We start from the raw sequence: 57,671 nt of genomic DNA, 5'->3' as shown, positions 1-57,671 counted from the left end.
GTCAAACAACAATTGGCCTGAGCGAAGCGTTAACACTTCTTCTTTCAGTTTGGCGTTATCGATAAGAAGTTGCTGATGTGACGTGAATTGTCGGAACAGGTTGTCCAACATGTCTCGCGGTACGTTCGATGCGTATTGCAACGGTGCGACCACAGAGTTCAGCAGATAGCGGAAGTTTGTAAATGCACCAAGACGGCTATCAGCCAGCATTAAGCTGGCTGATACCAAAAGAGCAAACAACAGGCGTAATTGTAGAGATGGCCCACGGCCAAATATTGGTTTCATTCAGTTACAACCTGTAAATGGGTGAGTTGGCACCCCACTGTTAATGGCGAGTGCCAAGACACCTTGCAAGAAGATATTAATCTTCGCTGAACAGATCGCCACCATGCATGTCGATCATTTCCAACGCTTTACCACCACCACGTGCAACACACGTCAGCGGCTCTTCTGCAACAACAACTGGAATGCCTGTTTCTTCAGTCAGCAGACGGTCCAAATCACGCAACAGTGCACCACCGCCGGTCAGAACCATACCACGCTCAGAAATGTCTGACGCCAACTCTGGCGGACATTGCTCAAGGGCAACCATGACTGCTGACACGATACCTGTCAGCGGCTCTTGCAGCGCTTCCAGGATTTCATTTGAATTCAGCGTAAAGCTACGTGGTACACCTTCTGCCAGGTTACGGCCACGTACTTCAATTTCACGTACTTCATCACCTGGGTATGCAGAACCGATTTCGTGCTTGATACGCTCAGCCGTTGCTTCACCAATCAGGCTGCCGTAGTTACGGCGCACGTAGTTGATGATGGACTCGTCAAAACGGTCACCACCGATACGCACAGATGAAGAGTAAACCACGCCGTTCAGCGAGATAACCGCAACTTCTGTGGTACCACCACCGATATCAACCACCATTGAACCGGTTGCTTCTGATACAGGCAGACCCGCACCGATTGCTGCGGCCATTGGCTCATCAATCAAATACACTTCACGTGCACCTGCACCAAGTGCAGATTCACGAATTGCACGACGCTCTACTTGCGTAGAACCGCAAGGAACTGCAACCAGAACACGTGGGCTTGGACGCATAAAACTGTGGTCGTGAACGGTTTTGATAAAGTGCTGCAGCATTTTTTCAGTCACGTAGAAGTCAGCGATAACGCCGTCTTTCATTGGACGAATGGCAGCAATGTTACCTGGCGTACGGCCCAGCATTTGTTTTGCTTCATGACCGACTGCCGCAACGCTTTTTGGTGAGCCTGCACGATCTTGACGAATTGCGACAACAGACGGTTCGTCCAGAACGATCCCTTGCCCTTTAACATAGATAAGAGTGTTTGCTGTTCCTAGATCGATGGAAAGATCGTTAGAGAACATGCCACGAAGTTTCTTGAACATAGTCTTCGGTTAATCCTGCAAGCTATAAAATTCTTCAAATTCCGCTAAATGTACCAACGCAGACGGGGCGCGGCAAGGTGATGATCTACAAACCTGAATGAGATCAGTCTTTTTTTTCATTCCCCTGTCAAAGTGATGCTTTTTTCACCTTTATAGATAACTCGATCACTTCCTCGGTAATGCCCGTACGTTACCAAGCCAGAGGTTTTTTTCTGTTCGGTGGCACTTTCCCACCCATATTGCAGCCACGGTTGTTCGGTAAAACCGACAATTGGGGTTTCACCAACCTCACACCCCGAAGCCAAACACTGCCAAAAACGGAACTGCTCTCGAAATGGCGTTACCGTATTGCCCTGCTGGGGAACAACGTTGAAATTGTATACCCCCTTGACAACAGGCTCTGCGCCTTCCGCGGTTGTGCCATTTTGCCACTGTATCTGGGTTTCAATATTGTGGCTGTTATTGACCAATTGATCTCTGAGGCTACCTGCAAGATGAACAATCGATGCATTGTCTCTCGTATTCGTCTCAAAATGGCTGCCGTTCCAGTATTCGACGATAACAGGAAGCGTTTGTTCCCCAGAAAAGTCCTGCGTTTCGGTAAATCCGCCAATTCGCATCCTACCGAAGAAATATGGGCCTTCGGCAATTTGTGCGCCATCTGCACCACCAGAAGGGCTTTTCACTGATTTTGAGCAGCCCAAATCTGATTCGTTGCCGCAAAGTTCAAATTGTGTGTTGTCTCTATCAGTCACCGAAACTCCCACCGCAAAACGAAGCGGCTCAAAAGGCCCGTCTTCAGTATTTGCTTTGCGAATTGTCATATTCCCGGAGACTTTCACTTCGCTCACTCCGCCCGCGCCCGCCGCCCATTGCGTGTTGCTAAGGCGAGCACCATCCCAACGTGCGCTTAAATCGGGACCGTCATAGGGATAGTCGCCCCCTGAATCAATCACCCAGTCTTTAAAGGCGGCCTTGTCTGTCGCGCCTTGGTAGAGGTGATAGTTTTTGACGGGCTTGTCATTGATGTCCATGGCGTGAATGGTGAACTCGCCAGTAAAGGGTTGGCCAAGATAGGTAAAACCATTGCCACCGTCATCGTAGGCGGCCTCAACACCGCGCGTGAAATTTGACGCGACGTCAAAGTGGGAGGGATAGAAACGGCCGATTTCGCGTTGCCCAGGGTTCACCCTCATGTCAAGGTATTTTGATGCCAACTGGGACTGCAATTTGAAGGTTCCAACATCGCTGACTTTTAACGTGGTAAATGGATATAAGCCACTGCTATTAGAGTTTGTGTTGTTTGTTTTTGCGAAACCATCAAGGATTGCATCGGTACCTGACGTAGGTGCGACAATTCGCGCCACGCTATCAAACATAACCTCCGCTGCTGGCGCATCTACCACTTTAAAACTCTGTGTTATGGGACGACTGCAATATGAATCGTCTAGCGTAACGACGCCATCATTTCTGTCACCGCTTTTCCATATAATAGGTTTTAGAGAAGCCGAAAAAAATTCTCCCACTTTGCTTAAACGACCACTGTCTACGTCTGGATTTTGCGAGCCTGAAATTTTACAGATTGCCATGGTATATGGACGAACATTCAAGATGGCATCACCTCGAAGCTTTTCTGATTGAGCTATGATTTCTGATTTGTGAAGTGCGTCTGTCTCATCACCATTTTTTGCCATCGAGACTTCCTCAACAGGAATACTAATAGCACCTGAATCAGCATATCTCACCGTCACCGCATTGTTGGCTCGTCCATCAACAAACTTGATATCCAGTGTTTGCTCGCCAATCTTACCGTTGATTGTGGGCTTTTTGGGTGCATTACCACCCATATACAAAGGCTGTAGATAGGATACATCACCAAACTTAAGCTTTTTATTACCGTCATAATCAGGTATCGGAGTAGGGTCACAATCGCCATAGACAGCTTCAATGGACAGTTTTTCGGGTTTTCCTGCCACCATTTTTAGTGGCGATGGGGAGAAGCGATAGCCACCAGCATGGAAAGTGTAGTTACCTTCCTCCGAGATAAGTTCACCCGTGTCGCTCGAGTTAAACGTTGCTTCAGCATTGACGGTCCCAATTGCTTTGTTTTGAAGCCAAAGCTTCTTACTGCCATTCAGCAATTTGACCGTTTTTTGAGGGCCCGCAGAACAAGCACCGTATTCACTGGTTGCCCAGCAGGCTGTATCTATATAGTTGGTCGCTTCAACCGTTAAATCACCAGAAATATCTGTTTGTTGTTCACCTTTATCGTTAGTTACCTTAAAAGTAATTGGAATTCGGGAGCAGGTATTGGTTTTTGCCTGTAACGGTTCTATCTGTAATTCGTAGTTGTAATATTCTCCCGTGTAGAAAATTTTTGCATTGTCGTTCATGTGGATCTGTCTTGCTGTCACAGAGCCATGTAACTCAGCATGAGCTTGGAAGAAAACCAAACCTGACGAATATATATACGCTTTAGAATCTGTTGGGTAGTTTATAGAGAAAGTCTCAACAACATCATCAATATCCAGTTTTTGGCTGTGATGATAGAAGATCAAATCTCTTGGTTTACCCTCAGCATTGATACTTGTTGCCCCATACGAGGAAAACTTATTAACGTGAATTTCTACTTTACCGTTAATGAGCAGCTTTGATCCGCTACTCATCGTGAAAGTATCGAAATAATAAACACCTTCAGATATTGTTAGTGTTCCCTTCCAACCCACTTTGTATTCTTGATAGCGGTTATCCGATGGCCCCAAGGTACATATATTCTCCGAACCACAGTCTTTGATTTTAGAGCCGTAATCCGAGGCTTTTAAATAGTCCAAATTGAGGTTTAGTGCACGAAAGTTAGGATCGTGATTACAAGCAAATAACATTCGCCCATCGGAACAATACTGCCCAAATCCATCTGATTGAAAATCAAACGTTTCAAATCCAATTCTAATGTCTCTATTGCCGTACCACTCAACAAAGCCACTATTGGATCGAAAATCAAAAAGTGTTTGCGTCATACCTTCTGGCGATTGCGCTGGACCAGGAAATAGCGTTGCAGACATTACAAAGAAAGAAGGAAAAACAAACATCAATATAATTATTCTAATCACGGAGCGATCCCCCTAGCCCAGCTTTCCTGAACGCGTACAACTTTGTGACTGCCACTCCCGCATTCTCCGCGGCTTTCAATGCGATATTGCACAGACGGAGCGGTTCCTAGCGTTTCGCATGTAACCTTAGCCGAACACCCTAATAACCCCTTCGAGGTAAAAGGGATAACCGCGTTTGCCGTTTCACACGCGCCTGCACTCGGAAGATTTGGATTCTTTTCTAAAGGAAATAGCCGCACCATGGCGTACTCTGTACCACTGTTAGCTGCAAACCATGCGCGTGTGCCAAGCACTTCACGTGTAGTGGTGTCTTTTTGCGACCAATTGATCTGCATTAACGCGGCACCAAGGGCTGCCATTGCAGTCATCGCAAACACGGCAATAACAAGCATGCTACCGCGCTGGGCATGAAATGAAGGATGATGGTTATGGCGCATTCATCACCTGAATTAGCTGATTGTAAACGGAGGTTTCGCCAGCCTGACCAAAGCGATAATGCACGCTTAACAGGTTCGAGCGATAGAGTGACTCAGTGTCTAACGTAAAAGCACTGCCATCGAGCAGCCCTTCCGCTAATACCGCGGCATCTTCACTGCCTTCTTGACGCATTAAGGCACCGCTTGTGATATCAAAACAAAAACTGACGGAATCTTTATAGATATAGAAACGTTTAGACGGGCTTTCTGCTGGCCACTCTTTGGATGTATCTCGTGCAAGTGTCAGCTCATTACCTGCTGCATTGACAGAGGAAATGGCATAGCTTTGCACACTGCCATTATTGAGGTCACTGGATTTCATTGGCAGAAATGCAATGCGATATCCACCGCCATTTATTGCATCAATCCAGTTTGTCCTTGTCTTAGACATGGTGATGGAAAGGGTGGCATTGTTTGGTAAGCGTTCGCTGTAAAAACCCGTGTATTGGGTAGGTGTGTAACGCACGCAGCGATCGTTATTTGATATAAGCAAACTACCCGGTACAGCGTGGCGAATTTCGCGCCCTAAACGCTCCACCACAAATCGCGCCTGAGACTGCAGTGCTTCGCGATTTTTGGCTTCCACATAACCTTGAGCACCAGACTCCAGAAAGCCAGAGATGCCAATGGAAACAATCGCCAGAATCGTCAAGGTAACAATGATTTCAATCAGGGTGAATCCACGTTGACGAGACATCAGAAGTTGCCTCTATACGCAGAAAAATCATAACTGCCGAAGCTGCCCGTATTCACGGTTAAATCAACACGCTTGTAGAGATAATCATTGTTAGTGGCGTCAGTAAACGTGCTGGTGTCATACACCACATTAATATCCACACTAAATCCGAGAAAATCGGACGCGAGCCCGCCGACAAGGCCGTCTAAGGTGCCACGATAATCTTGCGTGCACGCAGCTTTTACGCCCCAGCAGCCGATATAGTCTTCCACGGCGACGAAGTTATTATGTGAAACACCCGCGAGATTGCGTGAGCACTGGGGTATCGGGTCGGGCGACAAAATATTGTTGTTTCGCACCGCGGCGGCATTTTCATCACAACGCCATCGGCTTCCGTTCGGATCGGAATGCTTATCAAACTGCCTGGCAAGCACGTCTGTCATCACAGCCTGTCCCAGCGCAGCGGCACGTGCTTCGTAATGCGGGTCAGCCGATTTCGCGAACATGGGAAACAAGGTGGTGCTCATTAACACCAAAGCCACACCGAATACGACAATACCGATGACAAGTTCCACCAGCGTATAGCCACGCTGATAGTAATAATTCTGATGAGATTGCTCAGCGACAGGCATAGAAATAGCCCTCGCTGTTGGCGCAGATACTGGCTGAAGCATTGCCTTGAGAAAAGGTAATTTTGCATGTATTTGCTGTGCAGGTTGGCCTACCCAGCAAATCAAAAGAAATTATGGCAGGGCCGGCTACTTTTACTTCTGAGCTTGATAAATCAACCACATCACTGCGGTTATCTTCTTCTCCCAATGGGCAGGAATCAGAAGCGACACTGCCGCCCAAGCGGGTGGCAGTGACGTTTAGGGCAAAACAAGCATTAGAGGGTGTCTCTTGCTGCATGGCCCTGAGTTGGACTTGCCTGACAACAGACAAGCCCGTATCCCGCGCACTGGTTACTGAAAAGGATTCAGCTCCCGACAGGCGCGGTGCGGCAAACACACTAATGATACCGAGGATCACCAAAACGGTGATCAGCTCGATTAAAGTGAAGCCATTTACTCTAAAATTCACTGCAAATATTAGCTACAAGTATCTTCAACTTTAGTTGTCGCTACACCGCCACTAGCCGCAGCTTTATATCCAACATAACAAGTTGTGTCGGCAGCATCAAAACCCCACGCAATGTCTGTACCAGTCGGAGCAGTCGTCAGCTCTTTAAGATCTCCGCTAATATCTACGGCTTTTAAAATACCGTCAGCATCAGCTGTAGGGAAATAATTCGCCACTTTTACCCCACCATTGGTAAGGGTGCCATCAGCTTTACCTTCAAGTTGAGCTGCTGCATTGGTAATTGAAGCTGCGCTTAAAAGTGCTCCATTCACACCCTGAAGCGTTGCTACTTTGGCTTCTGATGTAAAGCTCAAGAACTTAGGTGCAGCTGATACAGCCAAAATACCCAGAATCACAATTACCACGATCATTTCGATCAGTGTAAAACCGCCTTGACGTTTCATTTTACTTCTCCTGTCTTACTCAATACCTCTACCCGCCCAGTAGCGGGATAGAAAGCAAAAACATGACGCGCCAGATTGGCTGACGAATCATCTCCCCAAAAACCGGCGCGCACCGGTCTTTCAAATCGACAATAGGGGCTGGCACTGATACCTTTGTCCTTGGCCACTATCGCTCGAACCATCGGCTGAGGGCGTGTTAACGCCTTCGCCCGTAAATCGTTATCTAACCAGTAAGACTGGCCTGTCAGTGCGTTGAATAGCGCACCACAATCTTGCGATGACAAGTTTGCTAAAACCAAAGCTCCTCCGGTTAACGCGAAGGGATGCCCAGCATGCTTGTTTTTCTGGGGCGTCAGACGAAAAGAAAAACCGTCCACTGACACCATATCGTGTTGCCTATCAATAGGTTGCAAGGTGGCTCGCATTTGCACGTTTTTCACGCCACCTGCAAAGGCATTTGCTAAATAGCGGAACTCAACCTCATCGGCATGGCGCATAACCCGCTCAAACGCGGGGATCGCGGTGATGACTAACGTACCGATAATCAGCGTCAGTAATGCCCATTGCACGGCACTGCTGTCTCTGAATCTTAAGAGCCAGCGCATTTACCCGCCGCGCATCAAATCAAGCATGTTCCACATCGGCAGGAAAATACCCAATGCCAGAATCAGTACCATGCCCGCCACAACCATCAGCAAAATTGGCTCGATGCGTGCTGAAAGGGTTTTTAAGTCGTAATCGACTTCGCGATCGTAAAAGTCACTCGCTTCCAGCAATAAGGTGTCGATTTGGCCCGTCTCTTCACCCACTTGAATCATTTGGTGCACCAGCGGCGTGAAGAGCTTGCTGTCAGCGGTTACCGAACTAAGGTTCATGCCCGACTCAATTGCCCCTTTCATCTTGTCGACTTCGCCAGCAAGGAAATGGTTATCTAACGCGTCACCGGACATTTGCAATGCCGAATTAAGCGGTACGCCAGCGCGTAGCATCAACGCAAACGTACGAGAAAAACGGCTCATCAAAGCGCGGTTGAGCAAGGTGCCGACGATGGGCAATCGGATCTTAAACCGATCCCAGCTGACTCTTCCCTGCTCCGTGTTCTTCCACACATGCCACCCTGCGAATGAGCAACCCATTGAAATAATGAGTAGCCACCAGTAATTAACAAAGAAGCTCGATGTGGCCATCAAGATCTTGGTGGGCAACGGAAGATCTGAGCCGAACTTTTCAAACATCCCGACAAACTGCGGCACCACTTTGACATTCAAAAACGCGACAGCACCAAAGATCACGATCAACACAAAGCTTGGGTAGCGCAGCGCGGATTTGATGCGGCGTCGGGTTTCAATTTCTTGCTCGTAGTACTCCGCCAATTGCAGCATGGCATCATCAAGGCGACCCGTGTTTTCACCGACTTGGATCAGCGACACGAAAAGGTCACTAAACACACGTGGATGATCGCGCATCGCCGATGATAACGGCCGGCCATTAGAAAGCTCGCTACCGACAGAATGCAATGCGCCTTTCAATACGGGATCGTCGGAGCTGTCCGCCAGCCCTTTAATCGCCCGCAGCAAAGGCACGCCCGCTTTGGTCAGGCTGTACATTTGTCGGCACAAGATGACAATCGCATCCAGTTTGACTTTGCGCTGAAACAAGCCAACAGAAGGATTGGCTTTGTTAACCCGCGCAGTCGTCTGCTCCAACGACAACAAAATCTTGCCTGAGCTGGCAATCGTCGCCATGGCTTCGCGCTCACTGGCGGCCTCCAAGACTTCGGTCACCCGTTTACCTTGTGCCGTGCGGGCGGTATAGCGATAACGCGCCATTAGACTGTCGCCATTGACAACGAAGCACCTTCAGAGAGTTTCATCGCTTCTTCTAACGAGGTTTGGCCTTGGCTGGCAAACGCCAATGCCGAATGCACTAACGGTAAGTACCCTGGCTGTTGCTCGGCCAGTTGTGCAAATGCACGCGTGTCATTGCCACGCAGCGCATCCATTAATTCCGGCGTAATCTCTAGTAGCTCAAACACACCGATACGGCCTTTATAGCCGGTAAAGTTGCAACGCTGGCAACCTCGCCCTTTGTAAAATCCCGCGCTCAGTGCATCGGCACCAAGTGTGCTTAGCCACACCTGCTCATCCGGCTCAACCGGATGCGGCACTTTACAATCTGGGCAGATTTTTCGGATAAGACGCTGCGCCAGTACGGCTCTGACCGAGCTGGCAACGAGGTAGCCAGGGGCTTCCATATCCAGAAGACGCAAAGTACTGTCGATGGCGTTGTTGGTGTGCAAGGTCGATAGCACCAAGTGACCCGTTAATGAGGCGCGAAGACCGATCTCTACCGTCTCAAGATCACGCATCTCGCCCACGAGAATGATATCGGGATCCTGACGAAGAAATGTGCGCAGTGCCGATGAGAATGTCAGGCCGATTTTGCTGGCGATCTGCACTTGGCTGATCCTCGGCAAACGGTATTCCACCGGATCTTCTGCGGTTAAGATCTTCTTACCCGGTACGTTCAATTCATTCAGCGCGCCATACAACGTGGTGGTTTTTCCCGAGCCCGTCGGGCCGGTTACCAAAATCATGCCATGCGGACGTTTTAGCTGACTGCGAAAACGCGCCAGCATGTTTGGATCCATGCCCACGTCTTCAAGCTGTAAGATCCCTGCTGATTGATTCAGCAAACGCATTACCACGGATTCACCGTATTGCACTGGCAGCGTCGAGACACGTACATCAATAGCACACCCGCGAACGTTGATGTTGAACCTGCCGTCTTGCGGTAACCGTTTTTCAGAAATGTCCATGCCGCTCATGAGCTTAAGGCGAAGCACCAGCGCAGAAGCGATGGCCTGCTCTTTAAGCAATGTTTCGTGGAGCACACCATCGATGCGCTGACGAATGCGCAGTGTGTCTGCATCCGGTTCGATATGGATATCCGAGGCATTGACTTGCACCGCATCTTCAAACAACGAGTTGATCAGCTTAACAACGGTGACTTCTTCAGACTGGTCGTCTTCTGCGCCAAATTTCTGATCTAGCTTCACACCATGCTCGGCCTGAAGCCTTTCGGCAAACGACGCAATTTCACTGGTACGACGGTAGTAGCGATCAAACGCATCAAGAAGGGGTTGCTCTGCCACGACCATCAACTCAACCTGATATTGGTTAAGCAGGTTCAGAACGCTCTCCTGCGCAGTCAGATCGGCAGGATCCGACATGGCAACGCGCACTGTTTCACCAATGCGCCCAATGACTAAGGCACGAAGACGACGGGCATGCACTTCCGGCAGCAAGTTAACAGCAGTTGGATCGACTTGGGTCAGACTGAGATCGATAAGGGGTACACCAAGCTGACGAGCAAGGAAGTTAAGCATCTGGCTTTCGCTCAAAATGCCCATATCAATCAGGGTGTCACCAAGCTTACGGCCGGTTTCAGACTGACGATTCAGTGCAGCGCCTAAATCAGCGTCCGAAATGATGCACTCTTCAACGAGAAGATCACCCAGCCTTTTACGTAACTTAATGGCCATTCGTTGCTCCTTTCGTGCTGTTGAGGTACACCAGGCGCTGACGCGCAAACTGCATGGATTGGTTACTCAATCCACCTGCGTTTATCGCTTCTTGGTAGCTTTGTTTTGCTCGTTCAAAGTCTGCATTTCGTTCAGCAGAAACCGCAAAACCTAACCACCAACGGCCTTGCTCTGGCTCAATCTGCGTAAGCCACTCATAGCTGTTTTGCGCATCGAGGTGGTGACCGAGCTTTTGCGCTAGACCTGCTCGTATTGACACTAAACGAATGTCATCCATGCTTTGACCGTTAACAGGCGGCAAGAGCACATTGAGCGCAGATTCGTCTCGGTTACTCTGTTGGTAGATTTTCGCCAACGTCAGCTTTAGCGATGACGACGTCGGGTTCGCGTTTATCCCTTTACGAAGCACATTTTCAGCGTCACGTACCTGATTGCGTCCATAGAGCAAGCCCGCAAGTTGATTGATGGCAGCAATATGGTTTGGGTGGTAATTCACCGCGTCTTTAAGTAAGGCAATGGCCTGTTTACTGTCACCCACCTGTGTACGTTTTTGTGCCTTCTCATAGGCAATGGCAGCGAGCTCTTTCCCTGACAGTTCCACGGTCTCTACCGTCAGCGACGATGCTGGGGCGTGGTCTGAAACAACCGTGACCGCACTCTGAGGCGTTGATGTAGACACGGGAACCACAGTGTCCACCTTGGCTGTGGCTTTTGGCTTAGGCTCTGACACGGGCACCACTGGTGCCGCCGCAGGCTCAACCTGCGAGGCTTTAGCATCAACCTCGTCGAGTGCTCTCACCTTTGGCTTTGGTGTACTTACCTTTGGCTTTGGCGCACTTACCTGAGTAAGTTCCACGTAGTCGTTATCATGACTGACGACTTTTTGAGTGGGCGACATTGATGAAGCGACGGTAACTGGCGCAACAGGTTCAACAGCCTGGATGACTGGCAGGGTCTGCGATGTGTTGCTACCCGACGAGGTCAGCGTTGGAGCTTGGTTATCTTCCGATAAATGGGACGTAACACCCCAAACAACACCGGACACACAAAGTACACCGATGCTCAGAATTAGCGCGATTTTAGCAATCCGAAAACGCCAAGCAGACGGCGTTGGAGCCACGCTCAATGTGCTCTCATTGTGATTTGGCGACGCAAGGTCGCTCAGCATTTTATTCAATTCACTCATGAGATAGTCCTAACCCCAAAGCGCGCGCAGCGATGTATGCTGCTTGGCCATTGGCGTATCTTTGATCGCGAGTCGAACAGCACTGCCAGAGACTTTTTTCTGGCCCTTACCAAAGCTCACCAATAAGGCTTTATGACAAAGTTGATGCGCAATGCGCGGAATGCCTTGGCTGGCGACCCAAATACGGCGTTTTGCCCAAAGGCTGAAAACACTCACATCAGCCCCCTGCTCTTCGAGGCGATGATCGATATAGGCGGAGGCTTCCACAAATGTCATTGGGAACAACTCGGCACTAAAGCTGATGCGTTGCAGCAGTTGTCGCATATTGCGTTGGTGCAAGCGCTCATCAAGCTCAGGTTGGCCAAACAAAATCTGTTGGATCAATTTTCGCTGCTCAGTTTCAAGGTTCCCTAGCAATCGAATGGCTTCGAGCACTTCATCAGGCAAAGCTTGCGCTTCGTCGCTAAGGATAAGAACCGGTTTTTCCTGACGCATCGCTTCGATGGCAGCACGCTGAATAGCACCAAGCAACATATCTTGATCCGTATTGCTATCAATACTGAGTTCGTCAGCAATCATGCGATAAAGGCTGGCGACGGTATTCGCAGGGTTTGGCAAATACACCAAGGTAAAATCGCGCGCAAAGGTCTTCAGCAAGTATCGGCAAACCAGCGTTTTTCCCGTGCCTACCTCTCCGGTCACTTTTACCAGTCCTTCACCCATTTTCGCGGCGGTGACACAGGTATTAATCGCTTCAACATGCGAACGTAACCCGAAAAAGCATCGGGTATCAGGGGTTAAGCTAAACGGCGCTTCACGCAGATTAAAATGGGTCAGATACATCGGTTTTTACTGCTTAACTCTCTGGAAACCATTCATTCAGAAGCTGTCGAGATCGGTCAATTTCCTGTTGCCAGGTTTGCTCGCCCACTACAGAAGGCTGAAGCAAAATGACGAGTTCGGTTTTCTGTTTCAATCGATTCACGTTACGGAATAGATGCCCAAGCCCTGGAATATCGCCCAAAAGCGGCACTTTAGAGACTTGCTCGTCATAGCTCGATTTCATCAAGCCACCAATCACCACGACATCACCGGAACGGGCGTGAATAATCGAGTCTGATTCACGAATAGAGGTCTTTGCCAGCGGCAAGATATAAGGCGTGGACGAGTTACCAAGCTGGATTTCTTTGTTTTCCGTCACCACATCGATAACGGCAGGATGGACATGAAGCAGCACGCCATTTTCGTCGTCAATTTGTGGTGTCACGTCTAACGAGATGCCTGAAAAGAATGGCGTCAATTCGATATTTGGACCCGAGTCAGAGTTATCCCCAGACGTGTCGCTGGAAGAGATGTCAGTAACAAAGTACTCATCACCACCCACTTTAATCACGGCTTTTTGATTATTCGCCGCAGTCACGCGTGGGCTCGAAAGCACATTCACATCCCCTTGTGTGTCGAGGAAGCTCAATACCGCAGAGAAATCACCATCGGTGATCTTCACATTGGTTTGTCCGCCAATGACATTGGAAATCAAATCGCCCACTAGGTCAGTTTCAGGACGGGAAATCGACACGCCACCACTGCCGATGCTCTGTGCAATGTTGGCCCAACTGATCCCTTGCTGATAACCATCGCTAAGCGTGACTTCCAAAATTTTCGCTTCAAGGATCACCTGACGCGTCAGGCGTTTTTGCGATGCTTCAAGGAAGTTGCGCACTTCACGCAATTCATTCGGATACGCTTTTACGGTGATCAAGCTCGCTTGCGGAGACACGACAATGCTGCGGCCGTCTCCTTGGCCGATCATCGCTGCGACAGCGCGCTCTAGTTGTTCCCAGAAGCTGCTTTGTGCACGCGTTTCAATCACGGTTCCGCCCGTTGAGGCAGATGTACGATCAGTCGTTTCCTCTCCGCCATTTGAACTGGAAGATTCGGTTGCAATGGCTCCCGTACTCACCGACGTTAACGACACACCAGCACGTTGAAGCTGCAAATAGTCGACTGTAAAGGTTTCGGTTCTCAGCGCAGCTGGGAAAATTTGGATCAGTCGGCCATGAGTTTCAACATTAAATCCGTAAATATCAGCAACAACATTCAACGCTTCTGGCACTGTGACGTCTTTCAACGACACCGTGATTTTTCCATCGACATCAGGGTGCATGACCAGATTGAAGTCCGTTCCCTGAACAAGGCTGCCGAAGAAGGCTTTTGCATCTACGTTCTTCGCATTAATGCGCAAGCGTTTTTCTGACAGGATGCCTGAACCAGACACCTCCGAGAAATCGCCCATCAAATCCTGCGTGACAGCGTCCGGCAAATCTGACAAAGGCTGGCCACTGCTGGTTGCGTACGCTTCATTTAGCGCAGCCTGCACTTCCGTGGGTTTCTGGTGACCGACACTTTGGCATGCTGACAGCAACAGTACCGCGGTGAGGCTAAAAACGAGCCTACTTAACATCTTTATCTTCACTGTACGACCTGCTCATTGAATATGGTCAACGACCAACGCTTATTTCCACGATTGAGCACAACGCGGTTTTCACGGATGGCACTGACGGAAAATCCCTTTATTGTCTGCCCCTGCTGCACTGACTCTCCATCCAAAATCGCAGAACAATACTGTTCTGACGAACACATAATTGCATCGAGTTTTGGCAGACGGAAAGTGGTTTGTTTTTTCACTGTTGCAGGCGCGCGATAGCCAAGAGGTGCCGTAGGATCATCTATGGCAAAGCAAAGCGCAGGCATCATCATTAACACCAGTGCGCCGACATATTTAGAAGCTGCCTTCATCGCTGCCTCCAATAAACATGTCACTTTCACCCAAGGTATAGACTTGAATAACCACCTCAGCTAACGGGTATTCCGTCACTTTATAGTCCACACTACGCCAATAGTATTTCTCAGGTAGTGATTCTAAATCAGACAGATATTTCACAATATCGAAGTAACGTCCTTTCAGCGTGAGCTCCACAGGGTGAACAAAATACCCAGCATCTTTTGAGTCGGTGATCTGCTTTGCAGGCAACGACGACATTGAAACCAAGCTCAATTGCTCTGACTGCGCCAATACCTTCTCTACTAAACGCGGCATTTGGGGGGCCGGCACTAACCCCGCGACCTTCGAATCGACTTTTTCATCCAATGCGGAAATCTCAGCATTGAGTGCCGACAAATGCGCGTCTAATTCAGCATTAGGAGACGTCCCTAACTTTTTTTGCTTTAGCGTGTTTAACGCCAAAATCTGCTTAGTGTTTTGTTCATTGCTGGAAAATTGCGCCTGAAGATCATGCACAGCTTTGGTTGCTGGCTCGATAAAAACCAACATGCCCGCCCCTGCGATCGCAATCCAACCTGCCAACGCAATCAACCATTTTTCCCGCAAGGTTAAGGCATCGAATTTTTCTTTAAGTCGCTCAAGCACGTCTTTCACTTTCTTGCCTCCTCAGCGGTACGTTTGGAGAGCAAGCTGAATGTGAGTTGGTCTTGTTCATTCCGCCCCAACGACATTTCTTTGAAGTCAAAATGTGCGAGAGCATTCTGAGTTTGGAAGGTTTTTAACCAAGCAGGGACTGATTCCGGGGTCGCGACTAGCCCTTTAACATCAAGCGTGTCTTGCGCCATATAGATTTGAGAAACGGATACATCATTTCGAGAAAGTGATGCCAAAGCATTAAATGCCTTTGAATACCCTTCCTGAGATGCAATGTCGTGCTGTTTGACCGCTTCAAGGACACTCTTTTTCGCAGCGAGTTGTTTTTCAGCATCCGTAATTTCACGCTTTATCGCTAATGACGGTACATGTAATTTAAGCTGCTCATCCAGTTGTGAAGATAAGGTCTGAGCGGTCTCCAACTCAATCTCTGAAAGCGCAAGCATCTCGTTAGTCTGAGACAGCTGAATTTGCTGGTAAGCAGACACTAACACCAACATAAACGCGGTCGCTCCCCAGCAAAAGAGCATTTTTTCAAACGTTAGCCAAGGCGTTTTCGGGATAAGATCCTTGCTGAACAAATTGATGTCTGGCGAGCATGACGTGTGATGACCTGCGCGAACGATATGCTGGTAATGGGCACCTTCTTCAAATAATGATTGAGGACGGACAGATACCATTAAGCGTGACGAAAGCTGGAACGCGAGTTCCGTGTCATCAACGCCTTCTACGCTGACAACCAGCCCACTGACTTGTGAAGATTTAAGCTGAGGACGTAAATAATCCAACGAACGCTGAATTTCTAATGCCAAGTCGTCAATGAGCAGCGGTTGTAACGTGCCACCATCGAGAATAAGTCCTCGGATTTGGCGTTGAAAACAAAGCTTACCCTTGTCAAAAACCGCCAGTTGAATTGCCCCTTGGTTGTCCCTACTCAGGACCATTTCTGTCTTATCTAGCTTGGTCCACTGTCGAAGTACAACGTCCTCAACGGTAACCAGACTCGGCACGCAGTGAATCTTCTTCAGCTGCGTATAAAATTGGACAAGGGCGTTTCTGTTACACACAAAGACATGAAAGCGCCCCGTGATCGGTGAGGCGTAACCATCAGCCAATACATCGGCTGGTGATTCGGCGATAAAATCTTTGATCTGAAATGGCAGTGCAGCGCGTTTGTCTTCATCGCTCAACCCCGGATCATCAATCAACAAGGTTTGATAAAGGCCATGACCCAAAATCAGGTTAATACTGACATGGTCAATATTTTGCGCATTTAACAGTTTGAGTGCAGCCCCCCAAGGCTCGGTGCCAGGAGAAAGCGTCTCTGCGTGGAATAAATCTGAGGCTTCAGAGCTAACTACAACCCGTTGCGCAGATACATAAAGGCTAACAACATTCTGCTGCCGAGAAGGGGTGATTCGTGCAAGAAAGGTCGAGACTGCCATTAATGTCTAAATAATGCTCAAACTTGTTAATAGGATGTTTGAAATACAGCATATTCTAACAGAAAATACGCCAAGGATTAAATCGTTATGCGACAGATTCTTGGCGCGGTCGAGTGTTATTTGAGCACTAATTGATAGTTGTCATTTTTTCAGCCAACGTTGCCGTTTTTTTGCGGCCGGGTTAGCAGATAATTCCGCACCGAACAGACGTCCTTGCCCCCCTTGAATACCCAGTTGAATCAACGTTTGCCACTCTTGCGCGGTTTCAACACCCACTGCCAACACTTCTGTTTTTGTTGGCTCGCATGCCCCCAGCATACTTCTAACATAAAGCTGATTTTCAGGACGCTGATGGATATCCCTCATTAAACTTCTGTGGAATTTCACATACTTAGGTTGAATGTCTTTAAGGTAGTAAGTACTAACAACAGAACGCCCGGCTTGGTCAACCACCACAGGACACCCTAGAGCGCGTACCATTTTTAATGTTGGTCTTACTGCGTCTAAGTGTTGAACCAGTGGTGCTTCTGATATTTCTATCTGTAATCGATTGAGCATGCTTCGAGGCGTTTGCAGTAATGTATCACGTAGCCAATACTGGAACTTTCGTTGACGAAGCGATTCAGCGCAAACATTGACCGACAGCGTTTCCCGCCCATCACCATTTCGCAGCTGATTCATCGCTTTTTTAATAACAGCCCGATCGAGGGCGGTATTCATTCCAACAAGGTCGACACCGTTCATAAAACGAGAGGCTTTAATGATCAGGCCATTCTCATCGCGAATACGCGCCAGAAGCTCTGTATGTAGTTCTTCGCCCTGAACATCTTTAACCACTTGTCGGTATAGATCTGGACCGCCTGATTCAAGCACGCGCGAGAGCAAGGTGCGCCAACGAACACTGCCTCTGGCATCTTCAGCGACCACATCTTTCTTAAACGCGAACCACGAGCTACTGCCTTGCAATACCGCACTGCGTTTCGCCATTTCCGCCTCTTCCATCAAGCGACCACGTCGCTCCCCTGCAGAAAAGAACGTCATACCAAGATACGCCCAGTCCTCTTTTTCAAGTGGTGCTGGCGCAGACAAGCGTTCCAAGGCTTTCATCAATTGAGATGCAAATAAGCGCGCATCTTTTGCGGACTGGTGAGTAAGCAAAATCGCAAAATCCGCATCGTAATAACGCGCAAGAATAGCGTCAGGAAAGCGTAAGATGGCGTTAGACAGAATTGCGCCAACTTCTTTGACCCATTCATCGGCACCAGATTTACCTTGCTCCTGAACGAGCCCATCCCAATCGGCGATTTGCAACATGAGTACCGCACCTTGCGCGCCTTTGTCCTGTAAAACGGTTTGCAGGCGATTGTCGAACATGACACGGTTTGCCGCCCCCGTCAGTTTATCCAAGAAGGTATTCGAACGAAGGAAGGTATCAAAGCGACTGCGCTCCTGTCGCGCATCCTTCAATTCAGCAATCATTTGGTCAAGTGCAATACTCGCTGTCGCTGGCCATTCACGATCATCCCCCGTTTTCACCTCTTCTGCGCGTCCAGCGAGGATGAGCCTACCTCTGTCTTCTAAAAGCTCCGCGCCGAGCAATTGTTGACGCAACCATCGGATACCCCAAGACAGTGCCAGTACAATCACCAACACAGCTAAAGACAGAGAGGACATTGCCCCTATGGAATAGGCAAAATTGGCGTACGGTGGCACAGACTTTATGGTGACAAAGAAACCCGGGTTATTCGGTAGAACATACCGATGTTCAATCAGGTCAAGGGGGCGACCAGCCGTTTGTATCTGCTCATAGCGAAACAGCAAACCCGTCTTACTTCGGATTTCCATTTCAACCACATCGCTGGCTTTTAATACCCGAGGAAGCCAATGGCCTATCGTTTCATCTGGCTTGGGATTGGAGATAGCATCATCAATTTCGGTGACCACATTATTCAGATAATGCTCGAGAAAATCGGCACCTAATTTACGGAAGCTGACTGCACCACCAATGAAAAGCACAAACATGGCGCATACGACAATCAATGTAACGAAAGCGACCAGTCGGTTGGTCAGCTTCATCCCTGCAACTTTTCTCATTCAACTTCCACTTTCAGGCCGCATACATCGTCATCTTGCGTCATTTCACACAAAGCAGCAAAAGCAATGGGCACTTTAATATGTTGATAGTAATTAATAAGGTGACAATAAATGAACCGCTTGCTGACGGCATCATATTCAGCGGGCACCATGAAGCAATTTGGGTATTACTGCTTTATTCATGCATTTAGCTATATTATCGTGCTTCCAGAATGGAAAGTGAATGCAAAGTCGATACTCGTTGGAATGAATCATTAGATGGATTGGATCACCTGCGCAAAAAGTTACATCACCGTTGTCGACATGGGCTCTCTTGCTCAGGCAGCCACCAAGCTGAACACATCAAGTTCAGCACTCTCTAAACGCTTGGCATGGTTAGAAAACCAATTAGGTGTTCAACTCCTGAAGCGAACAACACGCCAGCTAACCATGACGGATGCAGGTAAACTGTTTTACCAACGCGGTAAGCTGTTAATTGATGACTGGAATCAGTTGGTATCAGAAACCACCTCAACGTACGGGGAAGTCAGTGGCGTACTGAGAATCGGTGCGCCTCTTGCGACAGGTAGTCGCTTACTGGTCAATAATATCGGTGAGTTTCTGGCGGCGTACCCAAATATTCAGGTCGAACTGCATACGTTGGCACCCGGCCAATTGCCCGACCCGAATTTAGACATTGTTATCACGCGTGAGCTAGCAGACTTCAACTCAGCCAGCTTTATTGCGACCAAGCTGTTCGATTTTCAGCCCCGCTTTTTTGCGTCACCTACATACCTTGCACAACATCCACCGATTTTGAACCCTGAGCAATTGCAGCAACATAACTGTCTGCTATTTGGTTCTAGCAGTCATCCGCAAGAGCACGATTTTGAACATGGCGTGAGATTGAGGCTGAAAGGTAACTTTGTGTCACCGAACCCTGAAGCTCTGGTCAATGCCGCGGTAGCGGGACTCGGTATCATTCTGGTTGGTGACGTGACCATCAGAAAAGAGCTCGACCAAGGGTTACTGGTGCCTGTTTTGACAGAAGTACGACAGCCGAAAAGTGCCGCGTATGCTTATTATCCCAAGCTTGAGTACAACCACACGAAGACGCGACTGTTTATTGATTTCATCAAACAAAAAGTCACTCCCTAGCCACCGCATACTCATGTCTGCTGCTATTGCCCTAAAAAAAACAAAGCCCCGCATAATGCGGGGCTTGGACGCTGTTTGGACAATCGATGATCAGAACGGGATATCGTCGTCGAAATCTGGCATATCGTTGTATTGCTGTTGCGGCGGCTGCTGCGGAGCTTGTTGCTGCTGAGGAGCTTGCTGCTGGTAAGATGGTTGTTGAGGCTGACCCCATCCACCTTGTTGCTGCTGGTTATTTTGCTGTTGCATTGGCTGACCTTGGCCCATACCACCACCGGCACGGCTATCCAGCATTTGCATTTCGTTAGCAACGATTTCTGTTGTGTAACGATCTTGACCGTCTTGACCCTGCCACTTACGTGTTTGCAGGCGACCTTCCAAGTACACTTTTGAGCCCTTTTTCAGGTACTCACCAGCGATTTCAGCAAGACGACGGTACATGACAACACGGTGCCATTCAGTCATCTCTTTATTTTCACCAGTGTTCTTATCGCGCCACGTTTCAGAGGTCGCAATAGTAAGATTGGCCACCGCACCGCCATTTGGCAGATAGCGAACCTCAGGATCGTTACCCAGGTTGCCAATCAGAATTACTTTGTTTACACCACGGCTGGCCATATTTTGCTCCCAAACCATTTTGAGCGCGCCATCCATTGAGGTGCGCATCGAACAATTAAACGGCGATGATACCAGAAGCCAGTATATCCGTCATAGGCTTTCACACGAAACTTTAGTGTCACTCCGCTTAGCGTGTAACCCATGCATAAAATCATAATCTGGGGTGGAGATGACAGCGATGCTGTGCAATTTGTATTAGACTAGAAGTGAAACTTAGGACTGCCTCGCATCAATAACTTAGTTGGAAAGTTATAAAAATGATACGAACGTCAGGTTCAATGCGCTTTAAAATGCAGCGAGTCATATTTTCATGATTGCGCTTGTTGCCTGCACAAGCGAACAGGAAAGGTAATTCGCAACATTTACATCAAGCATTTAGGGATACACATGCAAACCATTGAAACCACATCTGATAGATACACAATTTTGCTCGTTTCTGAGCCCAGCATGACAATCACTGCGCTGATTTCATGCTTGGAAAAGGAAATCGACAGTAGTGTGATATTGGTTGAGAAACAGGAGATTGGTGACAAACTCGCCACTTCTTCAGGGTTGGTTTTAATTGATTTAAGTGCCTTTGAAGGCGACACAGTGAATTTTGTAAAACAGAGCCTTTCGCCGTTTAGTGATCAGCATGTTTTCGCCTTGTTTAATGCCCACGATTTGTCAGCGAAAGAACTTGCCAGTTGGCCGTTTATCAAAGGTGTGTTTAAAAAAGAAGATGACCTTGAGCACCTTTGCCACGGCATTGAAAAAATGCTTTCTGGGGAATATTGGCTTCCTAGACAAAAGCTTGCAGAGCTGATCCACTACTATCAGCAGAACAACAGTAACGCCATAGACTATTCCGATATTTGCCTGACCAATCGTGAACAGCAAATCCTGCGGAAACTGGTAACAGGCGCGTCAAACAGCGAAATTGCAGATAGCCTCTTTGTGTCTGAGCACACGGTCAAATCGCATCTTTATAATATCTTCAAAAAAATCAACGTTAAAAACCGTGTACAGGCGGTGTTCTGGGCAAAAAACAACCTCTCCGTTATTGGGTTGGATTACCAAGGCTAGGCCCTCAATTCAGGGGCGGCCTACCCTTCCTATCGTTTTCAACATCATGTTAATTAAGATGTCTGTCGTCGAGATCCTCAAAAACGACGACTAACCCCGCTCTTGACTGTCTCATCATCGTTTCACTCACCTTTAAGACAGTTTTCTCATCTTTTCTGAGAAAGAATGTCTATACAAAAACAAGAATGATTTAGTCCAGACCCACAAGGATCAGCACTAAATCACGACTAATGGACACTGTGGTACATCGTGAATGTTCCGCAGCGCGCACAGTTGGCTCGCATTAGACGTAGCGTAAGGCTAGCAAAGGACGAAGGTATTATGGCAACGATAAATGGAACTCCTAACGACGACACGCTGAACGGCACAGCCGATGCAGATGTCGTAAATGGTCTAGGTGGCGACGACCGCATCATTGGGTTTGGTGGTGACGATCAAATCAATGGTGGTGCTGGAAACGATTTTCTCATTGGTGGTCGAGGTAATGACATACTCTCTGGCGGCTCGGGTGATGACTTTTTAGGTGGCGGTTTTGATAACGACACGCTGTATGGCGGATCCGGCAACGACACCCTGCTTGGTGGTGATGGTGACGACGTTCTCTACGCTAACTCAGGCAATGATAAGTTGTATGGCGGTGACGGAAATGACCGCTTAATCAGCGGCACAGGCAACGACTTCCTGATTGGTGGTGAAGGCCAAGACATTTTCCACTTTGAAAGCATTTTGGGTGCAGGTACGGGTAATGACCGTATTGTCGATTTTGAAATCGGCACAGACAGCATTCTGATCAGAGGCACTGGCGACACCAATTTTGCAGACCTAGATATTGCTCAGCAAGGCGTAACGACCGTTATCACACTGGCTGATGGCGGTGTTATTACGCTAAACAACACTGTGGCAACAGATCTTTCCGCCTCAGACTTCCTAATTGTCTGAATTAAGCGGTCTATACTCAAGGCAATCTGTCTCCGTGCAGGTTGCCTTTTTTCATTAGTGAAATTGTCCCTTACGCACAGCAAGGATGTGATGCTGCGTGAGGCTTGCACTCAGGTATGCCATGTCTCTGACAACAGAAAACCAACTAAAGACAACGCTTACTCAATGCAAAAAAGCGCTGCTGCTCGTCGTTGCTTTCAGTTTTGTGCTTAATTTGCTCGTTTTGTCTGTGCCGCTTTATATGCTGCAAATTTATGATCGTGTGATCAGCTCACGGTCCATCGACACGCTGCTCCTTCTGACGGTGATTACCGTCTTTGCGCTCTTTACGATGGCGGCATTAGAGAACATACGCACCCGTGTCATGGTAAGGATCGGCGCATGGTTCGACCAAAGCCTGTCACCTGAAGTGCTCGCTGGCAGTATTGCGATGCAGTTGCGACGAGGCGTTTCGGCCTCCGTGCAAAGCTTGCGAGATATTGCGGGTATACGCGCATTCATTGGCGGGAACGCAGTTATTCCTGCTCTCGATGCCCCTTGGACACCCGTTTTTCTTGGCTTTGTTTTTCTCCTCCATCCTATATTGGGCTTTATTGCGACAGCCGGTGCATTGCTGCTTTTCGCTATCGCCATTATTAATGACAAAGTCACCAAGAAAGCGCACAAAGAAGCCAACGAAGCGGCAATTCATGCGATGCAGCAAGCAGAGTCCGCCGCGAGAAACGCCGATGCCATGGAAGCCATGGGTATCATGCGAAACTTTATTCGTAACTGGACCGAGTTAAACAATCAAAGCATTACTGGGCAGATCACGGCCAATTCAAAAGGGGCACTGCTCACTGCAACCTCTAAGTTTCTGAGAATGCTGCTGCAAATTGCTATGTTGGGTGTCGGTGCTTGGTTAGTTATCGAAAATCAACTCACGCCAGGAGCCATGATTGCAGGCTCCATTTTGATGGCTCGCGCGCTCGCTCCCGTTGAACAATCGATCAGTGCATGGGGAACGGCTATAGGTGCTAAACAGAGCTATGAGAGGCTGAAAGAACAAATCCCCCTCTTTCCTGAACGCGCTAAATCGATGCCGTTACCTAAGCCAAAAGGCAACGTATCGGTAGAAAGGATGACCTACTTCCATACTGGTCAGTCTGAGCCCGTACTTCATGGCATTACATTTAAGCTTAATGCTGGTGAAGCACTTGGGATCATCGGCCCTTCTGGCACAGGAAAATCTACGCTGGCTCGTCTGCTATTGGGAAATCTCATCCCCAATGCAGGGACAGTCAGGCTGGATAATATGGATGTCTCTAAATGGGATCCTGACGATCTTGGTCCGCACTGCGGCTACTTACCGCAAGATGTAGAGCTATTCCCCGGCAGTATTCGCCACAATATTGCACGTATGGCTGAAGGCGAGCCTGATGCCGTCATACATGCTGCGAAGCTGGCAGGCTGCCATGAGCTTATCCTTCGTCAGCCGCAAGGATACGACACAGTTGTCGGTGAGCGAGGGCTTGGCCTTTCTGGTGGTGAGCGTCAGCGAATCGCGCTAGCCCGCGCACTCTATGGTGATCCGAGCCTGATCATTCTAGATGAGGCCAATGCCAATTTAGATGGTGTCGGTGAGGTCGCCCTGCAACGCGCCATTGCTTATCTTAAATCCCGCAACGCAACGGTCATTCTGGTCGGTCACCGTCCGAGCATGATGCAATCAATGGACAAACTCATGGTATTACAAGACAGCCAAATTCGCGCCTTTGGCGAACGCGACGAGGTTCTTAAACCCCTGCTAGAACAAAGTGCAGCCATTGCAGCGAAAGGAGGCAGCAAGTGACAGAAATACCCGCAGTTCGTCGTTTAAGCCTTATTGGATTTGGTTTTATTGCATTGTTTTTTGGCACATTTGGTGTCTGGTCTGTTTTCAGCCCGTTAGAGGGTGCATCCATTGCACCTGGTGTTGTAATCGTCGATTCCCAGCGAAAAACGGTACAGCATTTAGAAGGCGGTATTATCGATAAAATTCAGGTGTCAGAGGGAGCGACCATCGAAAAAGGTCAACCACTGATCATTCTTGACGACACGCAGGCTCGCGCTCAACTAACACAATTGATCAGCAAACAACGGAACGCCATTGCCCGCGAAGCACGATTAATCGCAGAGCGAGATAACCAAGACGCCATCGTATTTGATCAGTCTCTTCTGGATCAACGAACCACTGATCCTCGTGTCGAAGAGTTGCTCACGAACCAACAGCGTATTTTTGAAGCTCGACGTGGTTTCTTCACTTCTCAACAAGAAATCATCGACAAACAACTCGCACAGAACCGCGCCGAATTTGAAGGGCAGGAAAAACGACTCGAAATAGAAAAGCGACGTTTGTCCATCATAGGCGAAGAGATAGCGGGAAACCGCCAATTGGCTGAAAAAGGATACGTCAGCAAGACACAAGTACTTCGCTTGGAACGAGAAGAAGCCCAAATACTGAGTACTATCAGCCAACTACAAGCCAATGCCAGCCGCCTCGCCCAAAATATTGCAGAGAACCAAGCGCAGCTAAAAGAGCAAGAATTGGAGCGAATTAAAGAAATAGTTGAAGCATTGCGTGAGAGCCGAGAAGAACACTACGAGCTGGATGAGCAATTGGCCTCCGCCCAACATGTTTTAGAGCGAACCATCATCGTCGCGCCATTGAGCGGCACGGTACTCAACTTACAGGTTTACTCTGAAGAAGGCGTGATCACGCCTGGTCAGCCCTTGTTAGACATCGTTCCAATTGATGAAAAGATGGTCATTGAAGCGCGGGTTAATCCGGCTGACATTGACCAAGTTGACCACGGAATGAAGGCACAAATACGTTTGACGGCATTAAGCATGCGTGCGGTGAAACCTCTGAACGGAGAGCTGCTAACGGTTTCCGCTGACCGATTGGTGGACGACCAATCCGGCGAGGCCTATTACCTAGCCAGAGTGCAACTGACTGACGATGTGAGTGCTGTCTTAGATGGCATCGATTTATACCCAGGAATGCAAGCTGAGGTGATGCTGCTCACCGAACCGAGAACCCCGATTGAATATCTGACAAAACCACTAACAGAAAGTCTCAATCGTGCGTTTCGAGAGGAATGATGCCCACCATCATTTTTCAGTCAAAATTAACACCAAAGCATGAGATGCATATTCATGAATACGGATGTGCAAATAAAGAAACGACGTTGGCAATTTCATTTTGTCTCAAAAATGAAGCGATAGGCGTGTTTTTTCGTGACCAAGGTCACCTTTGATGGGCGTGTGTATAGAAAAATTAGCAGATCCCATATTTTCCCGCTCAACCATGAATTGACCTCACCATCGTGAAAAATGGGACAAAGTTCATCTTCTCTAACCGTAAAGAGGCTGGTTTACTGACTGCATTTCTGGGGCACACTCGCACTCAGTCTGAAATGGAACCCAACTAGCCAGCTTGGGATGTGTGGTTTACTTTTTAATATATGAAATTAAATAAAAAGCCGACGTCCTTTGCGAGCATCACAGTTTGAGAGCTTGTGTATGAACAACCGAAAGATTCGAACACATGGCGCGGAATTCGCCATACTTTATCGACTCTGTGATTTAACCGTCATAGGTTTTTCGCTGGCGGCTGCAAGCTACCTTCACCTCGGAAACGTTATTCATAATTGGCTGCTCATCGTTACGCTGATTTCCGTTTGTTATCTGCTATTTGCAGAAAGTGCACATCTTTATCGGTCGTGGCGCGTCAGTAATTTTCAAGGCCAAATGATGGCGACCTTATTGCCTTGGTTTGGTGCATGCGCGTTGCTCGTTGCTTTTTTCTTTTTTTCAAAAACAGGCGAAGAGTTTTCTCGTATCGTTATGTTTTTGTGGTTTGTCATTGGTGGTTCAGGGCTCATTTTATGGCGCTACGTTGCGCGCTCAGGCCTGAGTAAACTGCGTAATTACGGCTTTAACACACGTCGAGCAGCGATTATCGGTACCACAGCCAATGGCATAGAGCTCGCGAAAGAATTCAAACGTAACCATGCACTAGGCATTGAATTGCAGGGTTTTTATGAAGATAGATGTGCCGACCGTATAGAAGGAGGCCTTCCTTCTCCCATGCTGGGTAAGGTTAAAGACGCCCTTGAGCAGGCCAAACAAGGCAACCTTCAACATGTCTATATTGCCATGCCAATGCACGCAAAAGACCGGATTGCGCGTTACCTCAACCAGTTTGCCGACACCACCGCAACGACCTACTTGGTTCCTGATTTTTTCACTTACAACCTGCTTCACAGCCGATGGCAAACCATTGGTCACGTCCACACTCTCAGTGTGTATGACACGCCGTTCAGTGGTGTTTCCGCTTGGGCCAAGCGTCTCGAAGACATTGTCCTGTCTGTGCTAATTCTCATCCTAATCTCCCCCGCCATGGTTGGCGTCGCGCTTGGCGTGAAGCTGTCTTCCCCCGGTCCCATCATCTTTAAACAATATCGTTATGGTCTGGATGGTAGGAAGATTGAAGTGTGGAAGTTCCGCTCTATGTCTGTGATGGACAACGGTGATGACGTCAAACAAGCCACCAAGAATGACCCCCGTGTCACGTCTTTCGGGGCGTTTATTCGACGTACATCGCTCGATGAATTACCGCAGTTTTTTAATGTATTACAAGGGTCAATGTCGATTGTCGGCCCACGCCCTCATGCCGTCGCGCACAACGAACAATACCGCGCCATTGTTGATCGCTACATGCTGCGACACAAAGTAAAACCGGGCATCACGGGATGGGCCCAGATTAATGGGTACCGCGGTGAAACCGACACATTGGACAAGATGGAAAAACGTATCCAGTTCGATCTGGAATATATCCAAAATTGGTCATTGTGGATGGACATAAAGATTGTCTTTGCGACTGTCTTTAAAGGGTTTGTCAGTAAGGCAGCGTACTAAGGAGAATTAAGTGAATCGAAACCATGCAGTTGTTTGTCCAATGCTGTTTCTTCCTTTCTCTGCGATTGCGGTGGAGCCGTTGCCTTACCAAACCGACAGCGGCATAGATATTATCCCCACCATCGAGATGAGCGTTGGTCATAACGACAATGTTCGTCGAACTGAGAATGACACCGTCAGCTCACCACGATTTGTCATTTCCCCCAAAGTGATTGCGCAGCTAGAAACGGACAGAGGTGCGTATCAATTCGACTACAGATTTGACGCATTCCAATATAGCAACAGCAGTGACGACGATTTCATCGATCATCGCGCCCATGCAGCTGCGTATTGGATGTTCGATATTCGAAATCGACTGCGCCTAGATTACGTTTTTCGAATTACGCATGAACCAAGAGGCACAGGGCTTACCGAAGGGATAAGCCTCGCGGTTAACGAACCACTGCGGTTCAATCATCAAGATCTCAATGCCCGCTATACTTATGGAGCCGCAGGGGCGAAAGGCCGATTGGTTGGCATCATCGGGTATGAAGACAAAAAATACAAAGACGCAACCTACGTACGCAACAGTCAGGTAGAACAAACCCGATACTATGACTGGGAGCAACCCTATCTCTCAGGCGAGTTTTACTACGCCTTATCGAACTATTTTCATGCCGTCACAATCGCACGATTTGAAGACCGCAGTTACCAATACGTTGACCCCGATCCTGGTTATACCCGCGACAGCAAAAACACGTTTCTTTACGGCGGTTTAGAATGGGAAGTAACAGGTAAAACAAAAGGTACTGTGCTGGTTGGCTGGCAAGACAAAGATTTTGAAGATCATCACCGAAGTGACTTTAACGGCTTCAGTTGGCGTCTCAATCTGAGCTGGGCCCCCACGGACTTCAGTGAATTTCGTTTAGAGGGCAGAGATTATGCCCGAGACCCAGACATTCAAGGTGACTATGTCGAAGACCAATCAATACGCCTTGAGTGGGATCATAAGTGGACACCGCGCTTTGGCTCTGTAATGACAACGCGCTATGGGGTCAATGATTACCCCGGTATCCGTAAAGACAAGGACACCACGCTAGGGTTGACGTTCGTCTACAGTTTACAACGTTGGTGGGACATTTCTTTCGGTGCGTCTCACTTTGATCGTGATTCGACGTTTAACGGTTATAGCTACGACCAGACGCTTTACTTTATCGGGACGGAGATAAGCCTTTGATACGAAAACTCGTTGCCATTTTATTACTGTTCATTCCTTTATTCGTGCTAGCTGCTGGTGAAGAAAGGTACCTGCTCGACGATGGCGATCGGATCTCAATCAAAGTTTATGGTGAAGACGATCTGTCTATGGACCTACTCCTTACTGCCAGAGGGCGGTTTGACTACCCGTACTTGGGCAGAATCCAGGCAGCTGGAAAGTCGGTGGGTGATCTCCAGCGTCTCATTGAAACAGGATTGAGAGGTGATTACCTCATTGACCCTAAGGTTACGGTGAATGTGATTCAGTTTCGTAAGTTTTACGTAAATGGCGAAGTGAATCATCCCGGCGGGTACGATTTTCAACCGGGGCTGACTGTAGGCAAAGCCATTGCCATCGCGGGTGGTTTTACCGACCGCGCCTCTAGAAACAAAATACAAAAAACAGAAGCCAAAAACGGAAATACAGAGAAAAACGTTGGCTTATCTCAGGCGGTAAGCCCGGGTGACATCATTGTGGTCGAACAAAGCTTTTTCTAATTTATTTGCGCTTTTTACAAGGACAAAGCAAAGATGAAAATCATTGAGCCAAATCCGGTTGCCGAAACACCGCGAGTCGACTTTAAACGATTTGTGGGTGTGCTTGGTCGTTACTGGTTCCCCATTGTTCTCTTTGTCACCATTGTCACTGCCGCTGCCACGCTGTTTATTTTGTCTATTCAGCCGGTCTATCGCGCCACTGCCACCTTGTTAATTGAATCCAGTGCGAACAAAGCCGTTTCCATTGAAGAGGTTTACGCGATCGATACCAACAAGAAAGAGTATTACCAAACACAATTTGAGATTCTCCGTTCGGATCATATCGCTGAAAGCGTCATCGACGAATTGGGGCTGGCGCAGTTATCTGAGTTCAACAGCCTTGTCGGCAAACCCTCCGCACGCGATCGGATGCTCTCACTGCTGCGCCAAATCGATGGATTGGAAGGTTTTCTACCTAAACCCCTTCCCCCGTCCACTGACCCAAACAGTGATGCAGCAAAGCGAGCGGTGCTGAAAAAATTCAAGTCGCACTTCGCCATTGAACCCATAAGGTATACGCAGTTAGTCCGAATTCATTTTGATTCAGCCAATCCAGCATTGGCCGCGAAAGTGGCAAATGCCGTAGGTAATGCCTATATCGAGTCCAATCTCGAAGCAAGGCTACTTGCTACACAAACCGCGTCGACCTGGCTTACTGAGCGTCTTGCGATACTGGAAAACAGCCTTAAAACAGCCGAATTCGCACTGACAGACTTCCTTAAACAAGAAGGGCTCATTGAACTTGATGATATCGATGAACTGGCAGGGACTGAACTCACGAACCTCACCATCCGCGTATCTGAAGCGAAAGAGCGCCGTGTCGCTGCAGAATCAATTTACTCCTTACTTCAATCTAGCGGCAACAGTGCCGCCAGCTTGCTGTCCGTCCCTGAGATATCCAATCACCCTCAAGTACGAGATGTGAAAAGCGCAGAGATTGATGCAGAGCGAAAAGTCTCTGAACTGGCAAAGCGGTACGGTCCAAAACACGACAAGATGATTCAAGCCCGTGCACAACTTGATGCGGTAAGAGCCCGTTCGCGTGCCGTCATTCGAGAGTTAGGCATCGGTATACAAAAAGATTTGGATAACGCCATCAAACAAGAAGCCGCCTTACTCGCTGAGTTAAATAGTAAAAAAGGCGATTATCAGCACATCGCAAGCAAGCGGGCACAATATGACGCATTGAAGCGAGATGTAGATTCAAACCGCCAACTGTACGAAATGTTCTTAAACCGGCAAAAAGAAACCACGGCAACCAGTGACTTTGAATCGCTCAATGCTCGATTTACTGACAGGGCAAAAGCCCCTCAAGACCCATTTCGGCCACAAACCACCAAATTAATCGTGATCAGTGCCGCATTCGCCCTACTGATTGCCATCATGGGTGCTTTCCTTGCAGACGCATACCGCAATACCATTGAAAAACCAGATGATATTGAAGGGAAGCTCGGCTTGCAGCACCTAGGATTTTTACCTCGGGTAAAGGTGAAGCGATTCAAACATACCCCCATAGACCACACACTGTATCTTGACCCAGATGCAGCCTTATTCAGTGAGTCAGTGCGAACTATCCGCACCTCGATTCTTTTAACCTTGACTAACAGCAATCGAAAAGTTCTGTCTGTAACGTCATCACTTCCATCGGAAGGAAAAACAACGGTTGCACTGAATCTCGCACAATCTCTCGCGACCATGGAACGTACTTTGCTCATTGACTGTGATTTGCGCGTTCCCGCGATCGGTCAGCGTTATGGGCTACCGCGAAATCAAACAGGTCTGACAAACATACTGGTGATGGGGGCTTCCGCTAGCGATTGTATTTATCACGATGATGCATCGTCGCTGGATATTTTGCCCGCAGGTCTGTTACCTCCAAACCCACAAGAGTTGTTGAGCTCACCCAAATTTGCCGCCTTATTAAACCAGCTCAAGCAAAGCTACGATCGGATCGTATTGGACACGCCGCCCGTCCAGATTGTCAGTGACAGCTTGATCCTCGGCAAACTAGCTGGCGGGATGATTTTGGTGGTGAAAGCCGAATCAACAACGGAAAAACAAATCAGCCAAACCGTAGGGCAGTTGGTCAGGCACGACATTGCCATTGATGGGGTCGTCCTCAATCAACTCTCCAGCAAATATGCGGAGGAAAAGTACAAGCTGCACTATGGTTATTACAATAACAACAAGCACGATGACGAAACGTTAGAAGCCAGCTAGGACGCTGATATAACAAGGATAAATAGATAATAATGAAAACCAGCTTTGATGTATTTAATGGCGATGCAGATGGGATTTGCGCACTCATCCAGCTCCGCCTCGCTACCCCCAAAGACAGTGCTTTGATTACTGGGGTGAAGCGCGATATTGCCCTTCTAAAACAGGTCGACCCTGCCATTGCTCAAGACGTGACAGTCCTTGATGTGGCGATGGGGAAAAACCGTTGTGCTCTCGATAATCTGCTCTCTGAAGGGGTAAGGGTATTTTATGCCGATCACCATAATCCGGATGAAATTCCCGATCACCCTTCACTGACAAGCCACATCAATACGGCGGCAAATACGTGCACAAGCCTCATCATCGACAAGCTACTTGATGGACGTTACCGCGAATGGGCGCTCGTTGGTGCTTATGGCGACAACATGATTGCTGTTGCTGACACCTTGGGTAAAAAATCCGGCCTGAGTGAGCAAGACCGCCAGAAATTGAAGCAGTTTGGCACCTACCTTAACTACAACGGTTACGGTGCTTCTCTGTCCGATCTGCTGTTTTCACCCGCAGAAATATACAAACTCATGGCGTCTTATCCGTCGCCATTTAACTTTATTGCAGAGCGCCCTGACGTATACGCCACACTGGAGAATGGCTTTATTGGCGACAGTGAAAAAGCCGCCGCGATCATTCCATATTCAGAACGTATTGGCTCTCGCGTATTTATGTTCCCCGATGAAGCCTGGGCGAGACGCATTAGTGGCGTGTTTTCCAATGACATGACCAATCGCGACCCTCACGTCGCAAATGCCGTCATTACGGCAAAAGCAGATGGAAACTACCTCGTCAGCATTCGAGCACCACTGAAAAATCGTGTGGGTGCAGACGAACTCGCATCCTCTTTCCCAACCGGCGGTGGCCGAAAAGCCGCAGCAGGGATCAATGCCCTCCCCGCTGAATTGCTGAGTGAATTTATCGAAGCATTCCACCAGCGCTATCCGCTGGATACTTAAAAGGACTTGTCATGGCGGACATGATTGCGCTTAACCAAACCCATCTCAAACAACTAGAGAACGAATCTATTCATATCATTCGTGAAGTTGCCGCTGAGTTTGATAACCCTGTCATGCTCTACTCGATTGGCAAAGACTCCGCGGTAATGTTGCACCTTGCCATGAAAGCCTTTGCGCCCGGCAAGCCGCCGTTTCCTTTGCTGCATGTTGATACCACTTGGAAGTTTCGCGAAATGATCACGTTTCGCGATGCCTTGACCAAAAAACTGGGACTGGAGTTGCTGGTTCATATTAACCAAGACGGTGTCGATATGGGGATCGGTCCCTTTGAGCACGGCAGTGCGAAACATACCGACATAATGAAAACCCAAGCCCTAAAACAGGCTCTCGACAAATACGAGTTTGATGCGGCCTTTGGTGGAGCTCGGCGTGACGAAGAAAAAAGTCGCGCCAAAGAGCGGGTCTACTCGTTTCGCGATAAGCATCATCGCTGGGATCCGAAAAACCAGCGCCCAGAGCTTTGGGATACCTACAACGGTCGCGTGAATAAGGGCGAGAGCATTCGCGTCTTCCCGCTCTCCAACTGGACCGAGTTAGATATCTGGCAATACATCTACCTAGAAAACATCGACATCGTTCCTCTTTACTATGCAAAAGAACGTCCCGTTGTAGAACGAGATGGCACGTTAATCATGGTCGATGACGACCGAATGCCGTTAGAAAAAGGCGAAGTACCACAAATGAAGTCGGTGCGCTTTCGAACGCTAGGATGCTACCCCTTAACAGGGGCCGTAGAGTCCACCGCGGCAACACTCCCTGAAATTATTCAGGAAATGTTGCTGACCAAAACCTCCGAACGACAAGGCCGTGTCATAGACCACGATCAGGCCGGTTCGATGGAACAAAAGAAACGAGAAGGCTACTTCTAAAAGGCCTCATTTAGAAATATATGGAATTTGCTTGTCTGCCCAAAGGAGTGACTCATGAGCCATAGTTCTGCGCTTATCGCGACGGACATTGAAGCTTATCTCCATCAGCATGAAAATAAAGATCTGCTGAGGCTTCTCACCTGCGGCAGTGTCGACGATGGAAAATCGACACTGATCGGCCGCCTGCTTTACGACACAAAGTTGATCTTCGAAGATCACCTATCATCGCTGCATAAAGACAATGCGCGCGTTGGAAACGCTGGGGATGCTCTCGATCTCGCGCTATTGGTAGACGGTTTGCAATCAGAGCGAGAGCAAGGCATTACCATTGATGTCGCCTACCGCTATTTCTCCACAGAAAAACGTAAGTTCATCATCGCCGATTGCCCCGGACATGAGCAGTACACCCGCAACATGGCTACCGGAGCCTCCAACTGTGAGTTGGCCATTGTGATGGTCGATGCGCGCAAGGGGCTGCTCACGCAAACGCGAAGACACAGCTATATCGTCAGCAAACTCGGCATCCGTCATGTGGTAGTGGCCATTAATAAAATGGATCTCGTCGATTATGACGAGTCCGTTTTCACCTCCATTAAAGCAGAATACCAAACCATGGCGGAGCACTTAGGGATCACCGATGTCCACTATGTGCCCATCTCCGCACTTGAAGGCGATAATGTGGTATCCGTCAGTGAGAAAATGGATTGGTATCAAGGCGAGTCATTGATGTCTTTACTAGAAGGCGTTGCGATCAGCTGCGATCAGAACCTTGAACACATGCGCTTTCCCGTTCAGTTTGTAAACCGCCCCAATGACGGATTTCGTGGTTACTGCGGCACACTGGCTTCAGGTATCTTGCGCCAAGGCGATACCATCGTCGCACTGCCTTCAGGCCAGCAAAGTAAAGTCAGCCGAATTGTTACGTACGAGGGAGACCTCAATAGCGTGGCACCTAACAATGCCATTACCGTCACTCTGGAAGATGAAATAGATATCTCTCGCGGTGACATGCTTGCGCATCCTGATACCGCGCCAGAGCTGTCTGATCGGTTTGCGGCATCATTGGTTTGGATGTCACAAGACCCACTAAAGGTGCAGCATGATTACGACTTCAAATTCGCGACACACTGTGTCACTGGGCGTATTAGCAGCATCTCGCACAAAATAGATATCAATAGCTTTGAAACACAACCTGCAACCGCACTTGCCCTTAACGAGATTGGTTTAGTCGAGCTCCATGTGAATGCAAACGTTGCGGCTGACAAATATGCAGATATCAGAAAAACAGGAGCCTTTATTGTTATTGATAGGCTCACCAACATTACTGTCGCTGCAGGAATGGTAGAAGCGATACATGCCCCACAAGATGAAGGCACCAAGCGACAATACTCTGCCGCCGAAATTGCGTTAAACCGATTTATTCGCGAGCACTATCCCGAGTGGGAAACGAAACCCATCGACTAATTCGGGGCTAAATGTGAATACCGTGACGCTACGAACCGATAACGAAAAAGTGGCCCTGAGAACCGTAAAGGTCCTGCATATTATTAACGACCTTTCTCGTAATGGTGGTGCCCAACGCTTTGTCATTGACTTGGTATTACCACCACCTGCGGGCTATGAAATTCGCGTGATCACACTGGACGATGACAACGACTTCAAGCAAGAGCTAGAGTCGCAAGGCATTGTCTGTTTCGTGTGGGATTCTCTGTCGCTGAAAGAAAAGTGGCAGTTATTGAGATGGCCGGATTTAGTTCATGGCCATCTTTTTCCGTCCATTTATATCGCATTGGCTGCGTTTGGAAAAAAACGTATTCAAACCGAACACGCTACGCATAATAGACGGCGAGACCATGTATGGCTCAAACCCTTCGAGGTTTTCCTCTACTGGCGATATAACGTCACAGTATGCATTACTGACCAAGTTAAACAGGCACTTGAGTCTTTTGTACCTTGCTGTAAAAGCCACTACGAAGTGATTTTCAATGGCGTGGATCTGACGAAATTTCCACTACGCCCCAAACAATTACCCCCAAAAAACGCAAAGATAAAGATTGGCATGGTTGGGCGTTTTCATGCTTATAAAGATCACCCAACCCTTATTCGAGCATTACGTCAACTTCCACTACACTACGAGCTTCACTTTGCGGGGGATGGAGACCGAAAAAAAGAATACCAGCAACTCGTCAAGACGTTAGAGCTTGAGGATCGCGTGGTGTTTCATGGTGTCCAAAAGGACATTCCTGCCTTTTTGGAAACACTCAATCTCTATGTTCAGAGTTCAACCGTTGAAGGGTTTGGTCTGGCAGCGGTTGAAGCTATGGCCGCAGGCGTCCCTGTTATTGCGACTCGTGTTGATGGAATGAAAGAAGTCATAGGCAACGACGCGTACCTATTTAACGTGGGGAACGACACTGAGCTAGCTGAAAATATCCACGCACTGTGCACCCAACCAGACGCCTATCACAATGCCGCCGAGTATGCCGTTTCTCGTTGTCAGCACTTTACGCTGCAGTCTTTCCGCTCGCAGTACTACGAGACATACCAGAGGCTGTTTAATGGCTAGGTCTATTGAGCATCTGGCCGCATTTGCCGTGATACTTTTCTTTATTCCATGGCGAGTATCCATCGCAAATGTTGATTTGTATCTCGCGGACCTGTTGGGGATTGCCTCGATTGGCTTACTCGCTATCACTACCCTGCGAGGACGACTGCTACGCAGTACCATCACCGCATCCACCTTCATCATTGTGTTTGTTCTTTATATTTTTCTTAGCGGTTTGTACAACAACGTTCCAGCCAAACTCATTCTCATTGAAATGGTGCAATGGCTCTCTATTGCGGCTTTTCTCGGCGTTCTACACCAAGAGAACCTTCTCGCGTCACCGCGATTTCTGTCTTTGGTCGCCCTCTATGCATTTGGCGGTGCTTGCTACACTGCGGCTTGGCACCTTAGCCATCCTGAATTTAATGACTTTAAGCACCTAGAAAACACCAAGTACTTTTTTGGTTTCTGCTTCGCAATGCTTTATGTCATGCGACACCAAATCCGATTTAGCCACCTTTTTTTATTTATCGCTTTGGTTTTGCTGCTGATGTCGGGTGAACGCAAAGCCATGTTTGGTGTGGCAGCCATTTTGCTGGCCGACTACCTATTCTGCCGCCCAATCCCTGCTCAGCAGCAAGACAATCTTCAAGCAATGCTTATGTTTTTCTTAGCAGGCGTCGCATTAGCTGCGTTTTCATCTTGGTATATATGGGGAATCCAGCCGTTTCTTGATGCTATCGAGTTCAATCGCTACGACGTGCTTTTTGCCGATCAAAACGAAGCGCAGTGGAATTCTGAACTGTGGCGGAAACTCTTGCTCGCCAATGGCTTTGAGCTTTTCTTGTCTCATCCGTGGATTGGGGTCGGGCCGAAAATGCTGCCCGATTACTTAGCACCGTTCTTCCTAAACCCTAACCTCGCCATCTATACCCACAACTTTGTGTTAGATGTCGCCATCGAATATGGCACCGTCGGACTCGTCATTTTAATCGGGGGCTTCTTACGTGGAGCGCGTCGTCTTTATCGACAGCGAGCCCAAAACCCCGTCGCCTTCTTACTGGCAGTCTACATTCTCGCCATGGTGCTGTTCGTTGCTGTAAATAGCACCATTATGCTTATGTTTCTGTTGCCTTTTTTCGTCAACACTCGCGTTGAAACGCTGTCTCCGGTTCCTCCGAAAGCTGCATTCATCAAAACAACCGTTACTGTTCATCGTCCTCATATCAAGCCAAGGAGAAGCCATGATAGCTAGTCTTTCCCGTCAAAAAGCCTTCGACCAGCGATTGAAAGATCCGCGATTTGTATTGGTCTATCAAATGGGAAAGGTTGGCTCATCATCCATTGAGGCGTCGCTTGAACAAGCCAGCATCCCAAGCTGGCATATTCATACTTTTGATGACAATGAAGAGTTTCAGATGTACCGAAACACGGCCGACGTGGCTTGCTTTTTTGATTGGCACGTTCGGGCTGGGTACAAACTAGCGTTGGCGCATCGCAGGCGTATCCTGCAAAAAAGGCCGTCTTTAAAGATCATTACCTTGGTGCGCGACCCCGTCGCGACTGTGGTATCCCGCTTCTTTCAAGACCTTCATATTCAATTTGTCGCAGGAAAGAAAAACGAAGCCATTCATGGTGACATGGATAAAACCTTGACCCATCTCGTTCACGCGTTTGAACAACACGTTCGGTTGGATTACTTCACTAATTGGTTCGACAGAGAGCTAAAACGCCACTTTGGTGTCGACATTTTGCAGCATGTGCATGACTCGACCCAAGCTCATTGGACTATTGAAGAAGGAGGCCGCGAAATACTTCTTATGAAGTGTGAGGCCATCAATGATTCAGCCGCCGCGTTGTCAGCTTTCTTGGCTGCACCCGATTTTGTTCTGACCACCAGCAATGACTCCGCGAACAAGTGGTATTCCGAACTCTATCGCCAGTTCAAAAGCACCTATCGTTTTGAAAAATTGTTCCATTTGTACGATGCGCCTTTGTATCAGGCCGTCTACAGTGAAAATGAAAGAAATGCGTTTAAAAATAAATGGGGGCAGTGATGAAAACCGTACTCCATATCACCGAAGCATTCGGCGGAGGCATTCAAACTGCGCTTTGCAGTTACGTTCGCTCTACCGCAGAAGATCCCATTCGGCATCTTCTCTTCGCTCGAAAACGTAAACAAGATGACATTGATCTGGCGTTTGAAGAATTATTCAGCGAAGTCCAAACTGTGGACGGCAGTCTGCTCACCTTTTTCAAAAACGCGAGAAAAGCGGTACTGCAAACTCAGCCTGACATCATCCACTTGCATTCAAGCTTCGCAGGCTTTCTCGGACGATACCTGCCTAAAGGAAACGCAAAAATCGTCTATACCCCGCATTGCTATGCCTTCGAACGCCGTGACATTTCTCCGTCCATACAAAGAATTTATATGACGCTCGAAACCTTGGGCCTCTCTCGTATTGATCTTGTCGCCGGATGCAGTAAAAGAGAGTGTGAACTGGCTTTGGAGTTGGGTGCCAAAAAAGCTATCCATCTCAACAACTACGCCGAAATTGATTCGATATCTTTTACCTCGGGTACGGCACCAAAACCAAACACACATGGCCCATTTAACGTTGTGGTGGTCGGTCGTATCTCACCACAAAAAGACCCCGCCTTTTTACTGGACACGCTCATCAACCTTCAGCTGTACCCTGAAGGAAGACACGTCACTTTACATTGGCTCGGGGGCGGCCCCCCAGAAATGGAGAAGCCGCTATTAGATGCAGGTATTAAGGTCTCCGGTATGATCCCGCATACGCAGCTGATGCAACGCCTCAATGACGCAGATTTGTACCTGCACACCGCAGCATGGGAAGGTATGCCGCTGACGCTATTGGAGGCCGCCAAACTGAATGTTCCGATGGTATTGCGCATCATTGGTGCCACCCAAAATTTGCATTACCCGTTTATGGTTAGCACGCCAGAAGCGATGGCCAAACAAATCGTCAATTTTTGTCGTCGTCCCGACCATCCTGACTATCAACAGTCACTTGAAGCCATCAACGCCACTTTCAGTGCGGAAAAACAACGGGCGGCTCTAAACACAATTTACGGTAACTAGGGTATGGCATGGGCTGTAGGACTACTGATCCTGTTTTTGCTGGTAACACTGCTACTCACGGAGCTTCGCCCCGCTTTAGTATTTGGCATGGTATTCATTGCCTTGTTATTGCTAGATATCGTGCCTGCCGAGCAACTGTTCTCCAATTTCGTCAACCCGGCGCTTATCGTGTTAGTGCTCTTGGTCTTAATGTCCGTGGTATTGGAGCGCACGACTCTCGTTTCTCAGTTAGGCGCGTGGTGCACGAAAGGAAACCTTCGAGGTGTAACGCTACGCACTACCCTTTCTGCGGGGTTACTGTCTGCGTTTATCAATAATACGGCGGTAGTTGCCGCACTGATGCAACGCATCGCCAATAGCCAACACTCGACAAGTAAGCTATTGATCCCCTTATCGTATGCTGCCATATTGGGTGGCACGATGACCCTTATCGGTACGTCAACGAACCTCTTGGTCAACGGCTTTACCTTAAATGCTGACTTACCTGAATTAGGCTTTTTCGATTTCAGTCTTGTCGGGGTGCCTTTGTTTTTGATGGGATTGGCTATCATTGTGTTGGTTTCACTTCACCTGCTTCCTGGCAAAAAAGCAGCGACGGAAGGTAACGCTGAAAACTACTTTTTAGAAGCCCAAGTCGCCGTAGACTCTCCTCTCGTTGGGCAAACTATCGAAGCCATCGGTCTCCGGCATCTCGAACAGCTGTTTCTGGTGGAGATAGTCAGGCATCACAGGTGTATTTCACCTGTGTCTCCATCAGAGCCACTGCAAGGCGGTGACACTCTGGTTTTCTCTGGTGATATCAATGCCACCAGCTTGCTCTCACGTTTTTCTGGCCTCTCCTTGTATACAGAACACGCCTCTGCGCGCGACAGTAATCTTGTCGATGTTGTGGTGGCTCCCAATGCCATGGTGTCGGGTAAGACCATTAAGTCACTAAACTTTAGACGTCAGTTCGGTGCGGCTGTCGTCGCTATCAAACGCGGTGATCACCAACTGAACGGCGGGTTAGGTCAAATTCGTTTGCGCGGCGGAGATTTGTTAATTCTGGCAGTGGGTGATGACTTTTTTTCACGCGGCAGCGTCAGTCAAAATTTTGTTGTCGTGGGGAATCGAAATCAGACCACGTCTTCGCTAAGCCACACTGAGTCACTTCTATTTTGTTGCGCTGCGCTGACGGCACTGGCAGCCAGTCTGGCAAGTTTACTGCCACTTTATAAAGGCCTTATTGTTTTGCTCGCTATCGCAATTGCGACAAAACTCACTTCCATCCATGAGCTTCGTCGTCGCTTTCCTTTTGAGTTGGTATTGGTGATTGGCTCAGCACTAGGGCTAGCTCAAGCAATAAGCCTCACGGGGCTCGCTGACAATGTCGCGTCGCACATCCTTGAATTAGGCCAACATAGCAGCCCATTCGGAGCGATGGTAATCTTGTATATCGCAACGTGGTTAATGACCGAGCTTATTACTAACAATGCCGCTGCCGCTATCTCATTTCCCATCGGGCTTGCCATCGCAAACCAGTTCAATGTTGATCCCTTGCCCTTTATCATGACGGTAGCATTTGCAGCGAGTGCGAGCTTTCTTTCACCTTTCGGTTACCAAACCAACCTTATGGTGTACTCCGCAGGTCGCTACAAGCCGCGAGATTACTTTAAAGCAGGGTTACCACTCTCTATTTGTTATGGACTTGGCGTGATTGCGTTAGTCCCCGTTATGTTCCCTTGGTAGGTCATCTCGTGTTATCAGCATTCATTAACCGCTTTCAATCTCTCTCCTCAGAACGTAAACAATTGTTGGTTCATACTGGATTGGCTGGCATCTTCCGTGTGCTATCTGCCAGTGCGGCATTTTTTCTCAGTGTTGCAGTGGCCAGAATCCTTGGCCCGACTGAGTCCGGTTATTTTTTTCTGGGGCTCGGATTGGCAACCATGCTGGGGACTCTCTGCTTGTTAGGCTTGGACAATGCCCTACTGCGTTTTATCGGCCATGCTTATGCGGAAAAAGACATGGACACGACCAATCATGTGTTTTCCTATGCCTATCTCTCCGCTGTTCCCGTTTCATTTGCCACTGGCATTGCGGTTTACCTTGCGACACCTTGGTTGGCCCAATCTGTTTTTGATAAGCCAGACGTTGCCCCAACATTGCGATGCTTCGCGCTGGCCATCCCCTTTATCACTTTGTACCTACTAAACGGCTACGCGTTACAGGCTGCGCGGAAAGTGATCGCTGCGGTCTGTTCAATGCAATTAGGGGTCACTGTTCTCACTTTGCCAGTGCTTCTGATGTTACCTAACGATGATGCCACTGCTGACACCGCAGCACTGATCTATCTGGTTGGGTCTGCTATTACTGTCATTGTTGGTCTTGGGCTATGGCTTCGCATGCCACAACACCGATTTGATGTCCGCCCTCGCGCCATGCCTGAGCTTTGGTTTTCTTTACCTAGCTTGTGGCTCATTTCAGCGACCGGGCAAGCCCTGCCATGGGCATCTATCGTTGTTGTTGGGCTTTTTAGCTCGACAGAAGACATCGCCTTGTTTTCAGCAGCGCAACGCACTTCACTACTGATAAGCTTTATGCTCATGGTGGTTAATTTTGTCGTCGCGCCCCGATTCTCTGCCCTTTATCACTCTGGGAAAATTGACCAATTGAGAAAGCTCGCACAATTTTCCACGCGCCTAATGATTTTCATATCACTGCCAATATTGGCGGTGATCTTACTCTGGCCACAAACCATCATGTCTTTGTTTGGTGAGCAGTTCGAACAAGCAGGCGTGCTTTTGGTTATTTTAGCTATCGGACAAGCTATCAATGTCACAACAGGTTCCGTCGGCTTTCTATTGACCATGTGCGGGCATGAGCAGGACATGCGAAACATCACTGTGCTTTCTGGGCTGTTTACACTGTCTCTATTGTGTTTACTGACACTCAAAATGGGAATTCTAGGGGCCGCGATTGCAGTCAGTATTGGGGTTTCGGCTCAAAATTTGTGTGCGCTCTATGCCGTCAAACGACGACTTGGGTTTATTCCTGTGGGATAATAAGAAAAGGCAAGGTATTGCATATCTCTTCAATCGCCAGACGTTTAACGAAAGGTTAGATATGCCCGTACTGAGATAATTAGACAAAAAGTAAACAGATAATGATATCATGCGCTTGCCTAAGGTTTTTTACACCCATTCCAGTTAGTTGGATGTAATAGTTAAGGATACCTGATGATTAAAAAGTGTTTGTTCCCCGCAGCAGGCTACGGTACGCGTTTTTTACCCGCGACCAAATCTATGCCGAAGGAAATGATGCCGATCGTAAACAAGCCTCTCATTGAGTACGGCGTTGACGAAGCATTGGAAGCTGGCATTAACGGCATGTGCATTGTAACAGGCCGTGGTAAGAACACCTTGATGGATCACTTCGATAAAAACTACGAATTGGAACATCAAATCAGCGGTACCAACAAGGAAGAGTTACTAGAAGACATCCGCGCAACCATTGATGCAGCGTCGTTCACTTACATTCGCCAGAAAGAAATGAAAGGCTTGGGTCATGCCATCCTAACCGGACGTGAACTGGTCGGTGACGAAGCGTTTGCCGTTGTGCTTGCGGATGACCTTTGTGTTAATAAGAACGATGGCGTTCTCTCGCAAATGGTCGCACTATACAAACAATTCCGTTGTTCCATTGTTGCCGTTGAAGAAGTGCCAGAAGATGAAACCCATAAATATGGTGTCATTTCTGGTCAGGAAATTAAGGACGACCTGTTCCGCGTTGACAACATGGTTGAGAAACCAGAACCCGGCACTGCGCCAAGTAATTTGGCCATCATTGGTCGTTATATCCTGACGCCAGATATTTTCGAAATTCTGGAGAATACCGAACCGGGTAAAAATGGCGAAATTCAAATCACTGACGCCCTGCTAAAACAAGCGCAAAGCGGCTGTGTTCTTGCCTACAAATTCAAAGGCGAGCGTTTTGACTGTGGTAGCGTTGAAGGCTTCATCGAAGCAACTAACTACTGCTACCAGAATATCTATCTCAAGTCTGACGCGCCTAACAAGCCTCAAAAAACAGTGAAGTGCGGCTGATCGACTCGTCGTCAAACGCCGTAAAAACTGACACATTGCAAAATCAAGAAAGCTGTATATTTATACAGCTTTCTTCTTTTTCATTCCGCCATAATATGTGATACTTCACTCTCCAATCATTCTCAGATGCAATTCTGACTAGAAGGCAAGGTAGACATGGATACGATTGACGTCAGAGGGGCTCGCACCCATAACTTAAAAAACATAAACCTGACGATCCCGCGCGATAAGTTGATTGTGATTACTGGCCTTTCAGGCTCAGGTAAGTCTTCACTCGCGTTCGATACCCTCTATGCAGAGGGGCAACGCCGCTATGTAGAGTCGCTGTCTGCCTATGCCCGTCAGTTTTTGTCACTGATGGAAAAACCGGATGTCGACCATATCGACGGTTTATCTCCTGCAATTTCAATTGAGCAAAAATCCACCTCACATAACCCGCGCTCAACGGTTGGCACAATTACGGAAGTCTATGATTACCTCCGCCTGCTTTACGCACGCGTCGGTGACCCGCGCTGTCCAACACACAATGTGACGCTTCAAGCGCAAACCATCAGTCAAATGGTGGACAAGGTCTTAGAACTCGAAGAAGGCACAAAATTGATGCTGCTCGCCCCTATCGTGAAAGAACGTAAGGGTGAACACGTAAAGACCATTGAAAATCTGGTGGCACACGGCTTTATCCGCGCCCGTATTGATGGCGAGGTATGCGACCTGTCTGATCCTCCAAAGCTGGAGCTCCACAAGAAGCACACCATCGAGGTCGTGGTTGATCGCTTTAAAGTCCGAGACGATCTTCAGCAGCGTCTGGCTGAATCTTTCGAAACCGCCATTGAATTAACGGGGGGAACTGCCGTTGTCAGCTATATGGATGGTGATGGCGACGAGTTGATTTTCTCCGCAAGCTTTGCCTGCCCACATTGTGGGTACAGCATGCAAGAACTGGAACCTCGCCTGTTCTCATTTAACAATCCAGCAGGTGCCTGCCCTACCTGTGATGGCTTAGGTGTACAGCAATATTTCGATGAAAATCGTGTCGTGCAGAACGAAGCGGTAAGCCTTGCTGGCGGTGCGATTCGTGGCTGGGATCGCCGTAACTTCTATTATTTTCAAATGCTCACCTCGTTGGCAGAGCACTATGAATTTGATATTGAAACACCGTGGCAGGATCTCCCAAGTAATATTCAGGGAGTGGTGCTAAATGGCTCTGGAGCGGTGGACATCGCATTTAAATATGTAAACGACCGCGGTGATATCACCGTTCGCAAGCATCCGTTTGAAGGCATCCTGAACAACCTTAATCGCCGCTACCGTGATACTGAATCGATGGCCGTGCGTGAAGAATTGTCGAAATACATTGCCAACAAACCGTGTGCAAGCTGCGGTGGTTCTCGTCTTCGTGAAGAAGCACGTCACGTGTTCATTGGCGATACTAACCTGCCCGCTATCTGTGAAATGAGCATTCACGAAGCATTGTCATTTTTTGCCAATCTTGCCCTCGAAGGACAACGCGCAAAAATTGCAGATAAGGTATTGAAAGAAATTCATGACCGTCTCAATTTCCTCGTTAACGTAGGTCTCAACTACCTCAACCTGTCGCGCAGCGCGGATACGCTGTCGGGAGGTGAGGCACAGCGTATTCGTTTAGCAAGTCAGATTGGAGCAGGCTTGGTTGGTGTCATGTATGTTCTAGACGAGCCCTCAATTGGTCTCCACCAGCGCGATAATGAACGTCTGCTTGCCACCCTTGATCACCTGCGAAATCTTGGCAATACCGTATTGGTTGTTGAGCATGACGAAGATGCGATTCGCGCTGCAGACCACATCATTGATATCGGTCCAGGGGCAGGGGTTCACGGTGGCTATGTCGTTGCTGAAGGGACCTATGAAGACATCATTAAAAATGAAAACTCCTTAACGGGTCAGTACTTGAGTGGCAAAAAAGCCATAGAAGTGCCAATCAAACGCATTCCTTACGACAAAAAACGCGTCGTAAAACTGAAAGGTGCAAGCGGTAACAACCTGCAAAATGTCGACCTGACGTTACCTGTCGGGTTATTTACCTGTGTAACAGGCGTATCAGGCTCCGGCAAGTCGACACTCATCAACGATACTTTCTTTAAAATCGCACATCATCGCTTGAACGGTGCGACCACAGGTGAACCCGCGCCGTTTAAAGATATCGAAGGGATAGAACATTTCGACAAAGTTATCGATATTGACCAAAGCCCGATCGGTCGCACGCCGCGCTCGAATCCCGCCACTTATACGGGTATTTTCACCCCAATACGTGAGCTGTTTGCAGGCACACAAGAAGCGCGCTCTCGCGGCTACAAAGTGGGCAGGTTTAGCTTCAATGTCAAAGGTGGACGCTGCGAAGCGTGTCAGGGGGATGGCATGATTAAGGTTGAGATGCACTTCTTGCCTGACGTCTATGTGCCGTGTGACGCCTGTAAAGGAAAACGCTACAACCGTGAAACCCTCGAGATCCGCTATAAAGGAAAAACCATCGACGAAGTGCTTGAAATGACCGTCGAGGATGCGAGGCAGTTCTTTGACGCAGTTCCCGCCATCGCCAGAAAACTGCAAACACTGATGGATGTTGGTTTATCCTATATCCGACTAGGTCAAGCAGCGACCACCTTATCAGGTGGTGAAGCGCAACGCGTAAAATTGGCACGAGAGTTGTCCAAACGCGATACGGGTAAAACGCTGTATATCTTGGACGAACCCACTACCGGCCTTCATTTCCACGATATCCAGCAATTGTTGACCGTACTTCATCGTCTTCGAGACCATGGCAATACCATTGTCGTGATTGAACACAATCTGGATGTCATAAAAACTGCAGACTGGATTGTGGACTTGGGCCCGGAAGGCGGCAGTGGCGGTGGCATGATCATCGCACAAGGTTCGCCTGAAGATGTCGCGAATGTTGAAGGGTCTCACACAGCAAGGTTCCTTAAACCTTTGCTAAAGCAAAAGGCATCATAGGCCGATAGCGACAGCTCGCTATCGAATGAATATCAGCATGCAAACAACTCGTTTTCATCTCCACTGGCCATCTAAAGTGGCCAGTAAACCGCTACTTAAACCTGTGCTGTTTTCCATGGCAGCACTGTTTTTATTGTGCTTACCACTCAATCAAGTACCGTTAAACGTTGAAGGAATACAGCACCCTTCGGTTGCGTTAACGTTTCTGTTGGTGATCACCGTTATCTGTTTTGGCCTGTTTGAAGTTGCCAGACAAAAGCGTTTTAGTACCACAAGCATTACGTTCTGGTTAGCCGTTGCCAGTGTATTGGGAGTCATACCCGCATTTTATGCTCACTCAGCACCTTCGGCTGCAATATGGCATGTAACAGGCATTGTGTTAGCTTTTGCCCTTTTCAGTACCCTGCAACAATTCAGCTTTAACCATGTACAAAGACAATATCTGCTGTGGCTTCCCCTACTTTCTGGTTGGATTGTTTCTATCCCTTATGTTGTCCCAAACATACTGTCTTTGGTTGAACTTCAAGAGGTATACACTCACCCAACATGGCTGGATAAAGATACGCTCAGTGTTACTCTGCTGACATCTCTAGCACTGTCTGCTTATTTGTTGGCAAGAACGAAAGCCTATAAACGCAACCTAGTTCCGTTGCATTTTCTGTTGTTCGCGACACCTCTCATCACCATCATCGCGTTAATGACACTGAAGCAGCCATGGCTCATTACTATCACCTTGTTGTGCGTGATACTCCCCCAGCCATTTTTGTTTAAGTTCAGCCCACGCCTACATCATGGAATTTGGAACCTCGCAGTATTATTAGGCTTTTTGACCGCAGGTATTATCGGTGCCTTACCGCACGCAGCATTATTCTCCCCGCTGTTTGCAGAATCTGAAGCATCACTGCTCGGTCAGATTTTCACCTTGCTCTCCTCTGCACAATTTCAAGGCTTAGGGTTAGGACAAAGCCAAACGTCTCTGCTGATACTTAATCTGAACGCACAAGAACATCTAGCCCCTTACGCATTTACACCAAGTTGGTTAATGATGATGGCGGCTGAAGGTGGGATTGCCGTTTGGTTGTCACTTGGCGTGGTCATCACCATGACGTTTAGACGACTATTAGACGCGCCGAATGGTACTCGCTTAATGTTGTTTGCGATTTTATTGCCAGCATTACTCGGTATGACCGCGACTGCATTTGCGCAAAGCAATCCGATTTTGCTTGTCTTGTTTATCGTGTTGCTCTACTGGGTGGACAACCTGACTGCAAGATACTCGCGCCATATTACGCGACCTTCACTGGCAATAAAGGTAATAGCGTCAACCTTGCTTACCCTCTCGACGATCACCGTAGTCAGCTCCGTATATCTCGGTCAGCAGGCGGCCCAAGCTCATGGCCTCAGCACGTATAAACTGACCCAATATCAGTTCCACCCGTGGTGGAAGACCCATTTTGAAGATGAGGTGGCAACGCGAGTATTTCTGAAAAATGTTGAGAGTAATGATCTTCGTGCTCAAAGACACTATCTCGCACGCCTTACCCAAAAGGTATCATCCAGTCCATCGGTGAAGGGCTACCAGAACTTGATTGATGTAGCTGTGCTGACAAACAACATGGCAATTGCTCATCAAATTAAAGAAGAGGCGAGCCAGTTGTTTCCTCACCATACATTCCAGCCTAAACGCTTTGAATAAAAAAAGGCCCAGGTAATAAAATACCTGGGCCTTTTTTAACAAAACCTAATTAGCTAGCTAAGAACGTCTTTTAAGGCTTTGGCGCACAGTGCCACGTTTTCACGCTTTGCTGCGTAGCCCATTAAGCCAATACGCCACGCTTTGCCCGCAAGTGCACCGAGTCCCGCTCCGATTTCAAGGTTGTAGTCATTAAGCAACGTTGAGCGCACAGCAGCCTCATCAATACCTTCAGGAACGGCAACAGCATTAAGTTGTGGCAAACGATGTTCTGCTTCAACCAAGAACTGAATGCCAAGCGATTCAAGCTCTGCTTTCAATAGTTCATGCATATCGCGATGACGCTGCCAAGCATTCTCAATCCCTTCCTCTTTAAGCATCAACAACGACTCATGCAATGCATAAAGGCTGTTTACTGGCGCGGTATGGTGATAGCTTCGCTTACCTTCGCCACTCCAATACCCCAGCACCAGACTCTGATCCAAAAACCAGCTTTGTACTTTCCCACTGCGCTTTTGCATCTTCTCTACCGAACGAGGAGAGAAGGTTACCGGAGACAAACCCGGTACACAGGAGAGGCATTTCTGGCTGCCAGAATAGACCGCATCAAGTTGCCATTCATCCACCAGCAACGGAACACCACCGAGTGACGTCACAGCATCAACGATGGTCAAGCAGCCATGCTTTCTCGCTAACTCAGACAATGTCTTTGCATCAGACAACGCCCCCGTAGAGGTTTCAGCGTGAACAAAAGCCACGATGGATGCCTCAGGGTTATCAAGCAACGCTTGTTCAACTTTTGCCGGATCAACAGGCTTGCCCCAATCATCATCCACCATTACCGCTTTGGCCCCGCAGCGTTCAACGTTTTCACGCATACGATCACCAAACACGCCATTTCGGCATACAATCACTGTCTCACCTGGCTCAACCAAGTTCACAAAGCATGTTTCCATCCCTGCACTACCGGGGGCTGACACCGCGATGGTAAAAGCATTTTCCGTTTGGAATGCATACTGAAGCAGCGATTTAACTTCATCCATCATACCGACAAATAATGGGTCCAAATGTCCGATTGTAGGCTGCGCAAGAGCCTGTAACACTCTCGGCGAAACATCAGAAGGCCCCGGCCCCATCAAGGTTCGGCGCGGCGGAATAAAACGTGAAATCGTCATGGTCAGCACTCCATATGCTTTCAATATTTACTGTTACCCTAACACCCCCAGCGGCCCATCGAAAACCGTCAAGCATGAGAAACACTATCCCTATCAAGCTTCTTTTGAGAGATGCACTGTAAATATGATGAAATTTGGTGCATCGGAGAATTGACAATGCGGTTACAAACATTTATCAATAGAGGGCAAATTTTGTGCAGTGCTTTACTGCGCAGTGACAGAAGAGGCGCGTCTACCAGGTAGTCGGATTGCGGAGCCCCAACTCCAATGCAGTCTGATCAGGGGGTAAGACGCCGAGACAATATCCAGCCTTGGGGGCTGATATGTCGGTCTGGAAGGTTGAATCCTTCGGACTGTCATCTCATTCGAGATGGAGTGCTTCTGGAGAAATAACCTTTCTTCTGACTAGCTCACCTTCCTCTTCTGTCTACTCATTGACGTTTTTAAGGACTATTCCATTCGCGATTATGGGAGACAAAAGGAAGTGAACGCATTAACTGTCGCTAAATTTGGCGGTACAAGTGTCGCCGATTACGCAGCCATGACAAACTGCACATCGGTAATCAAAGGGAATCCAGATACTCGTCTGGTCGTTATCAGTGCTTGTTCTGGTGTCACGAATCTATTGGTAGAGTTAGCCAATGGTGTTGCCGACCCGCAGCGAAAAGAAGCCCTGCTAACACAATTGGCTGAAATACATTTCAGCATTTTGAAGCAACTGCCTGACGCTCCATCCGTCGCATCCGCGGTGAACCAAATTCTCGATGACGTAGCAACTTTCGCTGCGGCTGCAGACGAAGCACCATCGGATAAAATCACCGACAGCCTCGTCGCCTGCGGTGAATTGATGTCTACCTACATTTTTACCCACCTTCTCAATACCCAAGGCATCGAAGCCGTGCGTTTTGACGTGCGTGAAGTGCTCAAAACCGACGACGTTTTCGGTAAAGCAGCACCAGATCTAATCGAAACATCACATCATGCACAAACCGTTTTACGTCCACTATGTGACAAGCAAGTTGTGGTGATTCAAGGGTTTATTGGTTCCGATGTAAAAGGCAACACCACGACGTTAGGGCGTGGTGGCAGTGACTACAGTGCGGCCTTATTGGCTGAAGCGGTTCAAGCGACAACACTGGAAATTTGGACGGATGTTCCGGGTATCTATAGCACTGATCCTCGCGTCGCACCTGCGGCAAAGCCGATTGATGAAATTAGCTTTAGTGAAGCATCAGAAATGGCAAATTTTGGTGCCAAGATTTTGCACCCCGCCACCTTGATCCCAGCCATGCGCCAAGACATTCCCGTTTTTGTTGGGTCATCAAAAGCCCCAGAGAAAGGTGGTACGTGGATACGTCGTGAAGCTCAACAGTCGCCTCTTTTCCGCGCTTTAGCACTGCGTTGCAACCAAACCATGGTGACCTTGACCAGCCTTAACATGTTCCATGCATATGGCTTCTTGGCTGAAGTATTTAACATCCTCGCGAAACACAAGGTGTCAGTAGATCTCATTACCACCTCTGAAGTCAGTGTGTCATTAACGTTGGATCAAACCAATACCAAAGGTGGTGCACCTAACCTACCGAAAGCAGCCGAGAAAGAGCTTTCTGAACTGTGTCGTGTCACCGTAGAGCAAGACATGTGTCTGGTCGCTCTGATCGGAAATCACATGGGAGAATCTCGCGGGTCGGCAGCGAAGATCTTCGGTGCGTTGAAAGATTTTAATCTGCGAATGATTTGCTACGGTGCAAGTAACCATAATCTGTGTTTTCTAACCAACACTGACGAGTCTAAAGACGTGGTCAAAGCCCTTCATAAAGAGCTGTTTGAATAACCTCTTAGCCAAAAGAAAAGGGCGCTGTATGCGCCCTTTTTTTGTCAGACTTAGCCGTTAAGATTAGGCCCTAGCCACTTCTCCGCCTCGATCAGATCCCAGCCTTTACGATCGGCATAGCTGTCACGCTGATCTTCTTGGATCTGCGCCACCGCAAAGTAGCGAGAGTCAGGGTGCGAGAAATACCAGCCAGATACCGACGCGCCGGGCCACATCGCATAGCTTGTCGTCAGTGACATCCCAATGTTCTCTTCGACCTCAAGAAGCTCCCACAAGCTGCCTTTCTCCGTGTGTTCAGGACACGCAGGGTAACCCGGTGCAGGACGGATACCTTGATACTTCTCTCGGATAAGGTCGTCATTAGACAAGTTCTCATCAGATGCATATCCCCAGATCTCTTTTCGGACACGCTCGTGTAGGTATTCTGCAAACGCTTCAGCTAAGCGGTCAGCGACGGCTTGGATCATGATAGCGTTGTAGTCGTCACCTTGCGCTTTATACGCATCAGCAAGCTCACGCTCCCCAATACCACCAGTCACAGCAAACGCGCCAATCCAGTCTTTCTTACCGCTTTCTTTCGGTGCGATATAGTCTGACAAGCAGTAGTTGAACCCTTTAGGCTTCTCAGTTTGCTGGCGCAGGTTATGCAGCACTTTCGCCACTTCCGTGCGCGACTCATCGGTATAGACTTCGATGTCATCACCGACACTCGCCGCAGGGAACATGGCACACATGCCCGCAGCTTTCATCATCCCTTCTTTCTCAACACGATCGAGAAGGTCATTGGCGTCTTTAAACAAACGTTTCGCTTCTTCACCCACTTCTTCATGATCGAAAATGGTCGGGTATTTACCGACAAGCGACCACGTCATAAAGAACGGCGTCCAGTCGATATAATTGCGAAGTGTTGCCACATCGAAGTCTTCAAACACATGTACACCCGGCTTAGCAGGAGCTGGCGGCGTGTAGTTGTCCCAATCAATCGCCACTTTATTCGCGCGCGCTTTTTCAAGCGTAACTGGCTTGGTCCGAGGACGCTTACGCGCGTGTTGCTCGCGAACCACGTCATAATCCGCCTGAAGTTTCTCGACGAATGCAGGCTTGAGCTTCTCGGATAATAGAGAAGAACACACACCAACCGCACGGGATGCATTGTTGACGTACACCACTGGCTGATTGTAATTCTGCTCTATCTTCACTGCCGTGTGTGCTTTAGATGTTGTCGCACCGCCAATTAACAATGGAAGATCAAAGCCAAGACGCTCCATCTCCTTGGCAACGTGTACCATTTCATCCAGTGATGGCGTTATAAGGCCCGACAGACCAATGATGTCGACATTTTCTTCCTTGGCGACTTTAAGGATTTTATCGCAAGGCACCATCACCCCGAGGTCGATGATTTCGTAGTTATTACATTGAAGAACCACACCAACTATGTTCTTGCCGATGTCATGCACATCGCCTTTCACGGTCGCGAGCAAAATTTTACCGTTAGAACTGCCCGCTTGTTTTTCAGCATTGATGTAAGGCTCTAGGTGCGCAACGGCTTGTTTCATCACACGCGCCGATTTAACAACCTGCGGCAGGAACATTTTTCCTTCGCCAAACAAGTCACCGACGACGTTCATGCCATCCATCAATGGTCCTTCGATGACCTCAAGCGGCTTCGACGCATTTACGCGAGCTTCTTCCGTATCTTCAACGATGAATTCGGTGATGCCTTTAACCAGCGCATGCTCAAGGCGTTTTTCTACTGCCCATGTACGCCATTCTTGCGCAGATGCATCTTCTTCTTTTCCGACTGCGTTCTCACGGTATTCTTCGGCAAGCTCAAGTAATCGTTCCGTCGCGTCATCACGTCGATTGAGAACGACATCTTCTACTGCCTCACGCAGTTTATCCGGTACGTTGTCGTAGACTTCCAACTGGCCGGCGTTAACGATGCCCATGTCCATGCCGTTTTTAAAACAGTGATACAAAAACACAGCATGAATCGCTTCGCGAACGTAATTGTTTCCGCGGAAAGAGAAGGAAACATTCGATACGCCACCCGAGATCATCGCATGCGGCAAGTCGCGCTTAATGTCTGCGACGGCTTCAATGAAATCGACGGCATAGTTATTGTGCTCATCAATACCCGTCGCGACAGCAAAGATATTCGGGTCAAAAATGATGTCTTCTGGCGGGAAGCCAACTTCATCAACAAGTACGCGGTAGGCTTCCGTACAAATTTCAGTTTTGCGTTCGCGGGTGTCGGCCTGCCCAACTTCATCAAACGCCATCACAATAACAGCAGCACCATAGCGACGAATAAGTTTCGCCTGCTCGATAAATTTCTCTTTCCCTTCTTTTAACGAGATAGAGTTAACAATACCTTTGCCCTGAATACACTTGAGGCCAGCTTCAATGACCTCCCATTTTGACGAGTCGACCATGATTGGTACTTTGGAGATTTCAGGCTCCGAAGCACACAGATTCAGAAAGCGCACCATGCACGCTTCTGCATCCAGCATGCCTTCATCCATGTTGATATCGATGATCTGTGCGCCGTTTTCAACCTGCTGACGCGCAACATCTAACGCTTCGTCATAAAGCTCTTCTTTTATAAGACGCTTAAATCTCGCCGAACCCGTTACGTTGGTGCGTTCACCGACATTGATAAACAGGGTTTCTTTTTCAATGGTCAGCGGCTCAAGGCCAGAGAGACGACAGGCTACGTTGATATCTGGCAGTGCACGCGGCGTCACCGTTTTGGTCACTTCGTACATGTGACGAATATGCTCCGGCGTCGTGCCGCAACAGCCACCAATCAAGTTTAAAAAGCCGCTTTCTGCCCACTCTTTGACATGCTCTGCCATATCTTCTGGTGAGAGATCGTATTCGCCAAACGCATTCGGCAGACCGGCATTGGGGTGCGCAGAGACGAACGTTTCAGAAATGCGAGATAACTCTTCAACGTAAGGGCGAAGCTCATCAGGCCCCAAAGCACAGTTCAGACCAAAAGAGATTGGCTTAACATGTCGCAAGGAGTTGTAAAATGCTTCGGTCGTCTGGCCTGAAAGTGTTCGCCCAGAGGCGTCGGTGATCGTACCGGAGATCATCACAGGCAAGTCAAAACCCAGCTCTTCAAAGACTGAATCAACAGCAAAGGCACAGGCTTTGGCATTCAAGGTATCGAATATGGTTTCGATCAAAATCAGATCCGCCCCACCTTTAATAAGTGCGCGCGTTGATTCTGAATATGCAGTAACGAGCTCATCAAAACTCACGTTACGATAGCCAGGGTCGTTTACATCGGGAGAGATAGAACAGGTACGGTTTGTTGGGCCAAGCACGCCCGCGACAAAGCGCGGCTTATCCGGGTTCTTTGCCGTCCACTCATCCGCCACTTCGCGGGCAAGTCTCGCCGCTTCGACGTTGATTTCTTCGCTTAGGCTTTCCATGTCGTAGTCAGCCATTGCGATAGTCGTCGCATTGAAAGTATTGGTTTCGAGGATGTCTGCCCCCGCTTCCAAATACTCTGCGTGGATATCTTTGATAAGCTGCGGCTGGGTGAGCACTAAAAGGTCATTATTTCCTTTCAAGTCGCTGTGCCATTTGGCAAAACGCTCACCTCGGTAGTCGTGCTCTTCGAGCTTGTACCCCTGGATCATGGTACCCATACCACCATCGATGATCAGGATACGCTCAGCTAATAATTTTTTTAGTGTTTCCTTACTACTCACAGCCACAGATCCTTCTTGTATTGCATGCTTTTTCCATAGTATCACACACCAAATGGAAATCTAGACGTCCAATCCATGACCCTGTTATTTAATTTGCATAAATATCCGAGATTTGATGTGGTTTTCTGCAATACATAGATTTATATTCTTTTACACTTTTCGTACGTTATCTGATCACAACGGGGTCTTTCATGACCGTCTATACAACGCTTTGTTTTCTCGCCGCAGCAGCCATGCTGATCGCTTTTATCAATAGCAAAATCGGACAAATGCAAACCACTATTGCGATTACTGCGGGGGCATTGATCCTTTCCCTCGGTATCGTTATTTCAGGTCACAATGACTGGTTCGATTTAAAAGGCTTCGCTGCCAATACGCTCAACGAAATCCATTTTGATGATTTCCTTTTGAAGGGCGTCTTGGGCTTCCTGCTGTTCGCTGGCGGCTTAGGCATTAAATTACCAAACCTGAAAGATCAGAAGTGGGAGATAGCCGTTCTCGCAATGGGTGCGACCTTGGTCTCAACCTTTTTTATCGGCGGAGCCGCTTGGTTATTCTTCCAGCTGATCGGGATTCCTTTCGCCTTTATTTACTGCATGTTATTTGGTGCGCTGATTTCTCCAACCGACCCGATTGCTGTTCTCGCTATCGTCAAGAAGCTAAATGCGCCTAAGCGCATTTCAACACAGATAGAAGGTGAGTCATTATTCAATGATGGCTTTGGTTTGGTTATCTTTATGACCTTATTCACCGTCGCTTTTAGCGGTGAAACACCAACAGTGCTAGGCGTAGCAGAACTATTTTTGCACGAAGCTATTGGCGGCATAATTTACGGTTTCTTCTTGGGGCTGCTGTTCCATTATTTAATTTGCCACACAGACGACCACTCAATGGAACTGCTGCTGACGCTTGGTATTCCGACAGCGGGATATGTGTTTGCCAGTCTCATTGGTGTATCAGGGCCTCTGGCGATGGTAGTTGCGGGTATTATGATTGGCAATTGGACTCGCTATATTGGCTTCTCTGCAGAAAGTGAAGAGCACCTTGACCACTTTTGGGAACTAGTCGATGAGTTCCTAAATGGCATTTTATTCTTGCTGATTGGCCTCAGTATGCTGACATTCACCTTCCACAAAGAAGACTGGATCATGATGGCCTTTGCGATTCCTCTCGTTCTTCTTGGCCGCTACCTCAGCGTTCGTCTGTGCTACCTTGGCTTTAACCGCTACCGTCATTACAACCCGTACTCAGTGAAAATTCTGACTTGGGGTGGGCTGCGCGGAGGCTTGGCTATAGCAATGGCGATGGCTGTGCCAGCGGGTTACATGGTTCTTCCAGAAAAGAACATTGATGTCCGAGAAATCATCCTAGTCATGACTTACGCCGTCGTCGTATTTTCTATTCTTGTCCAAGGGTCGACAATCACGAAGATGATAGAAAAAGCCAAGGTCGCAGAAAGGGACATGACATTAAGCCCTCAGGTAACCGCTACCAATAAGACTGAGTCAGAGCCTCAAGGTAATTAGAAAACAAACGCATACGTACAAAAAAGCCAGCTTTCGCTGGCTTTTTTATTATTCGTCTTTGGTAAACGCTGACTCGGCAAAGTGGTCGAGATCGTACGGTGTTTGCTGGTATACGCAGTAGTTTAGCCAATTCAGAAAAAGAAGATGGCCATGGCTACGCCAACTCACATAAGGCTCTTGCGTCGGGTCATCATCCGGGTAGTAATTTGATGGTACCGCTGGCTCCATTCCCTCACCGACATCACGCACATATTCATTGTGTAGCGTGTGAGAGTCATATTCCGGGTGTCCCGTCACAAACACATTTCGCATATCTTTAGTCGCTGCTAAATACGTTCCTGCTTTATCTGACGTTGCGAGAATATCAAGGTCGGTATGCTCAGCGAGATACGCTGGAGAAAAATCTGCGTAGCGGGAGTGCGGCGCCAAGAAGGTGTCGTCGAATCCCCTTAATATAGGGTTATGACTATGATCTTTATTCGTGCGGTGATGATAGACCCCTGAGAGCTTTTCTTTACGTGTCTTTTTGGGTAAATCATACAGTAACTTCAAACCTGCCTGCGCCGCCCAACAAACATAAAGCGTGGAAGTTACATGCTCTTTCGCCCAGCTCATGATGTCTTTTAAGTGATCCCAGTAAATTACATCTTCAAACTGAACCAATCCCAATGGCGCACCAGTAACAATCAGCCCATCGAAGTTACGTTCTCTAATTGCCTGAAACTGTCTATAGAAAGTATCTAAGTGCTCTGTAGGTGTATTGCGGGTTGGTCTGTCATCAATGCGCAGAAGCTCGACATCTACTTGCAACGGACTGTTAGAAAGAAGACGCATGAATTGAGTTTCCGTCTCAATTTTCTTAGGCATCAAGTTTAGTAACAGCACTTTCAATGGGCGAATATTTTGACTTTCCGCTCGAGAAGCAGACATGACGAAGATGTTTTCCTGACGCAAAGTGCTCGCGGCGGGTAACTGATCAGGAATTTTAATAGGCATCTTAAATGGCTCCCTTTTTAAGATGTATAGACGTCTAGAATTCCAATAACACTATACCAAGGCTAAAGCGTGTTCAAGCCCAAATGTGAGATCGATCTTTTTACGTTAACTTTTCGAGGGGCTAATACGTTATTTTAGGGGAGATAAAACGAAGAAACCCGCAGCGTTTCCGCTACGGGTTTGAAGAGGTATCTGGCAATGTCCTACTCTCACATGGGGAGACCCCACACTACCATCGGCGCTGCAACGTTTCACTACTGAGTTCGGCATGGAATCAGGTGGTACCATTGCGCTATGGTCGCCAGAAAAAATTTTTAAAACTGGTGCTGATACCCAGATTCGAACTGGGGACCTCACCCTTACCAAGGGTGCACTCTACCAACTGAGCTATATCAGCGAATTTGTATCCAAATAAAGTCTTACGCTAGCTGCTTTATTTAGTCTTCACTTTTTAAAAAAGTGAAAGAAAATTTG

At 48.2% G+C, this 57,671-nt stretch carries 46 protein-coding genes, 1 tRNA gene, 1 rRNA gene and 1 riboswitch (1 of these 49 running past the window's edge); of the genes, 24 read left to right on the top strand and 24 right to left on the bottom strand.

Annotation, left to right across the window (positions count from 1 at the left end; translation table 11 throughout):
* The 18 genes from mreC to csrD all read right to left on the bottom strand — a co-directional run.
* On the bottom strand, nt 1-285 hold the beginning of the coding sequence (mreC, locus tag LRP49_RS13620; protein ID WP_274142855.1) for a rod shape-determining protein MreC. The gene continues 660 nt to the left of window position 1, outside the view; the window shows 285 of its 945 coding nt (coding positions 1-285); its start codon is at nt 283-285; its stop codon lies beyond the left edge, outside the window.
* 76 nt (nt 286-361) lie between these two features.
* Entirely contained in the window at nt 362-1,405 is a 1,044-nt protein-coding gene (gene mreB / locus LRP49_RS13615) for a rod shape-determining protein MreB (protein ID WP_002537278.1), read from the bottom strand.
* Nucleotides 1,406-1,521: 116 nt separating this feature from the next.
* A complete protein-coding gene (locus LRP49_RS13610) occupies nt 1,522-4,515 on the bottom strand; it encodes a DUF6701 domain-containing protein (protein ID WP_274142854.1) in 2,994 nt (997 codons plus the stop codon).
* Nucleotides 4,512-4,952 carry an MSHA biogenesis protein MshP gene (locus LRP49_RS13605; RefSeq protein ID WP_274142853.1) on the bottom strand — a complete coding sequence of 147 codons (441 nt, stop codon included), beginning with the start codon at nt 4,950-4,952 and terminating at the stop codon, nt 4,512-4,514. The genes LRP49_RS13610 and LRP49_RS13605 overlap by 4 nt, the downstream gene beginning before the upstream one ends.
* A complete protein-coding gene (locus tag LRP49_RS13600; RefSeq protein WP_274142852.1) occupies nt 4,942-5,688 on the bottom strand; it encodes a PilW family protein in 747 nt (248 codons plus the stop codon). Before LRP49_RS13600 ends, LRP49_RS13605 begins: the two co-directional genes overlap by 11 nt.
* On the bottom strand, nt 5,688-6,341 hold the full coding sequence (locus LRP49_RS13595; RefSeq protein WP_274142851.1) for a type IV pilus modification PilV family protein: 654 nt from the start codon (nt 6,339-6,341) through the stop codon (nt 5,688-5,690). Before LRP49_RS13595 ends, LRP49_RS13600 begins: the two co-directional genes overlap by 1 nt.
* A complete protein-coding gene (locus LRP49_RS13590; RefSeq protein ID WP_274142850.1) occupies nt 6,286-6,747 on the bottom strand; it encodes a type II secretion system protein in 462 nt (153 codons plus the stop codon). Before LRP49_RS13590 ends, LRP49_RS13595 begins: the two co-directional genes overlap by 56 nt.
* 8 nt (nt 6,748-6,755) lie before the next feature.
* Nucleotides 6,756-7,190: a type II secretion system protein gene (locus LRP49_RS13585; protein ID WP_274142849.1), complete on the bottom strand. Its 435-nt coding sequence runs from the start codon at nt 7,188-7,190 to the stop codon at nt 6,756-6,758.
* Nucleotides 7,187-7,795 carry a hypothetical protein gene (locus LRP49_RS13580; protein WP_274142848.1) on the bottom strand — a complete coding sequence of 203 codons (609 nt, stop codon included), beginning with the start codon at nt 7,793-7,795 and terminating at the stop codon, nt 7,187-7,189. Before LRP49_RS13580 ends, LRP49_RS13585 begins: the two co-directional genes overlap by 4 nt.
* Entirely contained in the window at nt 7,796-9,019 is a 1,224-nt protein-coding gene (locus LRP49_RS13575; protein WP_274142847.1) for a type II secretion system F family protein, read from the bottom strand.
* Entirely contained in the window at nt 9,019-10,734 is a 1,716-nt protein-coding gene (locus LRP49_RS13570; RefSeq protein WP_274142846.1) for a GspE/PulE family protein, read from the bottom strand. The genes LRP49_RS13575 and LRP49_RS13570 overlap by 1 nt, the downstream gene beginning before the upstream one ends.
* On the bottom strand, nt 10,724-11,920 hold the full coding sequence (locus tag LRP49_RS13565) for a tetratricopeptide repeat protein (protein WP_274142845.1): 1,197 nt from the start codon (nt 11,918-11,920) through the stop codon (nt 10,724-10,726). The genes LRP49_RS13570 and LRP49_RS13565 overlap by 11 nt, the downstream gene beginning before the upstream one ends.
* 9 nt (nt 11,921-11,929) lie before the next feature.
* Complete coding sequence (locus LRP49_RS13560) at nt 11,930-12,763, bottom strand: ExeA family protein (RefSeq protein WP_274142844.1); 834 nt, start codon at nt 12,761-12,763, stop codon at nt 11,930-11,932.
* Between the two features lie 13 nt (nt 12,764-12,776).
* Entirely contained in the window at nt 12,777-14,381 is a 1,605-nt protein-coding gene (mshL, locus tag LRP49_RS13555) for a pilus (MSHA type) biogenesis protein MshL (RefSeq protein WP_274142843.1), read from the bottom strand.
* A gap of 8 nt (nt 14,382-14,389) precedes the next feature.
* Complete coding sequence (locus LRP49_RS13550) at nt 14,390-14,716, bottom strand: MSHA biogenesis protein MshK (RefSeq protein WP_274142842.1); 327 nt, start codon at nt 14,714-14,716, stop codon at nt 14,390-14,392.
* Nucleotides 14,700-15,356 carry a type 4a pilus biogenesis protein PilO gene (gene pilO / locus LRP49_RS13545; RefSeq protein ID WP_274142841.1) on the bottom strand — a complete coding sequence of 219 codons (657 nt, stop codon included), beginning with the start codon at nt 15,354-15,356 and terminating at the stop codon, nt 14,700-14,702. The genes LRP49_RS13550 and pilO overlap by 17 nt, the downstream gene beginning before the upstream one ends.
* Nucleotides 15,353-16,801: an MSHA biogenesis protein MshI gene (locus LRP49_RS13540; RefSeq protein ID WP_274142840.1), complete on the bottom strand. Its 1,449-nt coding sequence runs from the start codon at nt 16,799-16,801 to the stop codon at nt 15,353-15,355. Before LRP49_RS13540 ends, pilO begins: the two co-directional genes overlap by 4 nt.
* A 141-nt stretch (nt 16,802-16,942) precedes the next feature.
* Nucleotides 16,943-18,895 (bottom strand): RNase E specificity factor CsrD, encoded by a 1,953-nt coding sequence (gene csrD / locus LRP49_RS13535; RefSeq protein WP_274142839.1) that lies wholly within the window; start codon nt 18,893-18,895, stop codon nt 16,943-16,945.
* 111 nt (nt 18,896-19,006) lie between these two features.
* On the opposite strand from csrD, the gene LRP49_RS13530 reads away from it, so the two are divergent.
* The gene (locus LRP49_RS13530) at nt 19,007-19,153 is read left to right on the top strand and encodes a hypothetical protein (protein WP_274142838.1); all 147 of its coding nucleotides are present in this window, start codon (nt 19,007-19,009) and stop codon (nt 19,151-19,153) included.
* On the top strand, nt 19,154-20,032 hold the full coding sequence (locus tag LRP49_RS13525; RefSeq protein ID WP_274142837.1) for a LysR family transcriptional regulator: 879 nt from the start codon (nt 19,154-19,156) through the stop codon (nt 20,030-20,032).
* Nucleotides 20,033-20,122: 90 nt separating this feature from the next.
* Here the strand turns inward: LRP49_RS13525 and LRP49_RS13520 are convergent, their stop codons facing one another.
* Nucleotides 20,123-20,650 carry a single-stranded DNA-binding protein gene (locus LRP49_RS13520; RefSeq protein ID WP_274142836.1) on the bottom strand — a complete coding sequence of 176 codons (528 nt, stop codon included), beginning with the start codon at nt 20,648-20,650 and terminating at the stop codon, nt 20,123-20,125.
* Between the two features lie 387 nt (nt 20,651-21,037).
* Here LRP49_RS13520 and LRP49_RS13515 point away from each other — a divergent pair, with 387 nt between their 5' ends.
* The 20 genes from LRP49_RS13515 to LRP49_RS13420 all read left to right on the top strand — a co-directional run bounded on the left by LRP49_RS13515 (nt 21,038) and on the right by LRP49_RS13420 (nt 47,944).
* A complete protein-coding gene (locus tag LRP49_RS13515; protein ID WP_067419665.1) occupies nt 21,038-21,715 on the top strand; it encodes a LuxR C-terminal-related transcriptional regulator in 678 nt (225 codons plus the stop codon).
* A gap of 321 nt (nt 21,716-22,036) precedes the next feature.
* Entirely contained in the window at nt 22,037-22,654 is a 618-nt protein-coding gene (locus LRP49_RS13510) for a calcium-binding protein (protein WP_274142835.1), read from the top strand.
* Nucleotides 22,655-22,775: 121 nt separating this feature from the next.
* Entirely contained in the window at nt 22,776-24,485 is a 1,710-nt protein-coding gene (locus LRP49_RS13505) for a type I secretion system permease/ATPase (RefSeq protein ID WP_274142834.1), read from the top strand.
* A complete protein-coding gene (locus LRP49_RS13500) occupies nt 24,482-25,777 on the top strand; it encodes an HlyD family type I secretion periplasmic adaptor subunit (RefSeq protein ID WP_274142833.1) in 1,296 nt (431 codons plus the stop codon). The genes LRP49_RS13505 and LRP49_RS13500 overlap by 4 nt, the downstream gene beginning before the upstream one ends.
* A 420-nt stretch (nt 25,778-26,197) precedes the next feature.
* A complete protein-coding gene (locus LRP49_RS13495; protein WP_274142832.1) occupies nt 26,198-27,595 on the top strand; it encodes an undecaprenyl-phosphate glucose phosphotransferase in 1,398 nt (465 codons plus the stop codon).
* A gap of 10 nt (nt 27,596-27,605) precedes the next feature.
* Complete coding sequence (locus LRP49_RS13490; RefSeq protein ID WP_274142831.1) at nt 27,606-28,811, top strand: outer membrane beta-barrel protein; 1,206 nt, start codon at nt 27,606-27,608, stop codon at nt 28,809-28,811.
* Nucleotides 28,811-29,329, top strand: a complete 519-nt coding sequence (locus LRP49_RS13485; RefSeq protein ID WP_420791580.1) for a polysaccharide biosynthesis/export family protein — start codon at nt 28,811-28,813, stop codon at nt 29,327-29,329. The genes LRP49_RS13490 and LRP49_RS13485 overlap by 1 nt, the downstream gene beginning before the upstream one ends.
* Nucleotides 29,330-29,362: 33 nt before the next feature.
* Nucleotides 29,363-31,588: a GumC family protein gene (locus tag LRP49_RS13480; RefSeq protein WP_274142830.1), complete on the top strand. Its 2,226-nt coding sequence runs from the start codon at nt 29,363-29,365 to the stop codon at nt 31,586-31,588.
* Between the two features lie 32 nt (nt 31,589-31,620).
* Nucleotides 31,621-32,592: a DHH family phosphoesterase gene (locus tag LRP49_RS13475; RefSeq protein ID WP_274142829.1), complete on the top strand. Its 972-nt coding sequence runs from the start codon at nt 31,621-31,623 to the stop codon at nt 32,590-32,592.
* Nucleotides 32,593-32,603: 11 nt separating this feature from the next.
* Nucleotides 32,604-33,521, top strand: coding sequence for a sulfate adenylyltransferase subunit CysD (gene cysD, locus LRP49_RS13470; protein ID WP_274142828.1), 918 nt, complete (start codon nt 32,604-32,606; stop codon nt 33,519-33,521).
* Between the two features lie 54 nt (nt 33,522-33,575).
* Nucleotides 33,576-34,985 (top strand): sulfate adenylyltransferase subunit CysN, encoded by a 1,410-nt coding sequence (cysN, locus tag LRP49_RS13465; protein ID WP_274142827.1) that lies wholly within the window; start codon nt 33,576-33,578, stop codon nt 34,983-34,985.
* A gap of 13 nt (nt 34,986-34,998) precedes the next feature.
* On the top strand, nt 34,999-36,087 hold the full coding sequence (locus tag LRP49_RS13460; RefSeq protein WP_274142826.1) for a glycosyltransferase: 1,089 nt from the start codon (nt 34,999-35,001) through the stop codon (nt 36,085-36,087).
* On the top strand, nt 36,080-37,321 hold the full coding sequence (locus tag LRP49_RS13455) for an O-antigen ligase family protein (RefSeq protein WP_274142825.1): 1,242 nt from the start codon (nt 36,080-36,082) through the stop codon (nt 37,319-37,321). Before LRP49_RS13460 ends, LRP49_RS13455 begins: the two co-directional genes overlap by 8 nt.
* Nucleotides 37,311-38,123 (top strand): putative capsular polysaccharide synthesis family protein, encoded by an 813-nt coding sequence (locus LRP49_RS13450; protein ID WP_274142824.1) that lies wholly within the window; start codon nt 37,311-37,313, stop codon nt 38,121-38,123. The genes LRP49_RS13455 and LRP49_RS13450 overlap by 11 nt, the downstream gene beginning before the upstream one ends.
* A complete protein-coding gene (locus tag LRP49_RS13445) occupies nt 38,123-39,172 on the top strand; it encodes a glycosyltransferase family 4 protein (RefSeq protein WP_274142823.1) in 1,050 nt (349 codons plus the stop codon). Before LRP49_RS13450 ends, LRP49_RS13445 begins: the two co-directional genes overlap by 1 nt.
* A gap of 3 nt (nt 39,173-39,175) precedes the next feature.
* The gene (locus LRP49_RS13440) at nt 39,176-40,900 is read left to right on the top strand and encodes an SLC13 family permease (protein WP_274142822.1); all 1,725 of its coding nucleotides are present in this window, start codon (nt 39,176-39,178) and stop codon (nt 40,898-40,900) included.
* Nucleotides 40,901-40,908: 8 nt separating this feature from the next.
* A complete protein-coding gene (locus tag LRP49_RS13435) occupies nt 40,909-42,216 on the top strand; it encodes an MATE family efflux transporter (protein ID WP_274142821.1) in 1,308 nt (435 codons plus the stop codon).
* 174 nt (nt 42,217-42,390) lie between these two features.
* On the top strand, nt 42,391-43,257 hold the full coding sequence (galU, locus tag LRP49_RS13430) for a UTP--glucose-1-phosphate uridylyltransferase GalU (protein WP_274142820.1): 867 nt from the start codon (nt 42,391-42,393) through the stop codon (nt 43,255-43,257).
* A 156-nt stretch (nt 43,258-43,413) separates the two neighbouring features.
* Nucleotides 43,414-46,248, top strand: a complete 2,835-nt coding sequence (uvrA, locus tag LRP49_RS13425; protein ID WP_274142819.1) for an excinuclease ABC subunit UvrA — start codon at nt 43,414-43,416, stop codon at nt 46,246-46,248.
* Nucleotides 46,249-46,285: 37 nt separating this feature from the next.
* Nucleotides 46,286-47,944 (top strand): Wzy polymerase domain-containing protein, encoded by a 1,659-nt coding sequence (locus tag LRP49_RS13420; RefSeq protein ID WP_274142818.1) that lies wholly within the window; start codon nt 46,286-46,288, stop codon nt 47,942-47,944.
* A 53-nt stretch (nt 47,945-47,997) separates the two neighbouring features.
* On the opposite strand, the gene LRP49_RS13415 is transcribed toward LRP49_RS13420, so the two are convergent.
* Nucleotides 47,998-49,116 (bottom strand): pyridoxal-phosphate-dependent aminotransferase family protein, encoded by a 1,119-nt coding sequence (locus LRP49_RS13415; protein WP_274142817.1) that lies wholly within the window; start codon nt 49,114-49,116, stop codon nt 47,998-48,000.
* Between the two features lie 213 nt (nt 49,117-49,329).
* A riboswitch (Lysine riboswitch) is annotated at nt 49,330-49,505 on the top strand.
* Nucleotides 49,506-49,600: 95 nt separating this feature from the next.
* On the opposite strand from LRP49_RS13415, the gene lysC reads away from it, so the two are divergent.
* Nucleotides 49,601-50,950: a lysine-sensitive aspartokinase 3 gene (gene lysC, locus LRP49_RS13410; RefSeq protein WP_274142816.1), complete on the top strand. Its 1,350-nt coding sequence runs from the start codon at nt 49,601-49,603 to the stop codon at nt 50,948-50,950.
* A gap of 50 nt (nt 50,951-51,000) precedes the next feature.
* On the opposite strand, the gene metH is transcribed toward lysC, so the two are convergent.
* Entirely contained in the window at nt 51,001-54,675 is a 3,675-nt protein-coding gene (metH, locus tag LRP49_RS13405; protein ID WP_420791571.1) for a methionine synthase, read from the bottom strand.
* A 191-nt stretch (nt 54,676-54,866) separates the two neighbouring features.
* On the opposite strand from metH, the gene LRP49_RS13400 reads away from it, so the two are divergent.
* On the top strand, nt 54,867-56,201 hold the full coding sequence (locus tag LRP49_RS13400; protein ID WP_274142814.1) for a cation:proton antiporter: 1,335 nt from the start codon (nt 54,867-54,869) through the stop codon (nt 56,199-56,201).
* A gap of 48 nt (nt 56,202-56,249) precedes the next feature.
* On the opposite strand, the gene metA is transcribed toward LRP49_RS13400, so the two are convergent.
* From metA to LRP49_RS13385, 3 genes are all read right to left on the bottom strand, one after another.
* Entirely contained in the window at nt 56,250-57,197 is a 948-nt protein-coding gene (gene metA / locus LRP49_RS13395; RefSeq protein WP_274142813.1) for a homoserine O-acetyltransferase MetA, read from the bottom strand.
* 190 nt (nt 57,198-57,387) lie between these two features.
* Nucleotides 57,388-57,503 (bottom strand): 5S ribosomal RNA (gene rrf, locus LRP49_RS13390).
* A 15-nt stretch (nt 57,504-57,518) separates the two neighbouring features.
* Nucleotides 57,519-57,594 (bottom strand) — tRNA-Thr (locus LRP49_RS13385).
* Nucleotides 57,595-57,671: the final 77 nt, after the last annotated feature.

It is taken from the genome of Enterovibrio qingdaonensis (assembly GCF_028683135.1).
In the GTDB taxonomy this organism is placed as follows: domain Bacteria; phylum Pseudomonadota; class Gammaproteobacteria; order Enterobacterales; family Vibrionaceae; genus Enterovibrio; species Enterovibrio qingdaonensis.
Note: the sequence above shows the minus strand (reverse complement) of the source record. Positions and strands in the feature narration are given on the sequence as shown.

Coding starts and splice junctions, on each gene's coding strand:
- mreB (WP_002537278.1), bottom strand. CDS start 1,405: ATGTTCAAGAAACTTCGTGGCATGTTCTCTAACGATCTTTCCATCGAT.
- LRP49_RS13605 (WP_274142853.1), bottom strand. CDS start 4,952: ATGCGCCATAACCATCATCCTTCATTTCATGCCCAGCGCGGTAGCATG.
- LRP49_RS13600 (WP_274142852.1), bottom strand. CDS start 5,688: ATGTCTCGTCAACGTGGATTCACCCTGATTGAAATCATTGTTACCTTG.
- LRP49_RS13595 (WP_274142851.1), bottom strand. CDS start 6,341: ATGCTTCAGCCAGTATCTGCGCCAACAGCGAGGGCTATTTCTATGCCT.
- LRP49_RS13585 (WP_274142849.1), bottom strand. CDS start 7,190: ATGAAACGTCAAGGCGGTTTTACACTGATCGAAATGATCGTGGTAATT.
- LRP49_RS13580 (WP_274142848.1), bottom strand. CDS start 7,795: ATGCGCTGGCTCTTAAGATTCAGAGACAGCAGTGCCGTGCAATGGGCA.
- LRP49_RS13575 (WP_274142847.1), bottom strand. CDS start 9,019: ATGGCGCGTTATCGCTATACCGCCCGCACGGCACAAGGTAAACGGGTG.
- LRP49_RS13570 (WP_274142846.1), bottom strand. CDS start 10,734: ATGGCCATTAAGTTACGTAAAAGGCTGGGTGATCTTCTCGTTGAAGAG.
- LRP49_RS13565 (WP_274142845.1), bottom strand. CDS start 11,920: ATGAGTGAATTGAATAAAATGCTGAGCGACCTTGCGTCGCCAAATCAC.
- LRP49_RS13560 (WP_274142844.1), bottom strand. CDS start 12,763: ATGTATCTGACCCATTTTAATCTGCGTGAAGCGCCGTTTAGCTTAACC.
- mshL (WP_274142843.1), bottom strand. CDS start 14,381: ATGTTAAGTAGGCTCGTTTTTAGCCTCACCGCGGTACTGTTGCTGTCA.
- LRP49_RS13550 (WP_274142842.1), bottom strand. CDS start 14,716: ATGAAGGCAGCTTCTAAATATGTCGGCGCACTGGTGTTAATGATGATG.
- LRP49_RS13540 (WP_274142840.1), bottom strand. CDS start 16,801: ATGGCAGTCTCGACCTTTCTTGCACGAATCACCCCTTCTCGGCAGCAG.
- csrD (WP_274142839.1), bottom strand. CDS start 18,895: ATGAGAAAAGTTGCAGGGATGAAGCTGACCAACCGACTGGTCGCTTTC.
- LRP49_RS13530 (WP_274142838.1), top strand. CDS start 19,007: ATGAACCGCTTGCTGACGGCATCATATTCAGCGGGCACCATGAAGCAA.
- LRP49_RS13525 (WP_274142837.1), top strand. CDS start 19,154: ATGGATTGGATCACCTGCGCAAAAAGTTACATCACCGTTGTCGACATG.
- LRP49_RS13520 (WP_274142836.1), bottom strand. CDS start 20,650: ATGGCCAGCCGTGGTGTAAACAAAGTAATTCTGATTGGCAACCTGGGT.
- LRP49_RS13515 (WP_067419665.1), top strand. CDS start 21,038: ATGCAAACCATTGAAACCACATCTGATAGATACACAATTTTGCTCGTT.
- LRP49_RS13510 (WP_274142835.1), top strand. CDS start 22,037: ATGGCAACGATAAATGGAACTCCTAACGACGACACGCTGAACGGCACA.
- LRP49_RS13505 (WP_274142834.1), top strand. CDS start 22,776: ATGTCTCTGACAACAGAAAACCAACTAAAGACAACGCTTACTCAATGC.
- LRP49_RS13495 (WP_274142832.1), top strand. CDS start 26,198: ATGAACAACCGAAAGATTCGAACACATGGCGCGGAATTCGCCATACTT.
- LRP49_RS13480 (WP_274142830.1), top strand. CDS start 29,363: ATGAAAATCATTGAGCCAAATCCGGTTGCCGAAACACCGCGAGTCGAC.
- LRP49_RS13475 (WP_274142829.1), top strand. CDS start 31,621: ATGAAAACCAGCTTTGATGTATTTAATGGCGATGCAGATGGGATTTGC.
- cysD (WP_274142828.1), top strand. CDS start 32,604: ATGGCGGACATGATTGCGCTTAACCAAACCCATCTCAAACAACTAGAG.
- cysN (WP_274142827.1), top strand. CDS start 33,576: ATGAGCCATAGTTCTGCGCTTATCGCGACGGACATTGAAGCTTATCTC.
- LRP49_RS13455 (WP_274142825.1), top strand. CDS start 36,080: ATGGCTAGGTCTATTGAGCATCTGGCCGCATTTGCCGTGATACTTTTC.
- LRP49_RS13450 (WP_274142824.1), top strand. CDS start 37,311: ATGATAGCTAGTCTTTCCCGTCAAAAAGCCTTCGACCAGCGATTGAAA.
- LRP49_RS13445 (WP_274142823.1), top strand. CDS start 38,123: ATGAAAACCGTACTCCATATCACCGAAGCATTCGGCGGAGGCATTCAA.
- LRP49_RS13440 (WP_274142822.1), top strand. CDS start 39,176: ATGGCATGGGCTGTAGGACTACTGATCCTGTTTTTGCTGGTAACACTG.
- galU (WP_274142820.1), top strand. CDS start 42,391: ATGATTAAAAAGTGTTTGTTCCCCGCAGCAGGCTACGGTACGCGTTTT.
- uvrA (WP_274142819.1), top strand. CDS start 43,414: ATGGATACGATTGACGTCAGAGGGGCTCGCACCCATAACTTAAAAAAC.
- LRP49_RS13420 (WP_274142818.1), top strand. CDS start 46,286: ATGCAAACAACTCGTTTTCATCTCCACTGGCCATCTAAAGTGGCCAGT.
- LRP49_RS13415 (WP_274142817.1), bottom strand. CDS start 49,116: ATGACGATTTCACGTTTTATTCCGCCGCGCCGAACCTTGATGGGGCCG.
- LRP49_RS13400 (WP_274142814.1), top strand. CDS start 54,867: ATGACCGTCTATACAACGCTTTGTTTTCTCGCCGCAGCAGCCATGCTG.
- metA (WP_274142813.1), bottom strand. CDS start 57,197: ATGCCTATTAAAATTCCTGATCAGTTACCCGCCGCGAGCACTTTGCGT.